General features: G+C 44.1%; 50 protein-coding genes (2 of these 50 running past the window's edge). 30 read left to right on the forward strand and 20 right to left on the reverse strand.

Annotated elements, in window-relative coordinates:
* From B0I21_RS16175 to B0I21_RS16210, 8 genes are all read left to right on the forward strand, one after another.
* Window positions 1-427, forward strand: partial view of an NADH-quinone oxidoreductase subunit J family protein gene (locus B0I21_RS16175; protein WP_133641520.1) — the 3' portion only. Its footprint begins 122 nt before the window's first position; the window shows 427 of its 549 coding nt (coding positions 123-549); its start codon lies beyond the left edge, outside the window; it ends in the stop codon at window positions 425-427.
* Entirely contained in the window at window positions 424-729 is a 306-nt protein-coding gene (gene nuoK / locus B0I21_RS16180; protein ID WP_133641521.1) for an NADH-quinone oxidoreductase subunit NuoK, read from the forward strand. Before B0I21_RS16175 ends, nuoK begins: the two co-directional genes overlap by 4 nt.
* Before the next feature lies 1 nt (window position 730).
* Window positions 731-2,773: an NADH-quinone oxidoreductase subunit 5 family protein gene (locus tag B0I21_RS16185; RefSeq protein ID WP_133641522.1), complete on the forward strand. Its 2,043-nt coding sequence runs from the start codon at window positions 731-733 to the stop codon at window positions 2,771-2,773.
* A gap of 2 nt (window positions 2,774-2,775) precedes the next feature.
* Entirely contained in the window at window positions 2,776-4,380 is a 1,605-nt protein-coding gene (locus B0I21_RS16190) for a complex I subunit 4 family protein (protein WP_133641523.1), read from the forward strand.
* A 5-nt stretch (window positions 4,381-4,385) separates the two neighbouring features.
* Window positions 4,386-5,867: an NADH-quinone oxidoreductase subunit N gene (locus B0I21_RS16195; RefSeq protein ID WP_133641524.1), complete on the forward strand. Its 1,482-nt coding sequence runs from the start codon at window positions 4,386-4,388 to the stop codon at window positions 5,865-5,867.
* Between the two features lie 95 nt (window positions 5,868-5,962).
* Window positions 5,963-6,568, forward strand: a complete 606-nt coding sequence (locus B0I21_RS16200) for a DUF4254 domain-containing protein (protein ID WP_133641525.1) — start codon at window positions 5,963-5,965, stop codon at window positions 6,566-6,568.
* An 11-nt stretch (window positions 6,569-6,579) separates the two neighbouring features.
* On the forward strand, window positions 6,580-7,599 hold the full coding sequence (locus B0I21_RS16205) for a glycosyltransferase family 9 protein (RefSeq protein ID WP_133641526.1): 1,020 nt from the start codon (window positions 6,580-6,582) through the stop codon (window positions 7,597-7,599).
* 23 nt (window positions 7,600-7,622) lie between these two features.
* Window positions 7,623-8,726 carry a glycosyltransferase family 4 protein gene (locus B0I21_RS16210; protein WP_133641527.1) on the forward strand — a complete coding sequence of 368 codons (1,104 nt, stop codon included), beginning with the start codon at window positions 7,623-7,625 and terminating at the stop codon, window positions 8,724-8,726.
* Here B0I21_RS16210 and B0I21_RS16215 read toward each other — a convergent pair.
* The 3 genes from B0I21_RS16215 to B0I21_RS16225 form a co-directional block, all read right to left on the reverse strand.
* Complete coding sequence (locus tag B0I21_RS16215) at window positions 8,723-9,313, reverse strand: glycosyltransferase family 32 protein (protein WP_243836176.1); 591 nt, start codon at window positions 9,311-9,313, stop codon at window positions 8,723-8,725. The genes B0I21_RS16210 and B0I21_RS16215 overlap by 4 nt on opposite strands.
* Before the next feature lie 105 nt (window positions 9,314-9,418).
* Window positions 9,419-10,489, reverse strand: a complete 1,071-nt coding sequence (locus tag B0I21_RS16220) for a glycosyltransferase family 4 protein (RefSeq protein WP_133641529.1) — start codon at window positions 10,487-10,489, stop codon at window positions 9,419-9,421.
* Window positions 10,490-10,538: 49 nt separating this feature from the next.
* A complete protein-coding gene (locus B0I21_RS16225; protein ID WP_133641530.1) occupies window positions 10,539-11,543 on the reverse strand; it encodes a hypothetical protein in 1,005 nt (334 codons plus the stop codon).
* A 434-nt stretch (window positions 11,544-11,977) separates the two neighbouring features.
* Here B0I21_RS16225 and B0I21_RS16230 point away from each other — a divergent pair, with 434 nt between their 5' ends.
* Window positions 11,978-12,967 carry a glycosyltransferase gene (locus B0I21_RS16230; RefSeq protein WP_133641531.1) on the forward strand — a complete coding sequence of 330 codons (990 nt, stop codon included), beginning with the start codon at window positions 11,978-11,980 and terminating at the stop codon, window positions 12,965-12,967.
* 217 nt (window positions 12,968-13,184) lie between these two features.
* On the opposite strand, the gene B0I21_RS16235 is transcribed toward B0I21_RS16230, so the two are convergent.
* On the reverse strand, window positions 13,185-14,054 hold the full coding sequence (locus B0I21_RS16235; RefSeq protein ID WP_166637884.1) for a glycosyltransferase family 2 protein: 870 nt from the start codon (window positions 14,052-14,054) through the stop codon (window positions 13,185-13,187).
* 236 nt (window positions 14,055-14,290) lie between these two features.
* On the opposite strand from B0I21_RS16235, the gene B0I21_RS16240 reads away from it, so the two are divergent.
* The 4 genes from B0I21_RS16240 to B0I21_RS16255 all read left to right on the forward strand — a co-directional run bounded on the left by B0I21_RS16240 (window position 14,291) and on the right by B0I21_RS16255 (window position 18,321).
* Complete coding sequence (locus tag B0I21_RS16240; RefSeq protein ID WP_166637885.1) at window positions 14,291-15,064, forward strand: glycosyltransferase family 2 protein; 774 nt, start codon at window positions 14,291-14,293, stop codon at window positions 15,062-15,064.
* Between the two features lie 124 nt (window positions 15,065-15,188).
* Window positions 15,189-15,686: a SixA phosphatase family protein gene (locus B0I21_RS16245; protein ID WP_133641534.1), complete on the forward strand. Its 498-nt coding sequence runs from the start codon at window positions 15,189-15,191 to the stop codon at window positions 15,684-15,686.
* 95 nt (window positions 15,687-15,781) lie between these two features.
* Entirely contained in the window at window positions 15,782-17,812 is a 2,031-nt protein-coding gene (locus B0I21_RS16250) for a thioredoxin domain-containing protein (protein WP_133641535.1), read from the forward strand.
* A 5-nt stretch (window positions 17,813-17,817) separates the two neighbouring features.
* On the forward strand, window positions 17,818-18,321 hold the full coding sequence (locus B0I21_RS16255) for an FKBP-type peptidyl-prolyl cis-trans isomerase (protein WP_037499280.1): 504 nt from the start codon (window positions 17,818-17,820) through the stop codon (window positions 18,319-18,321).
* A 637-nt stretch (window positions 18,322-18,958) separates the two neighbouring features.
* Here B0I21_RS16255 and mnmD read toward each other — a convergent pair.
* A complete protein-coding gene (gene mnmD, locus B0I21_RS16260) occupies window positions 18,959-19,627 on the reverse strand; it encodes a tRNA (5-methylaminomethyl-2-thiouridine)(34)-methyltransferase MnmD (RefSeq protein ID WP_133641536.1) in 669 nt (222 codons plus the stop codon).
* Window positions 19,628-19,682: 55 nt separating this feature from the next.
* On the opposite strand from mnmD, the gene B0I21_RS16265 reads away from it, so the two are divergent.
* From B0I21_RS16265 to B0I21_RS16285, 5 genes are all read left to right on the forward strand, one after another.
* The gene (locus B0I21_RS16265) at window positions 19,683-20,906 is read left to right on the forward strand and encodes a dicarboxylate/amino acid:cation symporter (RefSeq protein WP_133641537.1); all 1,224 of its coding nucleotides are present in this window, start codon (window positions 19,683-19,685) and stop codon (window positions 20,904-20,906) included.
* 208 nt (window positions 20,907-21,114) lie between these two features.
* Window positions 21,115-21,516 (forward strand): cytochrome c maturation protein CcmE domain-containing protein, encoded by a 402-nt coding sequence (locus tag B0I21_RS16270; RefSeq protein ID WP_133641538.1) that lies wholly within the window; start codon window positions 21,115-21,117, stop codon window positions 21,514-21,516.
* A gap of 278 nt (window positions 21,517-21,794) precedes the next feature.
* Entirely contained in the window at window positions 21,795-24,260 is a 2,466-nt protein-coding gene (gene ccsA, locus B0I21_RS16275; RefSeq protein WP_133641539.1) for a cytochrome c biogenesis protein CcsA, read from the forward strand.
* A gap of 136 nt (window positions 24,261-24,396) precedes the next feature.
* On the forward strand, window positions 24,397-25,164 hold the full coding sequence (locus tag B0I21_RS16280) for a Rossmann-like and DUF2520 domain-containing protein (RefSeq protein WP_133641540.1): 768 nt from the start codon (window positions 24,397-24,399) through the stop codon (window positions 25,162-25,164).
* A 215-nt stretch (window positions 25,165-25,379) separates the two neighbouring features.
* Window positions 25,380-26,930, forward strand: a complete 1,551-nt coding sequence (locus B0I21_RS16285; RefSeq protein WP_133641541.1) for an FMN-binding glutamate synthase family protein — start codon at window positions 25,380-25,382, stop codon at window positions 26,928-26,930.
* A gap of 39 nt (window positions 26,931-26,969) precedes the next feature.
* On the opposite strand, the gene B0I21_RS16290 is transcribed toward B0I21_RS16285, so the two are convergent.
* A complete protein-coding gene (locus B0I21_RS16290) occupies window positions 26,970-27,410 on the reverse strand; it encodes a MarR family winged helix-turn-helix transcriptional regulator (RefSeq protein ID WP_133641542.1) in 441 nt (146 codons plus the stop codon).
* Window positions 27,411-27,513: 103 nt separating this feature from the next.
* Between B0I21_RS16290 and B0I21_RS16295 the strand changes: the two genes are divergently transcribed.
* Complete coding sequence (locus tag B0I21_RS16295) at window positions 27,514-27,927, forward strand: hypothetical protein (protein ID WP_133641543.1); 414 nt, start codon at window positions 27,514-27,516, stop codon at window positions 27,925-27,927.
* Between the two features lie 151 nt (window positions 27,928-28,078).
* Here the strand turns inward: B0I21_RS16295 and B0I21_RS16300 are convergent, their stop codons facing one another.
* Both B0I21_RS16300 and B0I21_RS16305 read right to left on the reverse strand, forming a co-directional pair.
* On the reverse strand, window positions 28,079-28,852 hold the full coding sequence (locus B0I21_RS16300) for an amidohydrolase (RefSeq protein ID WP_133641582.1): 774 nt from the start codon (window positions 28,850-28,852) through the stop codon (window positions 28,079-28,081).
* A 90-nt stretch (window positions 28,853-28,942) separates the two neighbouring features.
* Window positions 28,943-29,920 (reverse strand): polyprenyl synthetase family protein, encoded by a 978-nt coding sequence (locus B0I21_RS16305; protein ID WP_133641544.1) that lies wholly within the window; start codon window positions 29,918-29,920, stop codon window positions 28,943-28,945.
* A 69-nt stretch (window positions 29,921-29,989) separates the two neighbouring features.
* On the opposite strand from B0I21_RS16305, the gene B0I21_RS16310 reads away from it, so the two are divergent.
* Window positions 29,990-31,153 (forward strand): glycosyltransferase family 4 protein, encoded by a 1,164-nt coding sequence (locus tag B0I21_RS16310; RefSeq protein ID WP_133641545.1) that lies wholly within the window; start codon window positions 29,990-29,992, stop codon window positions 31,151-31,153.
* 4 nt (window positions 31,154-31,157) lie between these two features.
* Window positions 31,158-31,487 carry a metal-sulfur cluster assembly factor gene (locus tag B0I21_RS16315; protein WP_133641546.1) on the forward strand — a complete coding sequence of 110 codons (330 nt, stop codon included), beginning with the start codon at window positions 31,158-31,160 and terminating at the stop codon, window positions 31,485-31,487.
* Between the two features lie 142 nt (window positions 31,488-31,629).
* On the opposite strand, the gene B0I21_RS16320 is transcribed toward B0I21_RS16315, so the two are convergent.
* Together B0I21_RS16320 and B0I21_RS16325 are read right to left on the reverse strand one after the other, a co-directional pair.
* Window positions 31,630-32,877 (reverse strand): cation:proton antiporter, encoded by a 1,248-nt coding sequence (locus tag B0I21_RS16320; RefSeq protein WP_133641547.1) that lies wholly within the window; start codon window positions 32,875-32,877, stop codon window positions 31,630-31,632.
* 4 nt (window positions 32,878-32,881) lie between these two features.
* Complete coding sequence (locus tag B0I21_RS16325) at window positions 32,882-33,361, reverse strand: cation:proton antiporter regulatory subunit (RefSeq protein WP_133641548.1); 480 nt, start codon at window positions 33,359-33,361, stop codon at window positions 32,882-32,884.
* A gap of 346 nt (window positions 33,362-33,707) precedes the next feature.
* Between B0I21_RS16325 and B0I21_RS16330 the strand changes: the two genes are divergently transcribed.
* Window positions 33,708-34,277: a YceI family protein gene (locus B0I21_RS16330; RefSeq protein WP_133641549.1), complete on the forward strand. Its 570-nt coding sequence runs from the start codon at window positions 33,708-33,710 to the stop codon at window positions 34,275-34,277.
* 25 nt (window positions 34,278-34,302) lie between these two features.
* Here B0I21_RS16330 and B0I21_RS16335 read toward each other — a convergent pair whose 3' ends face one another.
* Entirely contained in the window at window positions 34,303-35,088 is a 786-nt protein-coding gene (locus B0I21_RS16335; protein ID WP_133641550.1) for an MBL fold metallo-hydrolase, read from the reverse strand.
* Between the two features lie 115 nt (window positions 35,089-35,203).
* On the opposite strand from B0I21_RS16335, the gene recJ reads away from it, so the two are divergent.
* The 4 genes from recJ (at window position 35,204) to B0I21_RS16355 (ending at window position 40,345) form a co-directional block, all read left to right on the forward strand.
* Window positions 35,204-36,898, forward strand: coding sequence for a single-stranded-DNA-specific exonuclease RecJ (recJ, locus tag B0I21_RS16340; protein ID WP_133641551.1), 1,695 nt, complete (start codon window positions 35,204-35,206; stop codon window positions 36,896-36,898).
* 32 nt (window positions 36,899-36,930) lie between these two features.
* Window positions 36,931-37,665 carry an LPS export ABC transporter ATP-binding protein gene (gene lptB / locus B0I21_RS16345; RefSeq protein WP_133641552.1) on the forward strand — a complete coding sequence of 245 codons (735 nt, stop codon included), beginning with the start codon at window positions 36,931-36,933 and terminating at the stop codon, window positions 37,663-37,665.
* 26 nt (window positions 37,666-37,691) lie between these two features.
* Window positions 37,692-39,206: a GH3 auxin-responsive promoter family protein gene (locus B0I21_RS16350; protein WP_133641553.1), complete on the forward strand. Its 1,515-nt coding sequence runs from the start codon at window positions 37,692-37,694 to the stop codon at window positions 39,204-39,206.
* A 71-nt stretch (window positions 39,207-39,277) separates the two neighbouring features.
* Window positions 39,278-40,345: a branched-chain amino acid aminotransferase gene (locus B0I21_RS16355; protein ID WP_133641554.1), complete on the forward strand. Its 1,068-nt coding sequence runs from the start codon at window positions 39,278-39,280 to the stop codon at window positions 40,343-40,345.
* Between the two features lie 29 nt (window positions 40,346-40,374).
* Here B0I21_RS16355 and miaA read toward each other — a convergent pair whose 3' ends face one another.
* From miaA to pdxA, 4 genes are all read right to left on the reverse strand, one after another.
* Complete coding sequence (gene miaA / locus B0I21_RS16360; RefSeq protein ID WP_133641555.1) at window positions 40,375-41,280, reverse strand: tRNA (adenosine(37)-N6)-dimethylallyltransferase MiaA; 906 nt, start codon at window positions 41,278-41,280, stop codon at window positions 40,375-40,377.
* A gap of 67 nt (window positions 41,281-41,347) precedes the next feature.
* Entirely contained in the window at window positions 41,348-41,944 is a 597-nt protein-coding gene (locus B0I21_RS16365; RefSeq protein ID WP_133641556.1) for an IS1096 element passenger TnpR family protein, read from the reverse strand.
* A gap of 64 nt (window positions 41,945-42,008) precedes the next feature.
* Window positions 42,009-43,427, reverse strand: a complete 1,419-nt coding sequence (locus B0I21_RS16370) for a CCA tRNA nucleotidyltransferase (protein ID WP_133641557.1) — start codon at window positions 43,425-43,427, stop codon at window positions 42,009-42,011.
* Between the two features lie 300 nt (window positions 43,428-43,727).
* Window positions 43,728-44,783 carry a 4-hydroxythreonine-4-phosphate dehydrogenase PdxA gene (gene pdxA / locus B0I21_RS16375; protein WP_133641558.1) on the reverse strand — a complete coding sequence of 352 codons (1,056 nt, stop codon included), beginning with the start codon at window positions 44,781-44,783 and terminating at the stop codon, window positions 43,728-43,730.
* A gap of 199 nt (window positions 44,784-44,982) precedes the next feature.
* Here pdxA and rsmA point away from each other — a divergent pair, with 199 nt between their 5' ends.
* From rsmA to B0I21_RS16390, 3 genes are read left to right on the forward strand one after another with little or no spacing between them, the layout of a single operon-like run.
* Window positions 44,983-45,762, forward strand: coding sequence for a 16S rRNA (adenine(1518)-N(6)/adenine(1519)-N(6))-dimethyltransferase RsmA (gene rsmA / locus B0I21_RS16380; protein ID WP_133641559.1), 780 nt, complete (start codon window positions 44,983-44,985; stop codon window positions 45,760-45,762).
* 11 nt (window positions 45,763-45,773) lie between these two features.
* Window positions 45,774-46,934, forward strand: coding sequence for an FAD-dependent monooxygenase (locus B0I21_RS16385; RefSeq protein ID WP_133641560.1), 1,161 nt, complete (start codon window positions 45,774-45,776; stop codon window positions 46,932-46,934).
* Entirely contained in the window at window positions 46,934-47,869 is a 936-nt protein-coding gene (locus B0I21_RS16390; RefSeq protein ID WP_133641561.1) for an NAD(P)-dependent oxidoreductase, read from the forward strand. The genes B0I21_RS16385 and B0I21_RS16390 overlap by 1 nt, the downstream gene beginning before the upstream one ends.
* Here the strand turns inward: B0I21_RS16390 and B0I21_RS16395 are convergent.
* Window positions 47,856-48,725: a UbiA prenyltransferase family protein gene (locus B0I21_RS16395; RefSeq protein WP_133641562.1), complete on the reverse strand. Its 870-nt coding sequence runs from the start codon at window positions 48,723-48,725 to the stop codon at window positions 47,856-47,858. The two genes, B0I21_RS16390 and B0I21_RS16395, sit on opposite strands and share 14 nt — an antisense overlap.
* A gap of 168 nt (window positions 48,726-48,893) precedes the next feature.
* Between B0I21_RS16395 and acs the strand changes: the two genes are divergently transcribed.
* Window positions 48,894-50,810, forward strand: a complete 1,917-nt coding sequence (gene acs / locus B0I21_RS16400) for an acetate--CoA ligase (protein ID WP_133641563.1) — start codon at window positions 48,894-48,896, stop codon at window positions 50,808-50,810.
* Between the two features lie 54 nt (window positions 50,811-50,864).
* Here acs and B0I21_RS16405 read toward each other — a convergent pair whose 3' ends face one another.
* From B0I21_RS16405 to B0I21_RS16420, 4 genes are all read right to left on the reverse strand, one after another.
* The gene (locus B0I21_RS16405) at window positions 50,865-51,947 is read right to left on the reverse strand and encodes a formylglycine-generating enzyme family protein (protein ID WP_133641564.1); all 1,083 of its coding nucleotides are present in this window, start codon (window positions 51,945-51,947) and stop codon (window positions 50,865-50,867) included.
* A 129-nt stretch (window positions 51,948-52,076) separates the two neighbouring features.
* Complete coding sequence (locus tag B0I21_RS16410; protein ID WP_243836177.1) at window positions 52,077-53,507, reverse strand: Gfo/Idh/MocA family protein; 1,431 nt, start codon at window positions 53,505-53,507, stop codon at window positions 52,077-52,079.
* A 257-nt stretch (window positions 53,508-53,764) separates the two neighbouring features.
* On the reverse strand, window positions 53,765-55,072 hold the full coding sequence (locus B0I21_RS16415) for a TolC family protein (RefSeq protein ID WP_208292368.1): 1,308 nt from the start codon (window positions 55,070-55,072) through the stop codon (window positions 53,765-53,767).
* 4 nt (window positions 55,073-55,076) lie between these two features.
* On the reverse strand, window positions 55,077-57,671 hold the 3' portion of the coding sequence (locus B0I21_RS16420) for an efflux RND transporter permease subunit (RefSeq protein ID WP_133641566.1). 483 nt of this gene lie beyond the right edge of the window; the window shows 2,595 of its 3,078 coding nt (coding positions 484-3,078); its start codon lies beyond the right edge, outside the window — the gene reads right to left on this strand; it ends in the stop codon at window positions 55,077-55,079.

Raw genomic sequence — 57,671 nt, forward strand, 5'->3', positions numbered from 1 at the left:
TATGGCCGGCCTTTACCTGTTCGCATTAGCTGATTTTATTGCGATCACGCAAATTTTGGTGTATGTAGGAGGTGTACTCATCTTACTCATTTTTGCTTTTATGCTTTCCAATAAAGAATTATTACATGATCTGCAGCGCGTCTCGCATCGCTTTATTATGATACCACGCTGGCAAGCCTTACTTCTTTCCGCAGCGTTCTTATCGATCATGTTGTATAGCTTCTTATCATGGTCTAAGAGCATGCCCGAATGGATAGAAACCGCGCAGATGAACGGAACAGTCATTTCCCCTGCAGACAATAATATACAGGCGTTAGGCTTTCGATTTATGACCCAATATGTGTTACCATTTGAGATTATATCTATTTTCCTGATGATGGCCCTTATTGGCGCAGCCCATATATCCAGAAAGGAGCAAAACGCATGATCAGTATCACTCACTTTTTGGTCGTTAGCGCCATCATCTTTTGCATAGGCCTATACGCTGTGCTGGCAAAAAGGAATGCCATTATGATCCTTGTTGGGATCGAGCTAATGATCAATGCCGCCATACTTAACTTTGTAGCGTTCTCGCGCTACGATAAAATAAACTATGGCGGACAGGTATTTGCTCTTTTTGCTATTGTGCTGGCAGCGGCAGCCGTAGCGGTAGGCCTAGCCATCATACTCAACGTATATAAATATTACAAAACCATAGATCCGTCAAACATAAACGAACTGAGAGATTAAAGTGCCTGGACTATTGAACATATCGCCCATCGTCGCGAGCCTACTTGTCGTAGTGCTTCCTTTTTCGGCTTTTGTGATACAGGCCATCCTCGGTCGCCGATCTGTCTCCGGAAACGTTGCATTGATGGCGATTAGCCTAAGTTCGATACTCAGCGCTGGCTGTGTTTTTTTCGTCGTGTGGACTGGCGAGGCCACCCTCGAGCGGATCACTTGGTTTACCATAGGCACCAAATCGTTTAGCGTAGGCATATTGCTGAATAAGCTTACGGTGTTTATGCAGCTGCTGGTATGTATTATTGCGCTACCGGTACACCTGTACTCCCGCGCATACATGAAAGGTGATGACGGCCTGCACCGCTACTGGATGTACCTCAGCCTTTTTTGTTTTGCTATGTTGGGACTTACCATCTCCATAAACTTGTTACAGCTCTATATCTTCTGGGAGTTAGTGGGCTTCGCCTCCTACCTGCTCATTGGCTTTTGGTTTACCAGAGACGCTGCCGTTCAAGCGAATAAAAAAGCATTCTTGATCAATAGGATTGGTGATCTTGGCTTTTTGATCGGTATCGCGCTGCTGTACGCTCAGGTAGGCACATTGGATCTCGTGGAGCTTTTTGGCAAGTCCGGATTCTTTTCCACGGAAACTGCCGTACATGACTCCTTGCAGTTGCTTGATAAAAACAGTGCTTGGATCACATGCGCTGGTTTAGCATTTCTTCTCGGCGCCATGGCTAAATCGGCACAGTTCCCCTTGCATGTATGGCTACCCGATGCCATGGAAGGCCCGACATCGGTATCGTCATTGATTCACGCCGCAACAATGGTAGCGGCGGGCATATTTCTATTATGCACCGTCTTTCCTCTTTTCAACGAAACGGTGCTGCTCGTGATTACTGGCATAGGTACGATCACGGCTTTTTCGGCCGCCATATTCGCTTTGGGCCAATACGATATTAAAAAAATTCTAGCGTTTTCCACCATATCGCAATTGGGGTTTATGATGGTGGGTGTCGGTATCGGCGCTTGGGACACCGCTATGCTCCATCTCGCGACACATGCCTTTTTTAAGTGCCTGCTATTTCTGTGCGCCGGAGCGGTAATTCATGAGATGAGCCATGTCAAAGCCCACACAAACCTAACATTTGATCCGCAAGACCTACGCAACATGGGGGGACTTCGTCATTACATGCCCAAAACGTTTTTGTGCATGCTGATCGGCGCACTCGCGCTCTCAGGATTCCCCCTCACGGCTGGCTATCTCTCAAAAGACAGCATCGTGGTTACTGCATTTGAATGGGCCGCGTCACACGGTGGCTCGTACTTCATCATTCCGGCAGCCCTGATTCTCGTAAGCGTGCTAACAGCTTTTTATATCGGACGATTAGTCTTTAAAACATTTTTCGGATCGTTTTCTTTTCGGGAGCATATCGCCGCAGGAAAGCCTAGTTTGCATGAGCCGCCAAGCATGATGCTTTGGCCAATGTTGTTTTTAGCCGCATGCAGCTTGTTCCCCCTATTCGGAGTGCAGCCCCTGGCCTATCAGCAAACTTGGATAATCCGAGGATTTCACGTGGAAGTAGATTATCCTGCACAACATGCTGCACACCTTTTTATCCCTCTCGGTTTGACAATAGGCGCTATCGTGGCTTGGACAGTGGGCTGGCAGTGGTATGTTAAACAAAAATACCCCTTGCGGGTAGACAACAGCTGGGTTCAATGGGCAAACCGTCAAGGCTACCTGAATGAGTTGAACGATACGCTGTTTGTTAAAGGAACGCTCAAGCTCAGTGACCTGCTTTACGCCTTCGATCGGTATGTGGTTGATGGTTTGACAAAGTTGGTAACCTGGGTTACACAGCGAATAGCCGTTTTTGCCTATTGGGTAGATAAACATATTGTCGATGGTCTAGTCAATCTTTCAGCAAATACGACCTATTATATTGGGCATTTGGCTCGTCATGTACAAAATGGGCAGCTACAGGGCTACATGGGTTTTGCATTGACTGCTGTTATTTTAGGAATTCTTTATCTGATTATTAAATAGAAATGGGCGCACTTTCCATCCTCATATTTTTACCGCTGTTTGCTGCCTTATTGATTTTAGCGTTGCCGAGTTCGTTAAAAGGGAGCTATAGATACATTGCATTGGTATTTACACTGGCACAGCTTGCTTTGTCGCTCTATATGTACCAACAGTTTGATCCGACATTGGGCGGTATCAATTCGATCAGTGGTTATCAATTTGTGGAACAAATACCATGGATACGGCTGGATTTGGGCCAACTTGGAAAGCTGGAGATAGACTATTTCGTTGGTATCGATGGTGTCTCGCTGCCTTTGATTGTCCTGAGCTCATTTGTCATGCTGATGAGCATTGGCGCATCGTGGCATGTTGAAAAAAGTGTCAAAGGATATTTTGCCTTATTGATGGTGTTGAATATGGCCGTCATGGGAATATTTGCCGCCCTGGATTTCTTTCTATTTTATGTCTTTTACGAAGTTATGCTCCTGCCACTGTACTTCCTGATCGGGATATGGGGAGGAGCGCGACGGGAATACGCAGCGATGAAGTTTTTCATTTACACACTGCTAGGCTCTGTGCTGATGCTCCTTGTCATTGTGGGGCTTTATTTTTCGGTTGTCAATCCTGCTTCCGGCGCGCACACCTTCAATATATTGTTGATGATGAACCCTAGCAACTATGTTGATGGATCGTTCTTTGGTTTTCTTGGAAACTATCACGAAGTCTTTGGGGTGCCTGCCCGACTGGTTGGCTTTATTGTTTTGTTTTTTGCATTTGCCATCAAAGTGCCCATTGTGCCTTTGCATACCTGGCTTCCAGATGCGCACGTAGAGGCACCTACTCCGGTGTCCATCATCCTCGCCGGTATCTTGTTAAAGATTGGCGGGTATGGCATCATTCGCGTATGCTACAGCATTTTTCCAGATATAGCAGCTGATACAAACTGGTGGCTGGCGCTTATTGGCGTGCTGTCTATTGTATACGGCGCACTAAACGCGCTCGCTCAAAAAGATCTGAAACGGATGATCGCTTACTCATCGGTTTCCCACATGGGATTCGTCTTACTGGGAATAGCCAGTCTTACAGCCGAAGGCCTATCCGGCGCTATGTTCCAAATGGTCTCACACGGTTTTCTCAGTGCAGCTCTATTTTTCTTGGTGGGCGTTCTTTATGATCGTGTACACGACCGTTACATCTATAACTTCCGGGGCTTGGCTAACATTATGCCAACCTATACGGCCTATGTCGCTATTGCTTTTTTTGCATCGCTCGGTTTGCCGGGCTTCTCGGCTTTTATCGGCGAAGCCTTTGTCATCATAGGCGCGTTCAATGCAGAAGCTATGTTGACTGGTGTTCCGCGCTGGATGGCTGTGGGAGGTTCTGTAGGTATTCTCCTGAGTGCTGCTTATTTCCTTTGGACATTGCAGCGCATGTTTTTCGGACAAACGCGTTTGCAAGGCGGCGAAAAATGGCGGCTCGCATTGACGGATCTCGACACGCGAGAAAAGATAGTGCTACTGCCCGCATTGGCATTGGCGTTGGTCCTAGGAATCGTGCCTTCCTTAATCTTCGATAACCTTAACGCCTCCGTGATTCAACTGTTAGACACAATAAAACCTTACTTGTAGGCTTAATGACGTATACTGTGACCGCTCCTATTACCGACGTACTTGACCAAATCATGGCATCCATTCCGTTATTCAAGCCGGAATTGCTGCTTATTGGCGGGTTTATCGCAACGATAGTAAGTGCTTTATTTGTGGGGAAGCGTTTACGAAATTTTACGTTCGCTGTTTACCTGTTGACGATCTTGATTACGATATACTTCTTACAGGCACAATTACCGACGGTTGCTACCGGATTTTCAGGCATGTGGATGATTGACCCGCTGAGTACCTATGCCCGCATAATCATTGCGACGGGAGGAGGCATTATCGGCTTATTTATTCAGCAACGCCATAAACTCGGTAACAATGGCGACGTCTACAGCATTTTACTCGCAGCGATACTGGGCATGAATGTGCTTTGCAACAGCAGCAATTGGATACTCGCGTTTATAGGTATAGAGACCGTATCTATTGCTTCTTATGTTTTGGTAGGCTATTTTTCCCAAAACAAAGCGCAAGCAGAAGCGGCGATGAAATACGCGCTGTTTGGATCCGTGTGTGCGGCTGTCATGTTGTATGGATTATCATTGATTTACGGACTTACAGGTAGCCTGGATTTCCAATCGCCAGAGCAACTGCAAGGGCTGATGGTAGCTCCTGAACCCATCCTCACCATTGCTTTGCTTTTCGTTTTTGTAGGCATTGGTTTTAAGCTAAGTTTTGTACCGTTTCACGTGTGGAGCCCCGACGTGTACGAGGGTGCGCCGACAGCCATTACCGCATTTCTGTCAACCATTCCGAAAATTGGTGCTCTAATCTTATTCACACGGTTGTATACGGCCTGGTCGTCCACCGCTTTCTATTTTTCTGATCTGACAACCTCGTTTATCCTTTTTGTCTCGATAACGAGTATGCTAGTCGGAAACCTGGCTGCACTGCGACAAAAAAACATCAAACGGTTGATGGCTTATTCTTCTATTGGGCACACCGGATTTTTGCTGATGGCTGTATTCGCTTATCAAGCAAATTACCCATACCTGTTGTTTTATATCATGGCCTATGTGTTGATGAATCTGGCAACGTTCATTTTCATCGATGCGCTGGAAGAGCGCACAGGCTCGACCGCACTTTCAGCATATGCTGGGCTGGGAAGAAAAATGCCCATTCTCTTCACGTCGTTAACCGTGCTAGCCGTTTCCTTGGTAGGCCTTCCCCCTACTATCGGCTTTATCGGTAAACTATTGGTGTTTACCGCGGTTTTCGATACGTATCAGATGGCCGATGAGGGGGCTGTGCTCTTCCTGCTTATCGTCGGTGCGCTGACGGCGGTAATTTCCCTATTTTACTATTTCCGCATCCCATTTTATGCGTTTCTTAAAAACAATGAGTCGCCGGACATCGTATCCAGCGATTCAAAAATACTAGTGTGGCTGGGGTATGTATTGACTGCCTGTGTGATTCTGCTAGGACTTTTTCCCAGCATATTGCTTAACCTGATTACGTCATAAAGCGGTAACACCAAGGTAGACCAGCAACTTTTCTGAACAATGGCACCACTGTAAAATAGGTTTCTAACAATGAATTTATTCTTATCTTTGCGCTTATGATCAGCGAAATTGCCAACACCATCTTTCAGCAAGCTATTGATCGATACCATCAACATGATACGATCGATCATCCTATAGAAAATCCCTACGATAGTACATCTCTTGACCATTTACTGTATTTGAAATGCTGGATTGATACGGTGCAATGGCACATGGAAGATCTCGTGCGCGATCCGGCAATTGATCCGAAAGATGGTTTATATTGGAAGCGTCGTATAGACGAATCCAATCAATTTCGTACCGATACAGTAGAGTACATAGATAGTTACTACTTACGTCTTTTTGATGCTGTACAACCCAAGCCGCACGCACGCATCAATACAGAAAGCCCTGCTTGGGCTATCGACCGCTTATCGATCCTTGCTTTGAAGATTTACCACATGGAGCAGGAAACGTTGCGCACAGATGCTGCTCCCAGCCATATCGAAGCCTGTCAGGCTAAACTATCCATATTGTTGGAACAACGTAGCGACCTTTCTTTAAGTATCGATGAGTTGCTCGCTGATATCCAGTCTGGAAATCGGTTTATGAAGGTGTACAAACAAATGAAGATGTATAACGACCCTTCATTAAATCCGGTATTGTACGGCTTGCAAAAATAGTTTTAAACGGCATGAAAAAAGTCAGAGTGTTGGTCACCCGTTTTTCTGCCATGGGCGATGTTGCCATGGTGGCTTCGGTATTGCGCGAGCTACAGGCACAAAACCGACAGGTGGAATTGGTGATGGTCAGCAGACTTCATTTCAAAGCTTTTTTCGAGGACATTCCTAATCTCATCTTTCATCCCATATATCCGGAGGAACAACATAAAGGTCCGAAAGGACTGTGGCGTCTCTTTCAGGAACTAAAACGATACAAGATCGATTACGTTGCTGATCTACATAACAACATTCGGTCGAAGATACTGACCTTATTTTTTAAGACTGCAGGCTACCGGCTTGGGATCCTGGATAAAGGACGACACCAGAAGAAAGATCTTACCAAGCGAAAGAATAAGATACTGGTGCCGCTAAGACCTACCGTAGAGCGCTATGCAGATGTGTTCAGGCATTTAGGGTTTCATCTGAAATTGGGAAACACCTTAAAGAAAAAAGATAGACCCGTTCCAGAAACTTACAAGAGCTTGCTCAACCATTCCGGGAAAAATATTGCTGTGGCCCCCTTCGCCCAACATCCCTACAAGGTGTGGAAACCTTCGAACTGGGATCAAGTATTTCGTGCCTTTCCGACCCATCATTTCTATATTTTCGGTGGCGGAAGACAGGAGCAGGAAACCGCAGCGCAGTGGAGCGAGCGTTATCCCCATGTACACAGTACGATCGGAAAGCTGAGCGTAAGCGCGGAGCTTGATCTCATCAGCAACGTTGATTTTATGCTAAGTATGGACTCATCTGGCATGCACATGGCTTCGCTGGTCGGCACACGATGTCTTTCCATTTGGGGCGCCACCCATCCTTATGCCGGCTTTTTGGGTTATGGACAATCAATACATGATTGCATCCATGTGGAACATCCCAATCGTCCCAGCTCGATCTACGGCAATAAATCGTGCCTATGTGATGGTGTCGAAGCTATTGATTTGGTTTCAACAGACATGGTTATTGATCGTTTAAAAGAGATCGGCTTAAGTTAGGCTTTCAGTTAAGTACACGGAATATGCGTATAGGGTATGATGCAAAACGATATTTTCAAAATCAATCCGGCTTAGGAAATTACAGCCGCGACCTCCTTCGCATATTAAAAGAGCATTACCCCACAAACGATTATGTCCTCTATACGACAAAAAGACCTTCGCGCTATCTAGACAAGGGGTTTACTATTCGTTTTCCGGAAAATGGGATCAACAAAATGCTACCCTCCCTATGGCGTAGCCGGGGCATCGCAACGGATTTGAAAAACGATGCTATCGACATTTTTCATGGCTTATCCGGCGAGATTCCGATGAACTTGACGAAACAAGGCATCCAGTCCGTTGTCACTATTCACGACCTGATATTTCTGCGTCACCCTGAACTTTACAAGCCTCTTGACCGCATTATCTATGCAAAGAAATTCAAATACGCTGCTAAGCATGCAAATAAGGTCATAGCCATCAGCATGCAGACTAAGATGGACATCATGCATTTCTTTGGCATACCCGATGGGCAGATCGACGTGATCTACCAAGGCTGTCATCCGGCCTTTCAGCAAGTCAAGCTACAAGCTCATTTGGACAACATACGGCAGAAATACGAACTCCCTACGGATTTTATTTTAAATGTCGGATCTATTGAGCCGAGGAAAAATGCTTTCCAAATTGTAAAGGCGTTGGAACATCTCGATGTTCCGCTCGTTATGATAGGCAAAGAGACCGCCTATGCGGAGGAGATTAAAAAATACGTTGCTGAAAAGAAAATGCAACATAAAATACTCTTTAAGAAGGTAGAGCGCATGGATGATCTTGCGGCAATCTATAAACTGGCCAAACTGTTTGTCTATCCTTCAACCTACGAGGGCTTTGGAATCCCCATCATCGAAGCGCTTTATTCGGAAACACCAGTAATCACGACTAATTCAGGCGTATTTCCTGAGGCAGCAGGGCCTTTTTCCTATTATGTGAACCCGAAGAATTGTGAGGAAATACGCCATGCGATACAAGCTGTGCTTTCATCCACTTCAATGCAAGAAGAAATGAAAACGAAAGGACTGGAGTACGCGCAGCAATTTAATGATGATGTGTTGGCGGAACAATGGATAAAAGTTTATCAAGAGCTTAGTTAATCTTTGCTTAACGGTTTCACGACCGGAATCACCTTCTGCAATTTCTTCCAATGCTTGGATCGATCACCGTAGATCAAAATCTTGCCTAGCTTATATTTAAATTTCATGAAGCCGTTATAATCATGTTCCACCACTCTATAAGGAACAGCTGGGTTAAGATGCAGCTCATCCTGAATAGCCTTTGTATAGATAGATGGGCCCGTCATGGCATGCACATCGTGTGGAAAAGCATTTTTTTGAATATTAGAAACGATATACGCTATGGTGCGCTTAAGAAAAGGATGATCTTTTTCGTAAATAAGCGCCCATTGCGCGTAATACTCCGGATGGTTTTTTTCTTTAGTAATGACCGCCTGATCTGCTTCCGTGATATGCCGATCCAGCCCCCCGGAAATATCACTATCTAAATCGAGGTAAATGCCCCCCTTCTTATACAAGATCGCATAGCGGAAAAAGTCAGCTTTCGCCGCTCCAATCTGCAAACGTGCATAGGCCTCGTAAACTTCAATGTCGAAAGCATTCCGAATAAACGCGTCAATACGGGCATCATCATAAAACTCATGTACGTATCCCGGATTCTTTCGCATAAAACGCCAGATATAAAAGCGTGTTATGAAAGGAATCTTAGAAGTTTTAAACGTCTGATAAATTACTTTTGGTATCGCCATAGGAGAAAGATAAAATTATAAGGTCTATCGATTCGACAAGGTTGCATACAATCGCCAATATTTGGCGGCAGCTTTTTCCCAAGAAAATTGCGAAGCCCATGCTTTAATTTCATCCACACGCGTCGGTGTCTGAATAAGTTTAATCAAGTTGTTCCGACCATAGTCTGACAGGTATTCTTCATCCATGCTTTCTAAGTAAAAAGCCTCCTCGCCCCCAACCTCTGGTAGAGACGTAAACTTGGATAGCAATACCTTTTTGCCGAAGCTCATCGCTTCAATAACAGGCAGACCAAAGCCTTCAGTGATCGAAGGAAATGCAAAAACAGAACAATTGGCCAAATAATTATATTTATCTGCCTCCGAAACAGGACCTGTTATGATAACGCGGTCATTTACACCCAAACTCGCAGCTAGTGTCTGTATTTTTTGTAAATATTCAGGCTCATGCACAATACCTGAAATTACCAGTTTGAGGTTATTACCCACCAAAAGGTACAAGAGCACGTGAAAATTTTTTTTCTTATTTATCGTTCCTATGCTATAGATATAATCTTCAGGAACTAAGGGCGCATTTTTTTCCGTATCCAGGAGCAGCTGTTCATTTATATTATTTCCGTTGTAAATGACATGAACTGTTTTGCCGTCAAGGGAACAATAGTGTTCGATATCGCTTTTCACGTAATTAGAAATGGCTACCACGACATCGGATCGATCAATTAAAGCCTGAATTTTCTTGAGGTACCGCGCCACCTTCTGTTCAGATTTTCCTTCTTTCAGAAAATTTAAATCGTGTATGGTTGATAATACCTTTACCCGTCTGTCTGCAGGCAAATAGGCCGTTAACTGAAACGTACTATGCCAAACATCAAACTGGCTGAACCGAGGTTTCAAGAATTTTTGGTGGGAATGCTGCGGGATATATCTGGCTCCAACCTGAAAAGGCTTCTCGACTTGTTTGTTTAGAAAAAAAGTAAGGGAGGCGTTATCGGGAGCAAGGTCTTGTAAAGCTAGACCCAAATTAAGGCAGAAATGATACAGTCCAGTATGCGGATACTTCATCCGCTCTGCATCAAACAAGATTTGTAGTTGTTCCATAGACCACTATACCGACAAAAGTAGCGTTTTCTTTATCGAATAAAAATGGCTACGCTAAAATTTTTTTGATCCAGTTGTTAAAGGAATATTTTTCTATGATTTTCAAATCGATATTGACCATAGGCTCATTTAAGAAAAGCCCCAATCGATGAAGGTTTTCACTTTCCCAAATAAATACATTATTAGGGTGGTAAAAATCATATTTCTTAACGAGCGCATTGTTGGTAATGATTTTTTTATTGTAGAAAAGCGCTTCAAAAATTCGAAATGACAAGCCCTGATGGATAACTGAATTATCAAAATCTAGGATCACTTCATAGCGTTGTACATGTCGAAGCATTTCGGAATAGGTCAACGGATTGGAGATAAATTCAATTCCGGAATCTTCATACATTTCAGCAACTTTATCCTGACTACATAAGAGCTTAATATCTATTTCGAAATTCTCCTGCTTAAGGAAATCTGTGAGCTCTTGAATGTAGGGCATTCGGTTTTCGAGATAGCTTCCAACAAAACAGATACTTTTAGGCCGAACGACAACATTTTCTGTTTTTGGCACTTCCAAATAAAAGTTGGTCGTAAGCAACAGGTTGTCATAGGCAGGCGAATAGTTTTGATAGTCGTTATGATCAAACACGTAAAATTTATCGAAAATGCTGATCCTATCAAAAACGGATGGAAAACGATTTAAACCGTCCCATTGATATGCAATCATTTTGTCCACTTTAGATTTAATGTGCATTAAAGTATCCACACTGAGTAGATCCGACCGAATAATAAGCGCATAATCGACCCTTTGCTCAATTTTATCAAGCTGCGAGATCAGATTTTCATTTTCATGGTGAAATATAAGCTGCTTTTTAAAGTTTTTCTGCCCCAAAAAGTTTTTATAAACAAAACTTTTAAAATGCTCGGCAAAATCTCTGTATTTAAACGGCTTATCGGTAATAAAAAGGAATATAACATCCAACCCAGCCTTCTGCAAGGATAATATTAAATCTTTGTAAAGTTCAAAATGCAACGGAATAACTAATACAATACTCTTATTTTTCACGGCAGAATTGTTAAGTTTCAATTTCTAAACGAATTATGTCACAGAAAACGTACCAAATCTGGATATCGCTACACATAATGTCAATTTCTAACCATCAAAGTATAGAAGTTAGATCGTTACGGCTCCCTTAAACTATGCAACTGATGAAAAGTTTATTCTCTTGAAAACACCGTCACCGCATATTATTTGAAAGATATGAGTATGGAGACCTTATTTGCATACCTTTTACAAGAACAGTTCAATTATTGATTCCCTAAAAACTTATTCCATCCCTCAACATTCTGTACATTCTCAAACTTTAAGTTGTGTTAAGACAATATTATCTATATTGTAGCCATTAATCATTCTAAAGCGTTTTAAGCAGTAAAGAGCAATACCAAAGATTTTTTATGGTATTACCATTTTGAAAGAATCATCTTATTTTAAATATAAAAATGAAAATTTCGGTAGCATTGTGTACTTATAACGGAGCGAAATATATTGATAAACAATTAGCCTCAATATTATCGCAAACATACAGTGTACATGAAGTAATAATTTGTGATGACGGTTCTACAGATTTAACCCCGGAAATTTTGGAACAATACAGAATTAAATTTCCCGGCATCGTCCAAGTTATCCAAAACCCCATCAATCTAGGCAGTAAAAAAAACTTCGATAAAGCTATCAGCATGTGTTCCAACGATTTAATTTTCCTGAGCGATCAAGATGATATTTGGGTAAAAACTAAAGTTGAAGAATATGTGGATTTTTTAAACAAGAATCCGGCGGTTATGGTTGTCGCTTCTAATGGTTTCATAATTAATGACGAAGGAATTATTCAGCCCTCCTTGACGCTTTGGGACGTTCCCAAAATACTCTCCGAACAAAACGAAGATATAGACTTCTTTTCCCATGTTTGCCAATGTGGAAATATTGTGACGGGCGCTTCAATAGCCATACGTCAAAGTTACGTCAGTAACGTATTACCCATTCCCAACGCACTCAATATGGAACATGACGAATGGATCACGCTAGTATCAAGTCGTGAAAACTCCTTTGCGATGATCGACAAGAAATTGTTCTTCTACAGAGAGCACAACGATCAACAATTGGGCGGCGTATCATTCCCTCTAAACGAAGATTCTAAATCACAGTTATATAACCAATTTTCTCTTGCCAAGTATAATTTCTCGAGGTATAAGTGGAGAATTAAGCAGTTAGCAATCCGACATAATAGACTACTGACAGAACCAACCACTTCGCAGCAAGATTTGATCATTAAACAGGTCACTGGTATTTTCAACGATCTTCTGCATGAATTTTTGAAATCCTACCCTATTCGCGGTCACTTTACCCGATTAATTGACAAGCTTACGAACAAACGCCAAATAGCTAAACTAGCAAATAGCCCCACTCTGAGAACTTCGTGCGAAAAAAAATAAAATAACAATCCACCTTCGCGTCAGAAATTGCCGGTCGGCGAGACAAAACTATTAATAAGCATTCTGAAATGCGGCTAACATAACGAGCATTTGAAAGAGATTAAAATCTATTTCTAGCGTTCACTATTAAATAGATGAATATAAGAAACGATACTTACCTTGATTTATTACGTCAGATCATGGAGTCTCTAAAGGCTGATACATTTCTATTCTGACCTTATTCAAAAAAGAGTGTGTTCTTATTGGAAAGCGCGCGATATTTCGATCTCTTAAATACCATATAAAATATCCGACGATACCATACATTATAGTATCGTCTTTTCCAAGCCGCACGATCAAAAGCGAAAGCCACTAAATCCGAAATACTCAAGTTATTTTGCTGATAAAAGCTATAGTTCTTACTGTAAATATAGAAAAAGACTTGATCGACCTCATTCCTAAAATTGCTTAAGTCAGTGACCGAATCTGCTGAAAGGCGTTTTCTGTAGAAATAAAGTGCTTTCGGAATTTTCACGACACTGCCGCGAAAACGAGCAATGATTCTTATCCAACACTCCCAATCTTCATTATTTCGCATCGTTTCGTCAAATCCGCCGGCCTCTTTAATTTGTTCCGTTCGCAGCATACAAAATGATGGAATGCAATTCCGCAATAAAAACTGTCTTAAAATAAACGTATCCAAATGAAGTTTACCCGTCTCTCGTTCAAAGAGCTGCACATCACTGTATACCAACAGCGTTTCGGGAAATGATTGAAATACATCCACACATTCGGAAACATATGCAGGGGCTAACATATCATCAGCGTCTAAAAACATAACATACTCTCCATCACACGCATACATCCCGTTGTTTCTTGCTTTAGACTGACCGCAATTATGTTGAGTTATTATACGGACTTTAAGTTGACCAGCTAAAAAGGAATCAATGGCTTTCAAGCTACCATCAGTAGAACCATCGTCAACAACGATAATCTCTATATTGTTATAAGTTTGTAAAAGCACCGAATTCAGTGTTTCGTGAATTGTCTTTTCAGCGTTGTAGCAAGGTATGACAATACTGACCAATGGTAATTTGTTTACGACCATACACAAAAGTGTTAAAAAACTGATGAAAGCCATAATTCGATGATTCAAAATCCGAAAGAAAAATTTCTAATTGCTCACTCCCATAATTTGTATTGAAGCCACTATATTTTTCGAAACCCTGAGCTAGAAAATGAAATCTGAGGTAATACCACGCAGGAATTTTAAGAGGTCCGACATAAAAAGGTTGAAAAAAGATGCTACTTTTAGTCTTTCTTTTATTGAATTTATATAAACACGTGAAGCTATCTATAGTAACTATTAACTTAAACAACCGCAAAGGACTTCAAAAGACCTTCAATTCAATCTTGATGCAAAGCTTCCAACAGTTCGAGTATATCGTTGTGGATGGTTTGTCTAGCGATGGAAGTCGGGAAGATATCAAGTCCAACAACCGAATAAATAAATGCATTTGCGAGATTGACACTGGTGTTTATGATGCAATGAATAAGGGAATAGCGATCGCTAGTGGTGAGTATGTTCTGTTCCTGAATAGTGGAGATATACTACACGATGATGATACATTATCCGGTATTTTAAAACATCTTGAGCACTTCGACATAATTTATGGCGACCTACTTTTCGTGTCAGCTGATAAACCGTACGTATACAATTATCCTGCTAAACTCACATTTAGTTTTTTACTCAATGCCTCTTTAGGACACCCTGCCACGTTTATTAAGAAAAGTTTGTTTGATAAATACGGATATTATGATACAAGTTTTAGAATAGCGGCGGATTGGGTGTTTTTTATGAAAACTATAGTAAAAGAAAATGTAACTACGAAGCATATTCCAATGGTTATCGCGGACTTCGATACGGATGGATTAAGCTCTCAGGTTGAAAACATAGCTGCAATATTAACCGAAAGAAAGCTTTTTTTGGAGAGGGAGTTCCCATTGTTCTTAGAAGATTACGAAAAGATAGCGGAAGCTACAGAACGCTTAAAAAAAATTCAGTCAAATAAAGCTTTCAAACTATTACGAGCCCTAGGTGTCAAAAAGTTTCAATAGATGCCATAAAAGACCTATGTTACTAACAAAGAGATTAAGTATTTAAACGCATAGTAGCAATGTAGCGTATGATTCCCTGAATTGAAATATGTCGTTTTATCCCTATACATTGTTACCTTTAAGCATGAAATCGAAGAAACTATATATAATCAGACACGGAAAGGCAGAGGAGCATTCATTTTCTAAAGAAGATTTCGATCGTGATCTTATAGAGAAAGGGATAGCGCGCTCGCTGCTCGTAGCCGAAAAAATTAAATCCAAAATTCCACAGATCGATGAACGGACATTGTTTATATCATCTACAGCGAATCGCGCTGCGCAAACAGCAAAAATTTTTGCGCAAAGCCTAGGCTATCCAGCGGAAAAAATAGTTTGGGAGCCTACTATTTACGAGGCGCATTATCTGCAGATACTCAAACGTCTAAATCAAGTATCAGCCAACTACGATCACGTGCTGCTGTTTGGTCACAACCCTGGACTATCTGATTTAGTTGATTACGTAGCGGATGAATATATCAATCTGAAAACATCGCACGTTGCCTGCCTGACGTTGGATGAAGGACTTGATTATTCAACGTTATCCGCGAATACAGCACACTTGGAGCTCATTATTGAAGAATAGACTTTTTAGTTGTGTTTTGATCAACAGCATTTCCGGCAAAGCAGCGCCTCACAGCCCATATCTACAGTGTTTAAAATTTATGTAACTTCGTTTCTATGGCAAATAAACTCGCACAGGAAAACTCTCCTTACCTACAGCAACACGCGCACAACCCAGTAGACTGGATGCCATGGGGCGATGAAGCCCTGCAGAAGGCCAATGAAGAAAACAAGCTTATTATTATCAGCATCGGTTATTCTGCATGCCATTGGTGCCATGTCATGGAACGGGAAAGCTTCGAAAATGAGGCGATAGCCGAAACGATGAATCGCTTTTTTGTACCCATTAAGATAGACCGCGAAGAGCGCCCAGATATCGATCAAATTTATATGATTGCTGTGCAACTGATGACAAACGCAGGAGGCTGGCCGCTAAACTGTATCTGCCTGCCAGACGGTCGCCCTATCTATGGCGGCACCTATTTTAGGCCGCAAGACTGGCAACAGGTGCTGCTCCAGATTGCACAGATGTGGGAAGAGACGCCCGATGTTGCTATTGATTATGCGAATCGCTTGACGGCGGGCATACATAAAGCAGAGCGCTTGCCTATAGCGCCAATCCCTGCAGCCTATTCCATCGCTGATTTAGAGGAAATCGTGCAGCCTTGGGTCGCGCAGTTTGATCATAACGACGGCGGCTACACGCGTGCTCCTAAATTTCCGCTACCTAATAATTGGCTGTTTTTCTTGCGTTATGCGGTACTTGCCAACGATCAACCTGTTCTCCGGCATGTGCATTTCACGCTAGAGAAAATTGCGAATGGTGGCATTTACGACCATATCGGTGGCGGCTTCGCCCGGTATTCCGTCGATGGAAAATGGCATATCCCGCATTTTGAAAAAATGCTATACGACAATGGCCAGCTTATTTCCCTTTATGCGGAGGCCTACCAACAAAAGCCAAATAGCAAATACGAACGCGTCGTTTCGGAAACAATCGCCTGGGCTCAACGGGAAATGCAAGCCGAAAACGGTGGATTCTTTGCTGCACTCGATGCAGATAGTGAAGGCGTGGAAGGAAAATTTTACAGCTTCAGCAAGACAGAGATAGAAGACATTCTTGGAGACGATGCGTCCCTGTTTCTGGCGTACTACAATATCACCGAATCCGGAAACTGGCAGGAAGAACATACCAATGTGTTACATTGCGATATGGAAGCCGACCAACTCGCTTCAGAAAGCGGCTTTGCCCCGGAAGAATGGCACAGCTACCTACAGGAAATCAAACAGAAACTGTATGCCTACCGCGAAAAGCGTGTTAGGCCGGGATTGGATCACAAACAACTCACAACTTGGAACGCCCTTCTGATAAAAGGATTTGTTGACGCTTACCGCGTATTCCAAAAACAAGAGTACCTGGCACTCGCCACACAAACAGCCAACTTTATCGCAAAAAACTGCTTTTCGGAAGAAGCACTTCTCCATCAACCCGCTGATCGAAATAGAGCAATAGCTGGCTTTTTGGACGACTATGCCTTTACCATAGAAAGTTTGATTGCCTTATATGAAGCCACCTTTGAAGAAAACTGGTTGTCCAAGGCGAAATCCATGACGGATCAGGCGATTACCCTGTTTTATGATCCTGCAGAAGCAACGTTCTACTATACCTCCGAAGCTGCTGGCGATAAATTGATCACCCGCAAGAGTGAAATCATGGATAACGTTATTCCAGCATCATCTTCCTGCATGGTGCGCAACCTGTATCGACTGGCAACACTGTTCGACCAAGAAGATTACCTCGCTATAGCCGATCAGGTGTTTGCTAACGTCTTTCCACAAATTAAACAATATGGTTCGGCCTATTCGAATTGGGCGATACAACTGCTCGAACATGTTTACGGAACGAATGAAATTGCGCTCACTGGAGCGCATGCTAACGCGTGGCGCGAAGAGCTGGATAGGCAGTACATCCCAAATAAAATTACGATAGGAGGAACAAAAAGTAGCCTACCATTGTTAATGGATAAAGAAGGTTTGGAATCAAAAGCATACCTTTGTCGAAATAAGACCTGTAGCTTACCACAAAAGTCTGTGGTAGACCTGCTACAGTTGTTAAATGATAACAGGGATTCATCCCAAATAAATTAAACAAGATGGCAATAGAAAACAACAACGTAGTCACGTTGAATTACAAACTTCACACAATCGAAGAAAACGGAGAGAAAACTTTTGTGGAAGAGACGACAAATGAAAACCCTTTGACTTTTCTATATGGCGTAGGTATGATGTTGCCTAAGTTTGAAGAAAACATTGCAGGCCTTGGCGAGGGCGATAAAACATCGTTCACGTTAAGTGCAGTTGATGCATACGGCGAGAAGGATGATCGCGCAGTAGCGCAGCTTCCTGCCGATATGTTTAACGAAACAGGCCTTCCACCAGTTGGCGAAGTATTGCCGTTGCAAGACAACCAAGGAAACCAGTTTCGCGCGGTAGTAATTGAAGTTACACCAGAGGCCGTGATTGCAGACCTTAACCATCCAATGGCTGGAAAAACCTTGAACTTTGACATTGAAGTTTTAGGCGTTCGTCCAGCAACGGAAGAAGAATTGTCGCACGGACATGCGCACGGCGCTGACGGTCATTCAGGACACGAATAGTAGAGACATTTCTATATAATTTTAAAAGGCCACATCCGCGCATTTATGCTGCTGATGTGGCCTTTTGATTTATTAATGGTATGTTCAAACTTCTTCTGCCGTTTATGATTTGGATTTTACACATTACTCGCCATCGTACCTCAGGCTCGCAATGACGAAAGCGTTTAATCACCCATCTTATCTCATTACGCACTACGCATTACCCACTACTCAACAAGCCTACAATGTATCATTCCAGTGCTCGGAGGTAAGGGAAATGTTTGGGGATTTGAAGTAGGACAAAGCCTAGAAATCATATCGAAATCAGTATACAATGATTTCGATATGATTTCAGCTTTGACAAACATTTGCTTTGCGCGGGATGGGCTGCGCGACAAAGCACCTGAAGGAGACGAAGGATTTTGGTTACTTTTGTCCCCAAAAGTAATGCCTTGCCGCGGCGAGCGGCGGAAGGGATTGGGGAGGGAAAGGCAGTGACGTCGAAGTTAGCAAACTCCAGAACTCATTACGCAATACCCCAATCTCCCTACTAAGTACTATCTACTACTATCTCCAATCGCATTAGATTGCCGCGCCATCGTTCCTCAGGCTCGCAATGACGTTCTTTTTTGCATTACGCACTACGCAATACGCAATACTAACCAACCTTTGTCGCGCGTAACATCTCACGTTTGCCAGGCGCCCCGGGTGCTTTCTCCACAGTAAAGCCCAGAGCTTTCATGGATCTTTTCAGGTTGCCAGTAATGGCGTAAGTAACGAAAATGCCGCCGGGTTTTAAGTAGGAACAAATATGTGCCAACGACTGATCGCTCCACATCTCCGGTTGGTGGATAGCTGCAAACGCATCAAAGTACAGCACATCGAACTGATCATCCGTCTGGAAGTCCATCAGCTTCTCATGCGCAATTTTAAGACGTATATGTTCCGCGAAATCAACCTCCGTCGTTAAGGCCTGTGCATAGTTTTGCATAAAAGCGGCCCAAGTTGCAGGTTGTACAAAGCGGTGATAACCCGTCGCAAAAATAACATCGGTTGGTAGGGGATAAGCTTCAATGCCGCAGTAGTGCAGCTGCAACGAACGTCGCGTCGCATCGTCCGCTGTTAATAAGAAATTTAACCCCGTACCAAAACCCACCTCCAACACCGAAACTTCATTCGTTTCTTCCTTCGCTAAAAAATGATGCAAGCCCATGTCTAGAAACACATGTCGACTTTCTTGAAGTGCACCATGTTTAGAATGATAATGCTCTCCGATCTCTGGGTGATAAAGTGTATTAGACCCATCTCCCGTGATTACAAATTCCATGCTTGTGGCTTTTTTATCGCAAAACTAAAGAAAAAACAAGTACTTTAGCTTTCGCATGCAGAAGATTATTCAAAATTATGGAAGTATATTGTTGCTCCTGCTGGGCATTGCTCTGGGAAGTATTGTAGGCCTTGTTATACCGCATGTTGTAGACTATATCAAACCACTAGGTGACATTTTCCTAAACCTGCTTTTCGTATCCATTATTCCGCTACTATTTTTTGCTATTTCATCTGCCGTTGCCAATATACAGAGCGAAAACAAACTCGGCAAGATCATCGGCTTAATGAGCGTGGTGTTTTTGACGACTATTGTGCTAGCCTCCATAGCGACCATCGTTGTGCTCTATTTTTTTCCCGTCAGCTCGTTATCGACGAACGCCGGTGCACTAGAGAGCCCCGCATCCGACGACAGCAGCTGGGGTGAACGCATTGTAAAGTTCCTCACGGTTGAAGAATTTGGCAATCTTCTCTCCAGGCAAAGTATGCTTGCATTTGTAATCTTTTCCTTCCTGATCGGCATTGCGGCCCGACGGGCAGGTGCCACAGCCACAGCCTTCACATCCTTTCTTAATGCTGGCAACGAAGTGATGAAACAACTGTTGATACTGTTGATGAAGGCTGCACCTATCGGATTAGGGGCCTATTTTGCTTATCAGGTGAAAACGATAGGACCACAGCTCTTTGGTTTCTACGCAAAACCAATGGCCTTATATTATAGTTTTGGAATCGCTTTCTTTTTCGTGTTTTTTAGCCTCTACGCCTTCTTAGCTTATGGTAAGAAGGGGCCAGCTTTATTTTGGAAAAATAATATTGTCCCTTCCTTAACCGCGTTGAGCACCTGCAGTAGTTTGGCGACTATGCCCGCCAACCTAGCAGCAGCAAAAAAGATAGGCATCCCCCCAGCAATTGCGAATGTCGTGATTCCGCTGGGTAACACCCTTTATAAAAATGGTTCCGCCATTTCCTCCATCCTCAAAATTTACGTCGCGTTCTCGATGCTTGGCTGGAACTTTTTTGAATGGAACACCATGATCACCGCAATAGGTATTACGGTACTGGTGACGATCGTAGCCGGAGGGATACCCAACGGCGGCTACATGGGCGAAATGCTGATGATTTCTGTATATGGGTTGCCTAATGAGGCTATCCCTGCTGTTATGATTATTGGAACGCTGGTGGATCCGCTAGCTACTATTTTGAATGCTACCGCAGATACCGTAGCCGCCATGCTTGTTACGCGACTGTCGAATGAAAAATTTGCCCCCCCTATTGCTTAATTGTTAGCTTCATGTAATATTGCTTCGCTCTCAAGCTCAAATAGCTATCTACAAAACAACTCCATATCCCATAACACATTAGTTACCAAACAAATCAATAAACCAGATTAATTGCGTAGAACAATTCTAAATAATAGTCATTATTTGACAAATTCCTTTCATGCGAAAGCATTTTGTAATTTTGTATTTTATTTAGAGATAGTGCACTATGAAGAAAAGCTCAATTATCTTAATTGTTATTATCGCTGTGGCGATTTCCATGATTTTGGTTATCTACACAGACTCCAGTACGTATTCTACTTTTACAGAAGCAAAAGAGAAAAACACGGAGCTTTATGTGGTTGGGGTTTTGAATAAAGGGAAAACGCTACATTACGATCCGGTCACCGATGCAAATCATTTTTCATTTTACATGTATGATAATGATAGCGTGGAATGTCAAGTAGTGTTCAACGGATCAAAACCGCAGGACATTGAACGTTCGGAACAAATTGTTTTGACTGGAAAAATGGATGGAAATGTATTCCTTGCCAGTAAGATTTTGATGAAATGTCCTTCAAAATACAATAAGGATCAAGTAGAGGTGATTGAGACAACAGCATCTTTGTAGGTATTGCAGGGTGGCAGAGCAATAGCTAAATCTTCTTCTACCCGTAGATGTAATACAGGGGTCTCTTAGTCAATTTTTGAATTTTAAACTGAGCGTGGCGAGCTTATCGAAGATAATTTTGACTTCTGACTTATCACTTTTGACTTTTCAATTGTCAGGTTTGACTTATCACTTTTAAACCGAGCGTAGCAAGCTCATCAAAGATAATTTTGACTTATCACTTCTGACTTTTGACTTATCACTTTTAAATTTTTAATTTTTAATTTTCACTTCGAATAATGGACGTTAATTACGTTGGCGAGCATCTCTTACCCGGAAAAATAGGACAGTTTTTTGTTATCCTATCTTTCGGTTCTGCCATCCTCTCTTGTATAAGTTACTTCTTTGCAACGCGAGAGCCGGACAACAAATCTTGGAATACCTTAGGCCGCATAGGCTTCTGGACAAACCTGCTATCTGTTGTGAGCATAGGGGCTATTCTATTTTATATTATTTACAATCACCTTTTTGAATACCACTATGCATGGGCACACTCCTCGCGGTCCCTACCAACACACTTTATAATTTCATCGTTTTGGGAAGGCCAGGAAGGAAGTTTTTGGCTATGGATGTTTTGGCAGGTGCTTTTGGGTGCCGTTTTACTGTTTAGAGCAAAAAGTTGGGAAGCCCCTGTCATGACATTTGTCATGCTTAGCCAAACATTTCTAGCGTCCATGTTGATTGGTGTAGAGATACTAGGTTCGAGATTTGGCAGCTCACCGTTTATTCTTCTTCGAGATGCACTGCAAGCGCCGATATTTAGCGATCCCAATTATCTTTCTATGATCGCGGATGGAAGCGGACTGAATGCGACCCTCCAAAATTACTGGATGGTTATCCACCCGCCTACACTGTTCTTGGGTTTTGCGTCGATGATCGTTCCATTTGCCTACGCTGCGGCAGGCTTATGGACCAAACGTTTTAAAGAGTGGATAACGCCAGGACTCCCCTGGGCGCTCTTCGCTGTTATGGTATTGGGTGCCGGTATCATCATGGGGTCGTTTTGGGCCTACGAAGCGTTGAACTTTGGCGGCTTTTGGGCTTGGGATCCTGTCGAGAATGTTTCTATTATTCCCTGGCTAACGTTAATCGCAGCCGTACACGTGATGGTTGCCTTTAAAAATTCTGGACACGGTTTTTTCACAGCGACATTTCTAGCGCTCATCAGCTTTGTATTGGTTATCTATGCATCGTACCTCACCCGAAGTGGCGTACTTGGAGAAACATCTGTACACTCCTTCACTAGCTTAGGCATGTCGGGGCAATTAATAGCTTTCAACCTTTGCTTTTTGCTGTTGATGATTGTGTTTTTAGTATGGCGCAACAAAGAAATGCCTTCTACACAAAAAGAAGAAGATATTTATTCAAGAGAATTTTGGATGTTTATCGGCGGGCTAGTATTAACGGTGGCTTGTGTACAGATGATTGCGACCACATCCATCCCGGTGTTTAACGCGCTTTTCGGTACAAAAGTGGCTCCACCAATTGACCCTGTTCCACACTACAACAAATATCAGGGAGCATTCGCTGTTGTTGTCATGCTATTAACCGCGTTCACACAATTTCTGAAATACAAACGAACGGATACACGCAAATTCTGGGCCGCGACATTTGCAAGCTTTGTGCTGGCATTAATTATCGCGGGTCTGATTGTATATTTTGCCAAAGTATACACGAACCTGATGTATATCTTGCTGACACTAACCTGCGTGTTCTGTTTATTGGCAAACCTACGTGTGTTAGGTGATGCTATGAAAGGCAAGTGGCGCTTGGCCGGTTCCGCAGTTGCACACATTGGCTTTGCCTTACTCCTTTTAGGCGCGCTGATTGCAGCGGCGACAAATGAGGTCATGTCTATCAATGAAAGTAAATACATTGCGGTTCAAAATTTTGGTAAAGAGGGCGACAAATTTTCGGATCCGGGCGAAAACCTGTTTTTAACAGAGGGTGAACCCGTGCAGATGGGTGAGTATCGTGTGACCTATGTTGGAGATAGCGTAGCCCCGCCGAATGTATATTATAAAATTAAGTACGACCGGATTGATGAGGAAAGTGGCAACGTGACCAAGTCTTTCACGTTAAGTCCATACGCCCAAAACAACCCGGATATGGGTGGATTGATCGGTACGCCCGGTACACACCATGAGTTTACACACGATGTCTACACGTTGATTACCGCCGCGGCTTCAGACTCGCAGGCGAAAGCGGCCAATGTTCCGGAAGAAGAAAAAACAGGTTACGAGGACTACGAAGAACCCGCGACCTATCAGGTAAGCATTGGCGATACATTGCGCTACCGAAACGGTTATTATGTTATTGAAGGAATAAACAACGATGCTAAGCTAAACAACATCCCCAAAGGTCCAGACGATATTGTTGTAGGGCTTAAAATCAAAGTTGTCTCCGGGGATAACAAAGAGTTTCCGGTGGAGCCTGTGTTTGTGATCAAAGATGGCAATAGTTATGATTTTAACAAGGATGTAAACGAGCAAGGCTTACGGTTCCGTTTTACCAACATTTTACCTAAAGAAGATAAGTTGGAGATTATGCTTTATCAAAAGCCTCTCCCAGAAAAGAAATGGGTGGTGTTTAAAGCGATCAAATTCCCGTTTATCAACTTTTTCTGGGCCGGAACAATCATCATGACTATCGGCTTTGGAATGTCGATCTATCGACGCGTGAAAGATGCCAGAGTTAGTAGATAGATGGTAGTATATAGATAATAGTAGGTAGATATAGTATATAGATAGTATTAGGTAGATGGTAGTATATAGATAATAGTAGGTAGATATAGTATATAGATAGTATTAGGTAGATGGTAGTAAGTAGTTTTTGGCACTAATGAAGATAACGATACTTGGAAGCGGCAATGTAGCCACCCATTTGGGTAAAGCTTTGTTAGAGGCGGGGCATCGTATCGTCGAGATCTACAGTAGAAATTTGGCCAATGCGCAAGCATTGGCTTCACAAGTAGGTGCCACAGCTACCGACCTCGTGACCAGGCTGCGTGACGACGCCGACATCTATTTGCTTGCTGTGAGCGATCAAGCGATTGAAACGTTAGCATCTCAACTTCCAGTATCCATACGCGGTATGGTGGTTCATTGCTCGGGCGCTACCACTATGGATGTACTGGCGTCCTTCCAGCGCTATGGTGTCATTTACCCTCCACAAAGCTTAAGAAAAGAACACGATACCCAAATGGCTTCTATTGCTTTCGGTATAGAAGGAAATACAACAGAGACGGAAGATGCGCTGCTTGAGCTTGTTCAGGAATTTGCACCAAAATCTTTCCGCTGCAATAGCCAACAGCGCCTAGCCTTACACATCGGAGCGGTGTTTGCCAACAATTTCACCAACAGCTTATTTCAAATTAGCTTTGAGCTGTTACAGGCGCATAGACTACCTTTCCATCTCCTCCACCCCATCATGCAGGAAACGGTAGAAAAGGCTATACAGCACGAGCCACGCAGCGTACAAACAGGGCCAGCGCAACGCGATGATCAAACCACCATCGATAAGCATTTAAACTTTATTAGTGAAAAGCCGAATTGGGTCAAAATATATCAACGACTTACTGAAGAAATAGCGATAAAAAAGAAGAATTGACCTATAATTTATCAAACAAACAAATCTTCACCGAATAAGCTTCTTTTTTCTAAATGATGTAATTAGTTTCTAATTTTGCATTGACCGTAGATTATGGTACGCAGGTTGACGTGCAGACTAGGTAGAATGGCTCGCATTTTGCTGAGTACTAGATGCATCCTTACTCCATACCCACGGCAAAAGAAGAGATATACTCGATAATACTTTAAACACATATGACAGTTAGAAAACTAATTCTCGCGACGATAGTTCTCATCAACTTGATCATCATTTCTTTTGGTTTTATATTTACCACAAGTTGGTTTTGGCTACTGCTGATACCATTCCCATTGATGATATTGGCATTTGTTAACAGCTTTCAAACGAAGCACGCCATCCTTCGCAACTACCCTGTGGTGGGTTATTTTCGCTTTTTCTTTGAGAGCATACGCCCAGAAATGAGGCAATACTTTTGGGAATCTGACACGGACGGGCGCCCCTTCAATCGTCGCCAACGTTCAATCGTATACCAGCGTGCGAAGAACGAACGTGAAACCGTAGCTTTTGGTATGCAGAGCGATCCGCAGGCCATTGGCAATGAATGGGTGGCGCATTCTGTGTTTCCATGCCACATTGAAAATCACGACTTACGCACAACGGTGGGCAACCATCTTTGTAGACAACCCTATAGCCTTAGCGTGTTTAACATCTCAGCAATGAGTTATGGCGCCTTGAGCCAAACAGCTATACGCGCCCTTAACAAAGGTGCTGCCTTACAGAACTTTGCGCACAACACCGGCGAAGGTGGCATCAGCCCCTATCATATCAGCGGTGGCGATTTGATTTGGCAAATTGGTACCGGCTATTTTGGCTGTCGAAATGATTTAGGCATGTTTGACGCAGAGCTATTTGCAGAGAAAGCAACCCGCCCTTATGTTAAGATGATTGAAGTGAAGCTATCTCAAGGAGCCAAACCTGGTCACGGCGGTATATTGCCGGCAGCTAAAAACACGCCAGAGGTTGCTGCGATCCGTCATGTGGTTCCCGGAACGGATGTAATGTCGCCGCCAGCGCATAGCGCTTTCCGATCTGCACACGAGATGATGGAGTTTATTCAACAGCTTCGCGAACTATCGGGCTATAAGCCGGTAGGTTTTAAAATGTGTGTGGGCGACAAACAGGAATTTATCGACATCTGTAACGCGATGCTGAGTACCCAGATATTTCCGGATTTCATCGCCATTGACGGCTCTGAAGGAGGTACCGGTGCCGCTCCGCTCGAGTTTACAGACAATATCGGGATGCCGCTATATGACGCGCTAACTTTTGTAACAACCACCTTGATCAAGTTCGGTCTAAAAAAACACATCAAGCTCATCGTATCTAGCCGTATCATCACCGGCTTTGATTTGCTTAAAGTTATCGCTTTAGGTGCAGATGCTTGCTACAGCGCCAGGGGAATGATGTTTGCGCTGGGTTGTATACAGGCCTTGAAATGTAACGAAGATGTTTGTCCAGTAGGCGTTGCCACCCAAAAACCGCAGCTCTACAAGGCGCTGGACGTACAAGATAAATACATACGCGTTGCTCAATTTCACCGTAACACTCTGCGCGCTACCGTCGAAATCATGGAAGCCTGTGGATTTAAAACCTTGGACGACGTTTCCGCAGATAAATTCTTCCGCAAAGTAGATAGCATGAATACGCTAAGCTTTCAAGAGATCTACTTCAAGGATACAGGAAAGTTAGTCAATAGCCATAGCGCTTTCGAGGTTCAAGAGTTTTAAAAGCAGTAATGACGAGCGCTGTACACCATCTTGCGCAGCTCACTTCAAATTGCTATATAGCACTTCTAACGTATTTTTTGCACGAAGCATCTCCTCATAGGCCAGCCCTTCCAAGGCTTGGCCTATGGTGCGTTTCGCTTGGCGCATACAGGCTTCTCGCAGATGCCTTCCCTGCTTTGTCAGAAATATTAAGTTTGATCGCTTATCATCTTTATCGTTGACGCGCATCACTAGCTTTATTTTCTCCAGGTTATTGATGAGTCGAGATACGCTAGGCTTATCCCGAAAGGTTAGGCAAGCCAGTTCTTGTTGGGTGCGTCCCTCCTCAATCCAAAGGTAATACAATAATGACCATTGCTCGGAGGTAATATGTATTCCTTCTTCTTTCAGATTTCGTTGCAATCTTCTTGCTAAAGCCGCTGTTGCTTTTCCCGTTAAAAAAGAAAAAAATTCATCAGCGTATTCAAAATTTCCAGTCATATAGGATGGGTTGTTTGGTTAGTTGTCTACGCAAACAAAACAAAAAAGCCTTTACAATGCAAATAAATTTTGATTTTTACCTGCTTTTTTCTATTTTCCTCCTATGGAGAACTTTTTACCTGTATTGTTGATTGTTGCCGGGGTCGTCTACAAGATTTACACGGAGTACCAGAAGGAGCAGGAAAAAGCAAGTAAACGGCGACCAAATGTACCGCCCACCAACACGGTTCCTCCATTCCCCAATCCTGAGCAATACAAAAAAACGCAATTGCCCCCCTTTCCTAAACCGACGCGCTCTGTCCCCCCACCCAAGCCAGCGCCTGTGAAGGTGGACATGCAACCCCGCCCTATAGAAGTGACCAACGTCCAAGAACAAAAGAAAGTAAGGAAAGAAGCTCGTCGAATAGAAGCATTAAAAGCTCCGAAGCTGGAAGTTATTACCCAAGAACATATCGATTTCGATTTGCGCAGAGCCATTATCCAGTCGGCTATTCTGGAGCGACCCTATCGAGATTAAATCGATCGCGTATTTACGATCCATGCGCCAAACTTCAAATTTTATTTTATTCTCAGCATGCGCGTTACAATGGCCGCTAAGCCAATTGCTACATTTGTCATGCATCAACCGCTATCGGCACGAGCTGTGGTAGAACAGACTATTTTAAAGATTACATTGAAAATTGATCGGCATCTTTAAGAAAAGGAAGCTGTTCACGCGATTTGATAAGGTCTGCAGGGTTCAACGTGAACGTATACAAATCTTCATCTTCAGGCTTGTAGTAAACAACATCGCCCATCGGTGAAATGCACATCGAACCACCCGAATAGTAAATTTCATTACCGTCATACCCTACGCGGTTTACACCAATTACATACGCTTGGTTTTCTATGGCGCGCGCTGGAATCAAGGCCCTCCAATGGCTAGAGCGCTTATCTGGCCAGCTTGCGGTATACACCAATAAATCATAGGCGGTACCGAAATTACGAGACCACACCGGAAAACGCAGGTCATAGCAAATCATCGGGCAAACCCGCCAGCCTTTTAGATCTAACACAATGCGGGAATTGCCTGCCGTAAATACCTGATCTTCATTGGCCATACCGAAGAGGTGTCTTTTGTCATAGTGAACAAAACTACCATCTGGAGACATCCAAACAAAGCGATTGTAATAATTACCATTTTCGGCAATGATCAAGGTGCCTGCAACCGTACAGTCATACGATTTCGCGTGCTCATACATCCAATGCATCGTTCGACCATTCATGGTTTCTGCGCACTTCTCTACATTCATAGTGAAGCCCGTGTTAAACATTTCAGGTAGGATAATTAAATCTGTCTTTTCCTTCAACCCTGACAACCGTAAAGATAAATTCTGCAAATTTTTCTCCACGTTTTCCCAAAATAAATATGCTTGAAATGTCGTAATCTTTATCGGTTCCATACCTGCCATGCGAAATCGCTCTAAATTTAAAATTGATGTTTTGACAAATTACTAAAAAACTATTTGTTAAGCAATGATTAGACCAAATTACTATTGCTCCCTAATCATAAGTGCGTCTGCCAAGGCGAAAAGCGCTACCTTTCTGGACTCCTCTACGTCGATAGCGCGCAATTTCTCGTAAGCTATTGCCGTGAACTTCTCTTTTTGATCTATTGCTAACGCCTGTATGTCGTATTTAGCGTAAAGCGCCTTCATTTTTTCAACCTTTTTTGGCTCTTGTTCTACATCGCTCGCTAGCAAGTGAACAAACTCGGCTTCGTCTGCTTTTTGCAGCAATGCGCGAAGCTTGATAAACAACAGCGTTTTCTTGTTCGCGATGATATCGCCCCCCACCTGTTTGCCAAATGTTTTGGGGTCGCCGTACACATCCAGCAAATCATCTTGAAGTTGAAAAGCTATACCGAGGTTCACACCAAATTCATAGAGCAGTGCCTGCGCGGTATCGTCGGCATGACCGATTATGGCGCCCATCTGTAATGCGCATCCCAATAAAACGGATGTCTTCAACCGGATCATATTGATATACTCATCCTGCGTTACGGTATCCCGCTGTTCAAAATCCATGTCGTATTGCTGCCCTTCGCAGACTTCCAGCGCGGTCCTATTGAACAGGCGTATGAGCGGCCCCAATTTATCGGCCGGACACTTCGCAAGCTCTTCATAAGCCTTAACAAGCAGCGCATCGCCTGAAAGAATAGCTACGCTATCGTTCCATTTTTGATGCACGGTTTCCATCCCCCGGCGTAAAGGCGCCTTATCCATGATATCATCATGGATAAGCGAGAAATTATGGAAATATTCAATCGCTGCGCTTGCCGGCAGCGATGCCTGTACACAGGAAGGATCAAACAATTCAACACCCATACTCACCAAAAGCGGACGTATCCTTTTTCCGGATAAGGAAAGGATATAACGTATCGGGTCGTATAGATTTGCGGGCGAAGATGGAAATTCAACCGTATGGATGTAGTCTTGAAAAATCTGTGCGTGTACTGATTTATGGAACATAGCTAAAAAATGATAGGCGAAGATACGGATTCTCACTTAAATAGTATCTTTGCGTAAACCCATGCACCCATGCGTATTTTCGTTATTCACAACTTTTATCAACATGCCGGCGGCGAAGATCAGGTTTTCGAACAAGAAGTGCGAGAGCTATCGAAAAAGCATGATGTTAAGGCATACACCGTAAAAAATATGAAGGGCTTAACGGGAGCAGTCCAGTTCCTCCGTTATGTTTGGAATGTTGAGGAAGGCAGGAAGATCATGGGGCAAGTAAACGAATTTCAACCTGATGTCGTGCACATTCACAATCTTCATTACAGTATAGGCCCCTTAATTATACGGCGATTAAGGAATCGAGGATTGCCAGTAGTTATGACCTTACACAACTTCCGTTTACTATGCCCCTCGGCGAGCCTATTTGTTGAAGGTGAAATTTTTACGGATAGCGTGCAGCAAAATTTCCCTTGGACTGCCGTAAAAAAACGCGCGCTGGACCATTCATTGGGAAAGACGTTGGTCACCGCTTTTGTATACTGGCTACACCGCAAGCTAGGCACTTGGGCGCAGGTAAATCGCTATATTGTGCTATCCGATTTCGCAAAAAAAATGTTTGCGGAAAGCACCTTTCCTGTTGATCCGGCCCGATTTGTCGTCCGACCAAACAGTATGGAGCTGCGTCCTATCCAAGCCGATAAAAACAGACGTTTACTCTATATCGGCAGGTTGTCTGCTGAAAAAGGGATTATGCAACTTCTGAATGCGATCAGTGAAATGGATATTCCATTAGACATCTATGGAACAGGGCCACAGTTGGAAATTGTTAAGCAATTGATCGCCCCCTATCCACATATTCAATACAAAGGCTATCAAAGCCAAGAAGTGCTCACGAAAGCCATTGCCGAGGCCGATGCACTTGTTGTACCTTCCGTGTGCTACGAAGGAATGCCTATGACGATTATCGAAGCCTTTGCACAAGGCACTGCCGTGCTCGCGAGCGAGATTGGTATTTTAAAAGAAATGGTGGTACCTTTGTATACCGGCATGCATTTTAACCCGTTTCAGAAAAAGGACATCCAAGCGTGTATTGTCGCTTGGAATGAACTTGCTACTGGTAAAAAGCTTGAAGTGGCAGTAAATTGCCGGAATGAATATGCGAAGCATTACACGTTGGCAAAAAATATGGAGCGGTTATTAGCTATGTATAAGGCTGTCATAACCGAACAAAAAAACAAATAAAGGTATGAGTATCATCATTATGGATAAACTGAATCTTGCGAAAGAGATTCAGGCACAACTCGAAACAGTATACGATCCGGAGCTTCGCCCCGCGAACATCGTGGATCTTGGATTGGTATACGAAATTATCACTAAAGAGGGCGGGATCGCGAAGATCGTGATGACATTAACAGCACCTGGATGCCCCGTGGCTGGAGAAATCATGAACGAGGTTCAGGAAAAGGTGGCCGCTGTGCCCGGCATAAGTGAAGCCTTGGTGGAATTAACGTTCGACCCGCCTTGGACAAAGGACATGATGACCGAAGAAGCAAAACTGGAACTGGGTTTCCTTTAAGAGGCGAATTCCAATAAGAAGTTCCGGTTGAAAAGCAACCACCTATCTGCATTGCTTTAAGATTGTCAAGCCATCGCGCCAAATGGCCTGATGTGCTTGGTCTACCGTTACCGGATGTCCGAAGTTGCCTTTAGCCTACAGTTTAGGACGATTTACTAATAGACTCTTCCAACTGTTCAAGTGTCTTCTTCGCCTTTACAGGTACTTGATCTTTACCGAAAAGCACTTGCCATAAATTTCGGGATTCTTTGGTCAACAATGGTGAAATAATCGAAAGAATGAGCACGTACACCACAACGAAGGACTGAATGATCGGCAACAAAGCGCCCGCCTTACCAATATTAGCCATGATAATGGAAAACTCGCCGCGCGCAGACAGCGTAAAGCCAATATCAAAAGACGCTTTCGGCTTTCTACCCGAAAACTTGGCGGCGAAATACCCAGACGCCAAATTCCCTAAAATAGTAATAAAGGCCGCCAAAGCCGCCCAGCCCACAGCACCACCCAATGTATACATATCAATAGATAGACCGAAGCTGAAAAAGAACATGGCACCAAAAAAATCCCGGTAAGGAGCAATCATGCCCTCAATCTTCTTAATATATTTCGAATCAGCAAAAACAAGTCCTGCCATTAAAGCGCCAATCGCTTCGGCTACATGAATGGTTTCTGAAAACCCAGCAATAATAAACAGTAGACTGAACACGATAAGGATAAAAAGCTCGGAAGATTTCTCTTGCAAAAGCTTATCAATCGCGGGAACCAACTTCCTTCCCAGCACAAGAAAGGTCAGAATAAAGCCTAAGGCTAATAGGGACGTTCCAGCCACGGACCAAAACGAAGTACCCCCAGTCAAGATCAATCCTGATAAAAAGGAGATATGCATGGCTATAAAGAGATCATCAAACATAATCATGCCCATAATAATCTCTGTCTCCGCATTAGCCGTTCGTTTTAGATCGGTTAACACTTTCGCAACAATTGCTGTCGATGAGCTCGTCATGACGCCGCACAGCACCATCATTTCCTTAAACGGTAAATCCATCAGCCAACCGATGAGTAGGCCGGATACGAAGTTAAGGAGAACATAAATCGAGCCTCCGGTAACGATGGCTTTTCCCGACTTCATCAGTCGGCCCACCGAAAACTCTAAGCCTAAATAAAACAGCAGAAATAGCACGCCGAGCCTGCCCATGAAATCAATAAAAGGCTTGCTCTCGGTAAACGTTAAATCTATATGCCAGAACTGCGGGGCATGCTGCCCCACCACCATACCAATAATGATAAAAAAAGGAATTACCGAAAAACGCAGCCTATTCGCTAAAAGCCCAACGACCGCAACTAAAAAAACAGCAATACCAACTTCTAATATTAAGGTAGGTGACAACATAGAATCAAATTAGAATTTCTTTCAAAAGTTTAATGTTCGCTTTTTTTCCTGCAACAACCAATGTCGTTCCTGGCGTGATAACAAACTCAGGACCGGGATTGATAATAGTTTCATCCTCCTGGATCGCTGCAATAATGGACGCTCCTGTACGCTGACGTACGCCCAGATCTCCGATACTCTTATGCACACCATCGCTAGATGCGCCAACTTTGTACCATTCAATGCGCAAATCGTCTAAGGCGACTTCCATGGTTTCCAAGGCTTTTGGCTTGTAGGACAATCCTCCAATAATACCGGCAACTTGGCGAGACTCTTCATCCGATAGCGTCATGACACAGTGCGTTTCGCTGTCGTCGTCCTCTGAGCGGTAAAGTTCTCGTCTTCCGTCATCGTGTATAACAACAACCATGTTATCGCCTGCTTCTGTATCGATTTGGTATTTTTTCCCAATACCAATCAAGTCACTTTCTCTAACTATAGACATAGTAAAAAAATTTAGTTGTTTTTGTATCTGTAAATACTACAAACATTTGGCTACAAAATTACTAAAAATATTACACATTAAGCCCGTTGCAGATGGGGTAATACCATGCCGACGCTCCAAGAGGTGAATTTTAAGACATACCGGAATGTAACAGCGTAAAAATACATCCCCTCACCCACTTTTTTATCATCTAACCGTTATAATTGAAACTGATTTTTGCCTATGTTTGAATGGGTAAATTAAGCAGGTTAACACAACAACATGAAGCCGTTCTGTCTGAATACAGCAGTGTACGGTGAATCGGACACTAATCGCTTGATAAACTTAAGACAAACAACAAATCAAGATGAAAAAAACAATTTTACTGGTAGCTTTTTTAAGCGTCATCACCGCAACTATGGCGCAGCGTACAAATTTAATTATCGATACCAAAGCATCCACCGTGCATTGGACGGCAAAGAAGGTGGTGGGTGGCCACGAAGGCACGATCAACCTGAAAAGCGGATCGCTACAAACTGATAAAGGTAAGATCGTCGGAGGCGAGTTTATCATCGATATGAATTCGCTGGCTTGTACCGATGCACCGAAATTAACCGGCCATTTAAAGAATGAAGACTTTTTTAACGTGCCGGAGTATAGTACTGCGAAGCTTGTTATTACCAAAGTAGATAACAGCAAAGCTAACCCCGTGCTTCATGGAAATCTGACGATAAAAGACAAAACCAAGGCGATATCGTTTCCGGCAAAAGTAACGAAGTCTGATGGCAGCGGATTGGAAGCGGAGGCAATGGGCATCAAAATCAACAGGCTTGATTTTGATATCAAATATCGTTCGGCAAGCTTTTTCGCTGATTTAGGCAACCGCGCTATAGAAGATGAATTTACTTTGGATGTTAAAATAAAAGCTAAAAAATAATAAAAGAGAGCCCTGCTCTCTTTTATTATTTTTTAGCAACATCGATAATATGGTATGAGCCGTCTTCGCGTTGTTCACCTTTGCCGATGGCCATCGTTTTGGAGTGGTAAAACAGGTAGGTCCAATTGGCCGCACGCCCCTCTTCCCAGTACTGGTTCCTCAAGTCACGAGCCTTACGCCCATCATAATCATACTTGGCGATAAAATTCTTAAAGATCTCTGCCGGATCCGGTAAAACATCGCCGCCAAAAAAGTAATGTTCACCATCAATATGGATATGGAAAGCTTGATGAAATGGCGTGTGCGCCCCATTTACTTCATAGCTGATCTGTTCGTTAATCTGTCCATCTCCATCCAGCAACACTAAGTTCCCGCTACGCTGAATGACGTCAAAAATTTCCGTGCGGTACGAAGAGTTTTCACCACTAAAGGCATACTCCCACTCGCCACGCTGCACAAAGTATTCGGCATTTGGGAAAGCTACACGCGCTGCACCATCTGTAAAAGCGACCATCCCCCCGGTATGATCTTTATGCAGGTGAGACATCAATACGTACTTCACATCGGCTGGATCGTAGCCCAGTTTGCGTATGTTTTCGTGCAACAGCAGTCCGCCCTCGTCGTCAGCAAAGCCTAAACCCGTATCGCAGAGGATAAGGCCATCTTCCGAAACGATCAAGAAAGGATGAACATGTACGAAAATAGAGCCTTTGCGTGTATGTGGATCATCTTTCTCCGGATCGAAAGGAACGAATGCTTTGGAAGCATCGACAGAAAACGATCCCTCATAAAGTGAATAAGCTTTAATCATTTTTTATTTTTTTATAATCCCGTAAGCCCCAAGGCGTTCACCCGGCCGAACGGGCATCTATTAGGTAAACCAATTTACAAAACGTATATTTACACGTTAATACAGCTGCAAAGATATGCAAAAAAGGTGGGTCGTAAAGCCAAAAAATGATGTCCAGAAAACCAACAAACTGCGTGATGAGCTGGGTATAAGCCCTATCATCGCAGCCTTGCTTCTCCATCGGGACATCGACACCTTCGAATCTGCTAAAACATTTTTCCGCCCATCTTTAGACATGCTCCACGATCCATTTCTTATGTGCGACATGGATAAGGCCATTGCACGCATAGAACGTGCGATTGGGAATAAAGAAAAAATCCTTATTTACGGCGACTATGATGTGGATGGTACGACAGCTGTTTCCGTAGTGTATAGCTTTTTCCGGGATTTTCACTCCGGATTAGAGTTCTACATACCAGACCGGTATCTCGAAGGCTACGGAATCTCAACGAAAGGGATCGACTACGCGCACGAAAACGGATTCTCCCTGATTATCGCTTTAGACTGCGGTATTAAGGCGGTTGACAAAGTAAGCTATGCTAAATCGAAGGGCATCGACTTTATTATCGGCGATCACCATCTCCCTGGCGCCAGCATTCCAGATGCGGTAGCGGTTCTTGACCCTAAACGTATAGACTGTCCCTATCCTTACAAAGAGCTCTCAGGCTGTGGCATTGGTTTCAAGATTATCCAGGCATTCATACAAAAGAACGAAATGGATATACAGCTCGCATATCAGTATTTAGATCTGGTAGCAGTCAGTATTGCATCCGACATTGTTCCTATCACGGGTGAAAACCGTATACTTACCCATTTTGGGCTGCGTAAACTGAATAGCAATCCAAATTGCGGACTTCAAGCATTAATTAACCTCTCTTCGAAAAAAACTGGGCAATTTTCTGTAAATGACATCGTCTTCCAGATTGGGCCGAGGATAAATGCTGCAGGAAGAATAGAGCATGCGAAGGATGCGGTGAAACTGCTCATATCCAAATCGCTGCAGGAAGCGAAAGATTTTTCAACAACCGTAGATGACCAAAACAACCTCCGCAAGGATTTCGATTTGAAAATTACGGAAGAAGCTTTGGCTATCATCGGCGAAGATGAAATCCTGCAAGCACGCAAGTCCACCGTGCTTTTTAAGGAAGACTGGCACAAAGGGGTGATTGGTATTGTGGCATCCCGGTTGACGGAGAAGTACTATCGCCCAACGATTATTTTGACCCAGACGAATGGACATATAGCCGGATCTGCACGATCTGTCCTTGGATTTGATCTGTATGAAGCGCTGAGCGAGTGTAGTGAATTATTAGAACAATACGGTGGGCACAAGTATGCCGCAGGCTTAACCATGCGCTTGGAAAACGTGCCGGCATTTCAGGAAAAGTTTGAATTAGTTGTGAGCAACAGCATCAAACCAGAAATGTTGCAGCAGGAAGTGCTGGTCGAAGCCGAATTGGAGCTGAAAGAAATTGATGCTAAATTTCATCGGCTACTCAAGCAGTTCGAGCCATTTGGCCCTCAAAATGAAGCACCTATTCTTTTGACAAAGAAGGTGTATGGAACGGGCTATATCGTTGGCACCAACCATATTAAAATTACGGTCCGCCAAGAAGGAAGTTCTCCTTTCGACTGTATAGGTTTTGGATTGGCTGAACACATACAGCATGTGAATGCGGGCCACGCATTTGACATTTGTTATACGATAGAGGAAAACACCTGGCGCGGCAAAAAGAATTTGCAATTAAATATCAAAGCAATTCGATATTAAAATATATTTGTAATCAAACGATTAAGGAGCTGATGATTTTAAAGGCGGAACATTTGATTAAAAAATACAAGCAGCGTACTGTTGTGAATGATGTGTCCTTTCATGTGGAACAGGGTGAAATTGTGGGTCTACTGGGCCCCAATGGCGCAGGGAAAACCACCTCTTTTTACATGATTGTAGGGCTAATCAAACCAAATGACGGCCATGTATTCCTGGATGAGCAAGAAATTACGCAGGATGCGATGTTCCAACGGGCACAGAAAGGTATCGGCTACCTTGCACAGGAAGCTTCCGTTTTTAGAAAGCTGTCCGTTGAAAATAATATTCTCGCCGTTCTAGAAATCCATTATCCTAATAAAGAAGAACGCCTAGCTAAACTGGAAGAATTGCTGACAGAATTCAGCTTGCACCGCGTGCGCAAAAATCGTGGCGATCTATTATCCGGCGGTGAAAGACGCCGTACAGAAATCGCTCGCGCCTTGGCGGCCAACCCGCACTTCATCCTGTTGGATGAACCGTTTGCCGGGGTAGACCCGATCGCCGTAGAAGAAATCCAAACCATCGTTTCCAAGTTGAAGCGTAAAAACATTGGTGTGCTTATCACAGATCATAATGTGCAGGAAACGCTTTCCATAACCGATCGAGCGTATTTGCTGACGGAAGGTAAGATCATGCTTACAGGCACACCAGAAGAGATTGCTGATAACGAGCTGGCACGTAAATTTTATTTGGGCCGCCATTTCGAGCTACGGCGGAAAAAACTATAATTGCAAGCCAACTAGAACTATAGACCATGGAATTACTTAATTCTCTATTTACGTGGATTATGAAAAAGCGCATTCATCAGATTGAGCTTTTTATGAAATATCCACATGATGTGCAGGAGGAATGGTTCCAAAGTTTAATTGCTACTGCGGAAGCTACCGAATGGGGAAAAAAATACGACTATAATAGTATCCTCACCCCAGAAGAATACAAAGAACGGGTGCCGATACAGGACTACGATGATGTAAAAGGCTATGTAGACCGCATGATTAAAGGCGAGCAAAATGTGCTCTGGCCTACAGATGTAAAATGGTTTGCCAAATCATCAGGTACAACTTCTGACCGTTCAAAATTTATTCCCGTTAGCATGGAAGCATTGGAAGACTGCCATTATCAAGGCGGTAAAGATATGCTTTCCATCTTTTGCCACAACAAACCCGAGAATAAGGTGTTTACCGGAAAATCTGTCGTCATTGGCGGGTCTTCCCAGATCAATAATTTTAGTCCTGACTCCTATTACGGCGACCTTTCATCTATCCTTATTCGGAACCTCCCCTTCTGGGCTGAATTTAAACGTACGCCTAATTTGGAAGTGACCCTAAATCCCAACTTTGAAGAAAAGATTGATCAAATTGCGGAAATTACAATTAAAGAAAACGTCACCAGTCTTGCCGGCGTGCCTACCTGGAATATTGTCATGGCAAAACGTGTTTTAGAAATAACAGGTAAAGACAACCTTTTAGAAGTGTGGCCAAACCTAGAATTCTATGGACATGGTGGGGTCAGTTTTAAACCATATCGGGAGCAGTTTAAGGCCTTAATACCGTCGGAAAACATGTACTACCTGGAAAATTACAACGCCTCAGAAGGATACTTCGGTCTGCAAGATCAATCGGACTCAGATGATCTCCTGTTGATGTTGGACTATGGTATCTACTACGAATTTTTGCCGATGGAAAATATCCACGATGAACATCCTCGAACATTAGGTCTCCATGAGGTTGAGCTTCACAAAAACTATGCGCTAATCATCTCCACCAATGCCGGATTATGGCGCTATAAGATTGGCGATACCATACGTTTCACATCGCTTTCCCCCTACCGCTTCCAGATTTCAGGCAGGACAAAACATTACATCAATACCTTTGGGGAAGAACTGATTGTCGACAATGCTGAACAAGCTCTACAACAAGCCTGTAAGAAAACGGATGCCGTTATAAAAGACTACACCGCGGGGCCAGTGTATTTTAGAAATAAAGAAGCCGGTGCACATGAGTGGATTATCGAGTTTGAAAAACAACCCAGCGACTTTCAGCAGTTTTGCGAAATTCTTGACGACACACTTCGCGAAATCAACTCAGATTATGATGCAAAGCGGTACAAAAACATGGCCTTAGGCTTTCCTATCGTCCATAATGCGAAGACCAATGTGTTTTATAAGTGGATGAAACACCGGGGGAAACTCGGCGGGCAAAATAAAGTTCCGCGTTTAGCAAATGACCGCATCTATCTGGAAGAATTGCTTAAAATGATCAACGCCTAAACAATTTCGACTATTCCGGTTATCATCTATTAATTCTTTTTTCTAAATTGCACATTCTTAATTTTAAAGGGATGAGCGAGACGAATACTTATTTAATTCGCGTAGAGCCGACAAAACAATCAAGACTCTCGCAAGTAGATTTCAATGACTTGAAATTTGGGCAAATGATGTCTGACCATATGCTTGTGGCCAACTATGAAAATGGCGCATGGACAGATGTCAGCATTGTGCCGTATGGTGATCTGAGTATTAGTCCTTCCATGTCTGCCTTACACTACGGACAGTCTATTTTCGAAGGCATAAAAGGATATAAATTCCCCGATGGTACCGTAAGTATCTTTCGCCCAGACAAAAACTGGGAGCGATTCAACAAATCTGCTGCTCGACTGCAGATGCCAGAAGTTCCGGAAGAAATTTTCATGGGAGGCTTAAAAGAGTTATTGCAGGTGGACCAAGCTTGGGTTCCTTCGGCGGAAGGTACCTCGCTGTATATCCGTCCTTTTATGTTTGCTACAGAAGCCGCCTTGGGTGTGCATCCGTCGGCATCATACAAATTTGTCATCATTACCTGCCCCGTAGGTGCATACTACAGCAAGCCGATCAGCTTGAAAGTAGAAACATATTATACGCGTGCAGCTGATGGCGGTGTGGGCTTTTCCAAAAATGCAGGGAACTATGCATTGTCCTTATTCCCTACGCAATTGGCAAATCAAGAAGGCTACGATCAAATCATGTGGACCGATGCTGCCGAACATAAATATATCGAAGAGGCGGGTACAGCAAACTTGATCTTTCGTATTGGCGACACGATTATCACGCCACATGGGGATACAATTTTGCACGGCGTCACGCGACGTACAATTATGGAGCTTGCCGAAAAGTGGGGCTTCAAAGCTGAACAGCGTAAGGTATCTGTGCAAGAATTAATCGATGGTATCAAAGATGGAAGCGTTTCGGAGGCTTTTGCCGCCGGTACCGCTGCAACCGTCACCCATATATCAAAGATAGGCTTTGAAAGCAAAGACTATGATTTGCCGCCGGTAGAAGGCCGTGAGTTTTCCAACAAAGTATTGGACTACCTAAACCAACTTCGGTATGGTAAAATTGAAGATCCTTTCGGATGGAACTTTATTGTATAATGAAGAAAGGGGCTTAATCGGCCCCTTTCTTATTTCTCTTCTATGTATCGTAATAGAGACCCCCATTCGGAGGACGTAAACCATTGCGTGTTGCCATATTTTTTAAACCAAGTGATCTGCCGTTTCGCGTAGCGCCTCGTATTTTGTTTAATGCGAGCCACCGCTTCTTCGAGCGTTATATCCCCATCCAGGTAGGCAAAAAGTTCGGCGTAGCCTACAGTCAACAGCGCTGGTTTATCACGATATGCAAGCAACGTTCGTACCTCCTCGAGTAATCCATCAGCCATCATCTGGTCAACACGCTGATTAATGCGTTCATACAGTTGCTCGCGCTCCATATGGAGACCTACGGTGATAATGTCGAATGGTCGGGCGCTTTGCATCTTTCCATGAAACGAGCTAAAAGGAAGACCTGTTGCATCAATAACTTCCAGTGCACGAATCACGCGTTGGGGGTTTTGCACGTCCGCGCTTTGAAAATAGCTCGGATCTAGTAGGCGTAGCTTCTCCTGTAACGCGGCGATACCTTGCTCTTCATATAGCTTGTTCAGCGTCTCCCGAACCTCTGCTGGTGCACGTGGAAGATCATCCAGACCTTCGCACAAGGCACGAACAAACAGCCCTGAGCCACCTACCATCACGACGATGTCACGCGTCTCGAAGAGACCCTTCAGTAGCGCTAAAGCATCGCGCTCATAGTCGCCAGCAGAATATGCAGTGGCTATGGAATGGGAGTCAATGAAATGATGCTTGGCCTGTTCTAGCTCCTCTTCAGAAGGCTTCGCGGTGCCAATCGACATCTCCCTGTAAAACTGACGTGAATCTGCAGAAAGGATTTCCGTATTAAAGTGCTGGGCAAGTCGAATGGCCATAGCCGTTTTGCCGACCGCGGTAGGCCCCACAACTGCAATCAACTTTTTTCTGTTACCTGTCATACGCTAATAAAAATACCTTAAGCTATTAACTTAAGGTATCCTTAACTCTATAAATTATTCAAAGTTTCTAAAATTCGTCTTCGAAGCCGTTTGATTTTTGCGACTGCTCTTCGCTATCGCCTTCGCTACTTTCGTCATCAAACATATCAAACTCTTCCTCATCATCCACACCGTATTCCGTCTCATCACCCGCAACTTCATCGTCGTCATCATCGTCGTCGTCAACGCCGGTAGAAAGTGGAAATGCTGCTGCAGCAGCATTTTTCGGCGCCTCACCAACAGATTTGGAAATCAATGGGTAGATTTTGCCATCTTCTTCCTTTAGGATCTTCACCAATTCAACGTGGAAATCATAGGGCCGATCAAAGTTATATACGTAATAAAACTTTTGGTGCGGGTCGTCAATAAACTTGCTCAAACGGATAGCTTCCATAGTAAGTACGCCAGCCTCTGCTTTACGATCCGATGGAAGCAGTGATATTTCTGTGCCTTTTTTCCATTGATCGTTACTCACATAAAAAGAAGAAGAAACATCAGATCTGTAACCGGTCGAATTGTGTATAGCCTCGTGCAGCTCTAGAAAAGTCGCTCTGGACGGCATGTCAATTTCCCTATATATATCCTCGTAGTCCTCAAAAGTTACTCGAAATCTGTAAATAGCCATTCTCTAATCGTATCGTTTAGTATTTTATCAATCAAAAGATAAAAATACAATAATTTTTAAAAATTTATAATACACCCGCGTTCTTAAGTCGCAATCCAAGGCTTTCGCCCTTTTTGGCGACATACCTCAACGCCTCTTCCCGACTGTTCGCAATTTCGCCCTCCAGAATGGCCTCGCGCATCGCATTTTTTATGACGCCTATCGTTCGTCCGGGGCCAAGATCAAAAAGCTGCATAATATCTTCTCCGGAAACCGGTGGCTGCCAGTTACGTATCTGATCGCGCTCTTCAACATCTTTCAGTTTTTGTTTGACCAACTCGAAGTTATCCCGATACTTGTGCTTTTTAAACTCGTTTTTAGTCGTTACGTCGGCATGGCATAACATCATTAACGCATCGACGTCATCTCCCGCATCAAAGAGTAATCGCCGGACGGCAGAATCCGTTACGATATCCTGCGCAAGTACAATTGGCCGAAGATGCAGCTGCACCAGCTTCTGCACGAACTTCATCTTGTCATTTAAGGGCAGTTTAAGTTCGGCAAATAGTTTGGGAACCATTTTAGCACCTCTGTCTTCGTGCCCGTGAAATGTCCATCCCACCTTTTTATCAAACCGCTTTGTGGCGGGCTTGGCAATATCATGCATAATAGCAGCCCAGCGTAACCATAAATCATCGGATAACGAAGCCACATTATCCAGCACCTCTAAAGTATGGTAGAAATTATCCTTGTGTCCACGCCCGTCGATAATGTCTACCCCGTGCAAATTTTGCATGGCCGGGAAAATCAGCGCCAATAAACCGGTATCAAAAAGATACCGAAAGCCCATGGACGGTTTACGGGAAAGAATGATTTTGTTGAGCTCGTCTGCAATACGCTCTTTCGATATTATTTTGATACGCTCCGCATATTCCGAAATCGCCATAATTGCCTTCACGTCGATTTTAAACTCCAGCTGTGTAGCAAAACGTATAGCGCGCATCATACGCAGCGGATCATCTGAAAAGGTAATGGCCGGGTCTAAAGGCGTACGAATTATGCGTTGCTCGATTGCTTGTACCCCATCAAAAGGATCTACTAGCTCGCCGAAGGTTGCGGTATTCAGGCTTAATGCCATGGCGTTAATGGTAAAATCTCGCCGATTCTGATCATCCTCCAACGTTCCATCTTCCACGATCGGGTTTCTGGAGTTTGATCGGTAGGACTCCTTTCGGGCGCCCACAAATTCGATGTTGATGTTGTCATAGACAAGCATAGCGGTGCCGAAACTTTTGTAAACGGCCACTTTAGTCTTCAATCGATCGCCTAATTTGGTAGCGAAGTCTATACCACTTCCAAGCACCACGATATCCACGTCATTATTAAATGGCCTTCCCATAATCCGATCACGAACAAAGCCGCCAATAACAAAGCATTCAATCTTCTCTGTATCTGCTAAGTCTCTGATTAGTTGAAAAATAGGATGTTGTAAGTATTCTCGCATAGCAATCTTCTCGTAGGCCGGAACCCATCAGCGAGCAAAAATAAGGATTATTTAGTAGAAAGTCGGGGATAAAGTGAAGAAGGAACAGCGTGATGCGTAGTGGGTAATGTGTAGTGCGAGAAGAATCCAGAATGAGTCCAGCGGCGTCAACGATCTATAGTCAACGATCTGTGACCAGTTGCGCGCCCTTCGGGGTCATAAAACAGAAGCAATCATCAACACATAGGCGACACGCTACGCGGTCGGTTCAACCCCTGAATAGACAAGCTATAGGGAAAAAGGGATTCGAAAGAATGAACCCTAATCCCGATCCTTTGATAATCTTCGGAAAGCTAACGGATTTGCGGTTAGCTCTGCTTGCTCTCGTCTTTTTTCCACGATATGTACGGCCGCAAAAATCGCTTCTAGAAAAGATTCGTGCGATGCTATATTTTTCCCGGCGATGTCATAGCCCGTTCCATGATCTGGAGATGTACGAACAATCGGAAGCCCTGCGGTAAAATTAACACCTTTTCGAGAGGCTATATGTTTAAATGGGATAAGTCCCTGATCGTGATACATGGCTAGCACAGCATCAAACTTGGTGTAGGCTTCGCTAGCAAAAAAGCCGTCGGCCGGATAAGGTCCAAAACAGAAAATGCCTTCCGCTTTGGCTTGTTCGATAGCTGGCTTGATTATCTCGTCATCTTCCGTACCGATCAAACCGTTATCACCGGCGTGTGGATTGAGTCCCAAAACGGCTATTTTCGGCTTCTGAATCCAGAAATCCTTCTTCAGGCTGTCATGCATCATCTTTAATTTTGCGATGATGGGTTCTTTACGTATGGACGCGGCTATGTCTTTCACCGGAATATGGCCTGTTACCACACCGATACGAAGCTCGTCGGCAATCATAAACATCAGCACATCACCCGCTTCTGATTTTGCTTGTAAAAACTCCGTATGTCCGGGAAAATTGAATCCTTCCTGCTGTATATTGTGCTTATTGATTGGTGCCGTGACCAAGGCATCAATACGTCCTGCGTTCAGATCTTCCACCGCTTTGTCCAACGACAAAAACGCATATTTACCTCCGATTTCGTTTTGCTCACCTAGTGTTATTTTCACGTCTTCTTGCCAGCAGTTGATCATGTTGGCGCGCTTTGGGTTTGCCTGATCAGCGCTATTGATGACGTGGAAGCTGAAATCCTGAATACCGATGGCTTTGCGGTGGAAAGAAGCCACTTTCGTATTACCATAAACAATGGGTGTAAAGAATTCGAGGACCCGGTTATCCATTAACGATTTGATGATGACTTCTAACCCTATCCCATTAACATCCCCTGTAGTAATACCTATTTTCAGTTTTTCACTCATTTGTTCAAGCTTTAAATCAAAATTACAAATTTTAGGCTAATAAAAAAGCGTTGAAGATAGACATCAATGCGGGAAAGTAACAAGGCACGCTGTAGGTATTCTTAAGTTAACCTGCTTATGTTGTCCAAAAGCCGAAATACGCACTCGCCTTGCGGGAGAGCTCTGCGCAAAAAATAGTATCTTTGCACAAACAAAGGATATGAGCACAGTACGCGCAAAAAAACATCTAGGACAGCACTTTCTAAACGATAAAGGTGCAGCCCAAAAAATTGTCGAGGCACTGAACCCATCGCTTGGCTTTAAACAGGTGTTGGAAGTTGGTCCAGGCATGGGTGTTTTGTCTGACTTTTTATTGGAGAAGGAGGCTTATGAAACGTGGCTCATCGATATCGACGATGAATCGATAGGTTACCTAGCAGAAAAATACCCCCAATTGGAGCATCGGCTTATACACGGGGATTTTTTAAATCTGGACTTTGGACAATTTTTTACGTCATCAATGGCAGTTATTGGAAATTTTCCCTATAATATCTCTTCGCAAATACTTTTTAAGATCCTGGAAGAGCGGCATCGTGTCGTACAAATGGTTGGAATGTTTCAAAAGGAAGTAGCCGAACGCTGTGTAGCGAAGCCAGGGAGTAAAGAGTACGGCATTCTCAGTGTTTTCTTACAGGCTTATTACGATGTGCAGTACCTATTCACGGTCAAGGCTGGCGCATTTAACCCACCGCCCAAAGTACTGTCTGGTGTGATGCAGATGACGCGAAACAAACGGGAAACATTGGACTGTGATGAAAAATTGTTTTGGCGTGTAGTGAAGGCATCCTTCAATCAACGGCGTAAGACGCTTCGCAATTCGCTATCAGCCATTGTTCCAAAGGATAAGATGAGTGACAACCCCTTGTATGAATTACGCGCCGAGAGGCTATCGGTAGCGGATTTTGAAAGCCTCACACGTGAAATTGGCGCGGCGCTCTAACACAAGCTTGTATGAACGTAAAGGTCGCAATTGTCGGCGGAGGCGTGGCCGGATTAACCACAGCTATAGGCTTGCACAAACTCGGTATACGTGCGCAGGTCTTTGAACGCGTGCAACTCTTGCGCGGTATCGGAGCCGGCTTTGGCCTTGCCGCCAACGCTATGCAGGCCTTCGACTACCTCGGTCTCCGCGCCGGTGTGGAGCAAATTGGGCACTTTTTACCGTCCTACAATATTCTTGATCAAAACGGAAAAGTATTGGTGTCGCCATCAACCGGAGATATAACCAAAAATTACCATCAGAAGAACTTTTCCATACACCGCGGCGACCTCCATCAATTTTTATTGGCGCAATTGCCGACAGATGCCGTAACGCTGGGCAAAGAAGCGATACGCGTTTCCAAAAAGGAGCAAACGGTAGTCGTCCATTTTGCCGATGGAAGTAGCATCGAAGTCGAGGCCTTGATCGTCGCCGACGGCGTGAAATCGCCTATTCGGCAGCAATTGATTCCTTCTTCGAAACCGCGCTATTCCGGCTATACCTGCTGGCGCGCCATTATCGACAATAGCTCGACGAATATCCAACTAGGCACCGAAACCTGGGGCGCAAGAGGTCGCTTCGGCATGACACCACTCGTTAACAACAAGCTTTACTGGTATGCCTGTATCAATGCAGCACCCAATAGCCATGTCTATCGGCATTTTAAGGTAGCAGACTTAAGACAGCATTTCAACAAGTACCATTCGGCAGTAAGCGATGTATTGGCCCACACTGCAGATGAGGATCTTTTGTGGAACGATATAATTGATATAAAGCCGTTGCGCAGCCTTGCTGATGGCCGCATAATATACCTGGGAGATGCTGGGCACGCTACAACACCGAATCTGGGACAGGGCGCTTGTCAGGCTATTGAAGATGTAGCGGTGCTTGTCGATGAGCTACGCCGCAAGCAGGACTTCGTCGAGGCTTTTCAGCACGTTAACCGCCGCCGCCTGTCGCGGACGCGCTATATTACGGATACCTCTTGGCAAATCGGCAAAATTGCCCAATGGGAAAATCCCGTATTGATCGCTGTTCGGAATATAGCTATGCGTATCTTGCCGGAAAAGATCAAACAAATCCCATTGCAAAAATTAATGAAAGAAGATTTTATGTCTATTAACAAAGGATGATGGAACACGCTATTTTAATCGTTGATGATGTACATGAAGTACTGTTGGAAAAGCTGGAAAGTGCGGCTATTCTTTTTAACTACCGGCCCGAGTTTGACAAATCCAAGGCCGAGCAGGTTATTGGTAGGTACACAGGACTCATCATACGTTCAAAATTTCAGGTCGATCAGGACTTTATCGAGAAAGCGAATAACCTCCAATTCATTGCTCGCGCCGGCGCAGGAATGGACAACATCGATGAAGACTATGCGCGCTCGCGGGGGATAGCACTGATTCCCGCGAATGAAGGCAACCGCGATGCTGTAGGTGAGCATATGATAGGCATGTTGCTAAGCTTGATGAACAATCTCAATCGGGGTCACCGCGAAATCATAAACGGGCAGTGGCGGAGAGAAGGAAATCGAGGTTACGAACTTAAAGGCCGTACGGTGGCCCTTATCGGCTATGGCCATAACGGTCAAGCTATGGCGAAGAAGCTCTCCGGTTTTGAGGTAGACGTTATCGCGTATGATAAATATAAAACCGGCTTTTCCGATCAGTATGCCCGGGAAGTTTCTATGGAAGAAGTCGTAAAACAAGCTGACGTGCTAAGCTTCCACATTCCGCTTACGCGGGAAACAAAAGGTATGGTTGACAGAGAATACCTGTTCCATTTTCGCAAACCAATATTTTTTCTGATGGGTGCACGGGGTGGCATTGCCGATATACCCGCCGTTTTGCATTACCTGGACCAGGGAAGAATATTGGGAGCAGCTTTTGACGTGCTTCCTGTTGAAAAATTCCCAGCCTTGAGCGAGCAACCTTGGTTTGAGGATTTTATGAAACGCGATAATGTTTTAGTTAGTCCGCACGTCGCTGGGTGGACCTTCGAAAGCTACTATAAGTTATCGGCGATCCTTGCCGATAAGATTATCACGCTTCTTAGAACAAGCTAAAAGAGAGGAGTACGGAAAGGAATTGGATCACCAAGGCAAAATCTAATAAGTAGGCATGGTGATAACGATCGGCCTGCCGAAACACTACTGTGCGCAATACCAGGGCGATCAACAAGTTGGTGGAAAGGATACCGATCTTGAGCGGTAATGGAAAATGCGTGAGCACAACACAAAAACTATGTAGCCCTATTAGCATATAGCACAAACGGATAGCGCGCGGGGCGCCAATCATATTCGGAATGGTTTTTAAGTGGTAATACGAATCCTGTTTAATATCACGAATATCGAAAGGCAACGTACAGATAAGCAAAAAGATAAATTTCAGTGCAAATAGCATAACGAGCCGTTGTGTATCGATATTCACCCCGTTCAAGAACAACTCAAAAGCGGGAAGGCAAACCGAGCTCAATGTCCACACCAGTGCAATATGAAAAATTTTTACCGCCGGAAGTTGTCGTAACCCCACCACTTTTCCTTTGTAGGGAAATATCGGGAAAGAATAAGCAACGCTAAACAGACCGATGGCTCCTAAAAAGAGTAAGCTATAGAAATGAATGTTAAAAATGGCATAAGCCAGAACCGACACCGCAACCCCACTATTTAGCCAAAGCACCCATTCATGTTTAAACACCCAGCGCGTTCTTTTGTAGATGGATTTACTGGGCTCCTTGGGACGCGAAAGAAGCAAACTAAAGTTGTATAACAGCAAAGTGGCAGCACCCTCGATAGCAATGATGGCATAGTCATAAGGCGCATCAAAAAAGAGATAGGTTAGTGCGCACTGCGCCATCGCCGCGGCCGCGATAAGCAGATTTGTATGAATAAGGAAGTAATAGCTTTGCCGCAACGCATTCATAGTTAAAGATACCAATAGTTAGCTAACGTGCCTTCAAGTCCATCAATTATCCGACAAAAAGATTGACATTCATGGCAAAAAAAACTAAATTAGCTTATACGTATTCATTGCAGACAGTTATTAATAAATAGTTGTCTTTATTGAATAAATAATTTTGCACCACATACTATGAACCTACAGATTAAAAGTTTTGAGGAATATCAAGACGCATACAAACATAGCGTCGAAAACCCGGAAGAATTTTGGGGACAAATTGCAGAAAATTTCTTTTGGAAAAGAAAATGGACCAATGTCTTAAATTGGAATTTTACCGATCCGGATATTAAATGGTTTGAAGGTGGGAAAGTTAATATTACGGAAAACTGCTTAGACCGTCACATCTACAATATGGGGGATAAGCCGGCCATCATTTGGGAACCCAACGATCCAAACGAAGCACACCGCATATTGACCTACAAGCAGTTACTGGATAAAGTAGAAACCTTTGCGAATGTACTAAAAAACAACAATATCGGTAAAGGCGACAGGGTGTGTATCTATCTACCGATGGTTCCCGAGCTTGTTATTGCTGTTCTAGCCTGCGCGCGCATTGGCGCTATCCATTCCGTCGTGTTTGGCGGCTTCTCTGCGCAATCCATCGCAGATCGCATTAGCGACGCCGAGTGTAAGCTTGTAGTGACCTCGGACGGAGGATTTCGTGCTGGTAAGGTGCTAGAACTTAAATCCATCGTAGATGACGCCCTGATGCAATGCAAATCTGTGGAACGCGTCATTGTGTTAACGCGGACCCGCACCCCGGTATCGATGATAAAAGGGCGCGATGTATGGTGGGAAGATGAGATCAAAAAGGTAGAAACGCAAGGGAATCCGCCCTGCCCCGCCGAGGAGATGGACGCCGAAGATCCGTTGTTCATCTTGTATACCTCCGGTTCTACCGGAAAACCCAAAGGCGTGGTACACAGCACCGGGGGCTATATGGTCTATACCGGCTATACGTTCTCGAATGTATTTCAATACCAGCCCGGTGAGGTATATTTCTGCACGGCAGATATAGGCTGGATTACCGGACACAGCTATATTGTTTATGGTCCGCTATCGCAGGGCGCCGTTTCATTGCTTTTTGAAGGTACACCGACATACCCTGACGCCGGTCGGCTGTGGGATATCGTAGAAAAACATAAAGTAAACATCCTATATACGGCACCAACTGCTATCCGTTCGTTAATGGCCTTTGGCGATGAGTTTATCGAAAACAAAGACTTAAGTAGCATCAAAAAATTGGGATCGGTAGGCGAACCCATAAACGAAGAGGCCTGGCATTGGTATCACGATAAAGTGGGCAAAGGAGAGGCACCGATAGCAGACACCTGGTGGCAAACCGAAAATGGTGGAATTCTCATATCTGCCTTGGCAGGGGTCTCTCCTACTATTCCTGGCTATGCGATGCTACCATTGCCCGGCGTACAGCCTTGCTTGATGGATGAGCAGGGACAGGAAATTGAAGGCAACGATGTCTCCGGAAATCTGTGTATCCAGTTCCCGTGGCCAGGCATGTTACGTACCACTTGGGGCGACCATGAGCGTTGCAAGCAAACCTACTTTTCCACTTACGAAAACAAATATTTCACCGGTGATGGGTGCTACAGAAACCCCGATGGCTATTATAAAATTACAGGTCGTGTAGATGACGTCCTGAATGTTTCAGGGCACCGTATTGGTACAGCCGAAGTCGAGAATGCTATCAATATGCATGCTGACGTTGTAGAATCTGCCATTGTAGGATATCCGCATCCGGTAAAAGGCCAAGGAATCTATGCCTATGTTATCGCCAACCACCATATTGACGAAGAGAGCACACGTAAAGATATTTTACAGACGATTTCCCGAATTATCGGCGCAATAGCGAAACCTGACATTATTCAATTTGTTTCTGACTTACCGAAAACGCGGTCTGGAAAGATCATGCGCAGAATTTTACGGAAAATAGCAGAGGGCGAAACGCAAAACTTAGGGGATACCTCTACCCTTCAAGACCCGACAGTGGTGGAATCTATCATCAAGGGTGCTCAAGAATTTAATAAATAAATAGGATTGGCTATGGTGTGTCAGCTTCTTCGGCACACTGTAGCATATCCCTTATTAGTCGATATCCTTTACGCATCGAAAGCCTACGTTGTTTGTCGGACTATTAACCTCGCCTTTGCCTCGGCTTCCCGCTTTATAACGTTCGCAATATGCATCATTACATAAGAAGGAACCACCACGCTGCACACGCTTTACTAAACCCGGCTCCTGCGGATCATACGAATCTTTAGGCCCTGTTGGGTTGGCTTTGCTATCGTTTAGGCTGTAAGCATCGGCACGGTAAAAATCCGAACACCACTCCCAGACATTTCCTTCCATATCATACAGACCCCAGGCATTTGGCGGAAACGAGCCCACAGGTGCCGTCGTCTCAAAACCATCTTCCAGGGTATTGCTTGCCGGAAATTTTCCTTGGAAAATATTGGCTAACCATTTGCCATCCTCTTTCTTGTCATTTCCCCAGTAATAGGGTTCTGTTGTATGCTTTCCCGCTTTCGCTGCATATTCCCACTCGGCTTCGGTGGGCAATCTTTTACCTGCCCACTTTGCATAAGCAGCCGCATCTTGATAGGCCAAATGCGTCACCGGATGACTCTCCTTTCCCTTTATCGAGCTATCGGGTCCTTCGGGATGCATCCAGTTTGCGCCAGGTACATAGGTCCACCATTGCAAAGGCTGGTCCAGACCTGAAATATCATTGTTAGGTGTGAACACCGCGGATCCAGGAACCAATACCGCAGGATCTACGCCCGGAAATTCTTTCGGATCTAGCGGTTGCTCAGCAACCGTGACATAGCCCGTCTCCTTGACAAATTGGGCATATTGGGCATTCGTAACCTCGTGCTCATCCATGTAAAAAGAGCGAAGAGACACCTCGTGAATAGGTTGCGCATCTGGAAAGGAGACCGACCCCATTTGAAAAGTGCCGGCTTCAATCAATACCATATTCGCATCATCGGCACCTCTCTTTCGGACAAGTGAATCCTGTTGAACCCGCGCGAAGCGAGAAGGGATAACGCCAACGTGACAAACGGCGACTGCATCCGAAGGATCGCTCGTATGCCGCTGTTGCGAACTGGATGTACAGCCTAAACACACCAGTAGCAGAAAGAGTGAGACGAAGGTCATGCTATTCATAACTTCCAATATACCACTATTTATACAGAAATAAAAAAGCTTATGAAGAGAAATGCCCTCCGAGAATACAGCGTATTCGGGAGGGCACTCAACCTGGGAAAACCAGTAAGCTATATGTTTAAAGAATTCTTACTTTACGTTCAATTGATTTTCTTGGGATTTCGTAACTTTTGGTCGTATGCCCGTATTTCCGCCGCCGTTAAGCGTCAAATCGTGAGGCTGATTTGTTTTCCAAGCCCCTTTGGTAAAGTCGGGAATAGCCACCGTTTTGCTATTACGGGCTACAGATTCACAGCTCAAGGGCACAATCACACTCCAAGAAGCTCCGTCATAGACATCCTGGTCTAGCGGCAGACCATTGCGCAGACAATCAATCAAGCGCCAATCCATCATAAAATCCATCCCACCATGTCCACCAACTTGTTTAGCTTGTTCACCGATATAAGAGATAAGCTGAGGCGTATACTTATCGTACAATCCTTTCAATTCCTCATCTTTTACAAAACTGTGCCCGAAGGCAATGCGTTCTTCCGGATATTTTTGCGCAAAGGCTTTGGTTCCGCTTAATGCATGAAGGCGGGAATAGGGTCTTGGTGATGTCACATCGTGCTGAAGCATCATGGTCTTACCCTTTTCCGTTTTAATCAATGTGGTATCCATATTCCCGCGGTATTTCTTGCCTACAAATTCCTGAAAAAAGGAGTCTGAAGTGGCCAATTCCCGGGCCTTTTCAGCCATCATAAAGTCATTGGATTGCATAGCTACTAAATGTGTCATGCGATCGCCCCTGTTAATATTCATACATTGTGCAATCGGCCCTAGGCCATGTGTAGGATACAGATTGCCGTTCATCTTGATGTTTTCCCGCAGACGCCACATGTTGTCGTACCCATTTTTATTAAAATTCAGCTCCAAAAGATCGTGGATATAGGCGCCTTCAGCGTGGATCAATTCACCAAAAAGCCCTTGTCGAACCATGTTCAGCGTAAGCATTTCAAAGAAGTCATAGCAGCAATTTTCCAGCATCATGCAATGCTTCTTCGTTTCTTCCGATGTCTTAACCACGTCCCAACACTCTTTGACCGTAAGTCCGATAGGCACTTCACAGGCAGCATGTGCCCCTGCTTTCATGGCGGCAATGCTCATCGGTGCGTGGTAAGGCCAAGGGGTACAAATATATACAAGATCCAGCTCGGTCTCCTTCAACATCTGCTGCCAGCCATCCTCGCCCGAGTAGGATTTGGCTTCTTTGAGGCCTTTGCTAGTCAATAATTTTTGAGCTTTCGCGACGCGATCTGCGTGCTTATCGCACAGGGCTACAATCTCTGCCCCCTCGATATACGATAGGCGATCAACAGCGCCTGGACCACGCATCCCAAGTCCGATAACGGCAACCTTTACCTTGTCTATTTTTGGTGCCGCATAGCCGCTCATATTAAAACTGGCCGACGCCCCGAACGCATCTTGGTGAAGCGCAGGCAGTGAAACGGCAACACCGGATAATAAGGAAGCCTTCTTTAAAAAATCTCTTCTATTGGAGTTCATATTTGATAATTTCATGTACATTAAAGGGGGCAATAAGCGCCCCCCTTAAATCACCTATTTTAAAACAAACTAAACAGTTCAATATTACCTATTCACGTGTAGATGAAAAGGGATATAAATGGTATTTTAAAAGCCATTTGTTAGCCTTTGCTATGCAAGTATAGTTTTATTAAAAGTGAAATAAAAATGAAATTGTAAAGCAAACGTTTGCTTAATTTTTTAGGGTTAGCCGAACGTTCATTTTTCAATAAACGAGCTTGGATCCATAGCGCTTAGATATCGATTTGACCAATCAATTCCTTCAACTGTATTTCGGATAGCTTTGCCTGCAACTGCGCTGTGTTGAAACGCGAGAGCGCAGCGATAAAATTTTCCTGGGCGTCACGAAATTCCACCGCACTTATTGAACCGATGGTATACTTGGCCAACGTGATGTTAAGATTTTGCCGAGCGATATCTTCGTTTTTTTTCTCCAGCTTTACCAACTCCAAATTGGTAAGGTAGGTTTCGTAGGCGGTTCGAAGGTTAGTCTGCACCAAAAGGCGCTGTTGCTCTATACGTAGCCCAGCGTTCTCAATCTCTATTTTGGCGATGCGTTCATTACGCCGTTGATTAAATCCGTCGAATATATTTACAGCAGCCGTTACGCCATAATTGAATCCCCGAGAATTGGATTGCGCAACGAATCCCAAGCTGGATTCCGACTGCGAGAAATTGTAGCCGGTATTCAGCCGAATCACAGGATATCGGGCCGCTTTAATATTTTTTAAATCGAGCTCCGCCAATCGTTTGTTCAGGATGATAAGCTGTAAATCTGGGTTGAACCGGTCAGCCTGATCCAATAAGTCAGCATATACCAGTGCGCCATCAATGGATACCAGGGTGTCTACGGCAAAATCGATATCCAACTCGCGCGCAAGTAGTCCATTCAGTGATGTTTTTAAGTTTTTAACCGTTTCGGCTTGGCGTAAGCGCATGGATACATCTTCATTTAAATTCACCTGTACGTTCAGTACTTCAAGTTTAGCGGCCTTGCCTATGGAGAATCTATTTTGTGCTGTTCGAAGACGTTCGTTTGAAATATGGATGTTGGAATCGAGTGCCGACAACATATTCTGTTGCTCCACAATGGTGTAATACAAGGTGATCACGTCGCCAACAGTCGTTAGCACCGCCCGCTTCATTTCCAATTCACCTTGCTTCTCTAGCTCTTGCAACCTGTCCAGCCTAGCAAACATGCCTAGCCCGTCAAAAATTGTCCAACCAATATTGACCCCATAGGTCAGGTTGTTATTTCGCGCATTGTCCAACGAGCGCTCTATACCATTATTTTGAACTTGATTGGAATTTTGGATGCTGTTGCTCTGGGTTAAGTTACCCGTTACCGTTGGCAGTAAGCCGGCAGTACCGTATGTGTTGTTTTCCTTGGCAATACGTTGGGTGTTTTTCGATAAACGGATATCATAATTGTTCTCAAGAGCAATATCCACGGCTTCCCGTACGCGCAGTATATCCTGACCCCAAGCCGTTGTTCCCCACACGCCAAAAGACAAAAAAAATAAAAATAATACTCTACTCATGACATTATGCTTCAATCTCATCAAATTCTGGTCGCTTTTTTCTCGCTTTTGACATCATCAAATAGAAGGCTGGAATAACATACAATGTTAAGATAAGCGAAAACATGGTTCCGCCGACGATAACAACCCCCATACCTATACGACTAGTGGATGCCGCGCCAAGCGACAGCGCAATGGGCAGTGCCCCCAAGGCAATGGCCAATGAGGTCATCAGGATAGGGCGCAAGCGCGCTTCCGAAGCCGTAACGACTGCTTGGTATTTATCCAATCCTTGATCCCGAAGTTGGTTGGCAAATTCCACAATGAGAATCCCATTTTTTGTTACCAACCCGATAAGCATAATCGTGCCTATCTGACTAAAAATATTCCAAGTTTGGCCGAAGAGCCATAACGAAAACAGGGCGCCGCCAACGGCCATTGGTACCGTCAACAGGATGATGATCGGATCGATAAAGCTCTCAAACTGTGCTGCAAGAATTAAAAAGATGAGAAGTACCGCTAAGCCAAAAGCAAACATCGTATTTGAACCACTCTCCACAAAGTCGCGCGCTTCACCGCCTAAATCTGTTGTAAAACTTGCATCCAACACTTTTTCTTTGGTCGCGTCCATGGCTTCAATGCCATCACCCATGCTCTTTCCCGGTGCTAAGCCCGCAGATACCGTGGCAGACATATACCGATTATTATGGTAAAGTTGTGGTGGGCTACTCCGTTCCTCCATCGTCACGATATTATCGAGCTGAATGAGCTGCCCGCTCTGGCTTTTCACAAAAATAGAGGCCAGATCCATCGGCGTAGCCCGATCTTTCCTATCAAACTGCCCCATCACCTGATACTGCTTACCATTCATCATGAAATACCCAAAACGTTGCCCCGATAGCGACATCTGTAAGGTTTGCGCCACATCCAGAACCGAAACGCCTAGGGATTGTGCTTTGACTCGATCGATCGTGACAAAAATCTCCGGCTTATTGAACTTGAGATTCACGTCAACCATAGAAAACGTATTGTTCTTACTCAGCTCATCCATAAAAACAGGAATCTTTTCTTCAAGTTCCTGAAAATTGGGAGCCTGAATAATATACTGTATCGGCAGGCCACCACGCCTATTCACGGAAATTGTGGGCTGCTGAGACACCGCCACCCGAGCTTCAGAGTATGGTTTGGTAAGGCTTGATAAATGGTTACTGATATCTTCCTGCGAGCGCTCCCGCTCATTGGGCTGAACAAGCCCCAATCGTACAATACCGCTATTTACCGATGATGACCCAAAGCCGGGGGATGTGATGACCAAGCTAACTGTCTTTTCGGGAATCGAGTCGTTGATCAACAACGTAAGATCCGTCATGAATCGATCCATGTACTCATACGAAGCACCTTCAGGTGCGGTGACGCGCAAGCTTATATAACTACGATCGTCATAAGGAGCAGTTTCCTTGGGAAGAACGGAATAGAAGAAATATATTAATACAAAACAGCCTGCAATCACCGCAAAACTCAACCACTTAAAGCGAAGGAATCCACGTAGAGACTGTTCATACTCTTTATTCATCATGACGAAGTAACGCTCCGTCTTGTCGTAAAATTTAGATCGTTGCTGTTCGCCACCCTTCATGAGATAGGCATTGAGCATAGGCGTAAGGGATAAGGACACGAAAGCAGAAATAAGCACCGCAGCGCCAATAACGACGCCAAACTCGCGAAATAACCGCCCTACAAAACCTTCCAAGAAAATAACCGGTAGAAAAACGGCGGCCAACGTAATGGAGATGGATATGACGGCAAAGAAAATTTCGTTAGAGCCTTTTATTGCGGCTTCAATGGGCGACATGCCTTCTTCCACTTTCTTAAAAATGTTCTCCGTAACGACTATACCGTCATCCACCACTAAACCTGTAGCCAGCACAATCGCTAACAGCGTCAGCACATTAACCGAAAAGCCACAGAGATACATAATGAAAAATGTGGCAATCAACGACACGGGAATATCGATCAATGGGCGGAAGGCAATAGCCCAGTTTCTAAAAAACAAGTAGATGATCAGGACCACCAGGACGATAGCAATTGCTAACGTCTCCAACACCTCAAGGACAGCCTTTTTCACAAATTGCGTATTGTCCAGGGCAATGTTCAAATCGAAACCCGGTGGCAAATCGTCTTGTAGCTTATCATACTCCAGATAGAATTGATCAGCAATATCCAGATAGTTCGTGCCCGGCTGTGGAATAATAGCTAAGCTGACCATTGGATAGCCGGAATCGGACATCTTAGTCTCGAAATTCTCCGCCTCTAAGGCCGCGGTGCCGACGTCGCCTAAACGAATATTTCGGTTTTCATCCGATTTAATGATGATATTGTTGAACTCGGCTTCACTGGCAAGATTGCCCATCGTTTTAACCGCCAATTCGGTATTGGCGCCGGTCAGTTTTCCTGATGGTAGCTCTACGTTTTGACTATTTAACGCTGCGCGCACATCCAGCACCGTCAACCCATAAGCCGCTAAGCGGTTAGGATCAATCCATAACCGCATGGCATACTTCCGCTGCCCCCAAATTTGTACAGAACTTACACCGGGGATGGTTTGCAAGCGCTGCGCGAT

The sequence above is a fragment of the Sphingobacterium paludis genome (genome assembly GCF_004364125.1).
Lineage (GTDB): Bacteria > Bacteroidota > Bacteroidia > Sphingobacteriales > Sphingobacteriaceae > Sphingobacterium > Sphingobacterium paludis.

Excerpts from the sequence above, each read along its gene's own strand:
- B0I21_RS16230 (WP_133641531.1), top strand. The coding sequence starts at position 11,978 with ATGAAAATTTCGGTAGCATTGTGTACTTATAACGGAGCGAAATATATT.
- B0I21_RS16215 (WP_243836176.1), bottom strand. The coding sequence starts at position 9,313 with ATGCGAAAGAATCCGGGATACGTACATGAGTTTTATGATGATGCCCGT.
- B0I21_RS16270 (WP_133641538.1), top strand. The coding sequence starts at position 21,115 with ATGAAGAAAAGCTCAATTATCTTAATTGTTATTATCGCTGTGGCGATT.
- B0I21_RS16355 (WP_133641554.1), top strand. The coding sequence starts at position 39,278 with ATGAGCGAGACGAATACTTATTTAATTCGCGTAGAGCCGACAAAACAA.
- B0I21_RS16410 (WP_243836177.1), bottom strand. The coding sequence starts at position 53,507 with ATGAAATTATCAAATATGAACTCCAATAGAAGAGATTTTTTAAAGAAG.
- rsmA (WP_133641559.1), top strand. The coding sequence starts at position 44,983 with ATGAGCACAGTACGCGCAAAAAAACATCTAGGACAGCACTTTCTAAAC.
- B0I21_RS16290 (WP_133641542.1), bottom strand. The coding sequence starts at position 27,410 with ATGACTGGAAATTTTGAATACGCTGATGAATTTTTTTCTTTTTTAACG.
- pdxA (WP_133641558.1), bottom strand. The coding sequence starts at position 44,783 with ATGAGTGAAAAACTGAAAATAGGTATTACTACAGGGGATGTTAATGGG.
- B0I21_RS16330 (WP_133641549.1), top strand. The coding sequence starts at position 33,708 with ATGAAAAAAACAATTTTACTGGTAGCTTTTTTAAGCGTCATCACCGCA.
- B0I21_RS16205 (WP_133641526.1), top strand. The coding sequence starts at position 6,580 with ATGAAAAAAGTCAGAGTGTTGGTCACCCGTTTTTCTGCCATGGGCGAT.
- B0I21_RS16265 (WP_133641537.1), top strand. The coding sequence starts at position 19,683 with ATGCAGAAGATTATTCAAAATTATGGAAGTATATTGTTGCTCCTGCTG.
- miaA (WP_133641555.1), bottom strand. The coding sequence starts at position 41,280 with ATGACAGGTAACAGAAAAAAGTTGATTGCAGTTGTGGGGCCTACCGCG.
- B0I21_RS16235 (WP_166637884.1), bottom strand. The coding sequence starts at position 14,054 with ATGGTCGTAAACAAATTACCATTGGTCAGTATTGTCATACCTTGCTAC.
- B0I21_RS16365 (WP_133641556.1), bottom strand. The coding sequence starts at position 41,944 with ATGGCTATTTACAGATTTCGAGTAACTTTTGAGGACTACGAGGATATA.
- B0I21_RS16200 (WP_133641525.1), top strand. The coding sequence starts at position 5,963 with ATGATCAGCGAAATTGCCAACACCATCTTTCAGCAAGCTATTGATCGA.
- B0I21_RS16415 (WP_208292368.1), bottom strand. The coding sequence starts at position 55,072 with ATGAGTAGAGTATTATTTTTATTTTTTTTGTCTTTTGGCGTGTGGGGA.
- B0I21_RS16285 (WP_133641541.1), top strand. The coding sequence starts at position 25,380 with ATGACAGTTAGAAAACTAATTCTCGCGACGATAGTTCTCATCAACTTG.
- B0I21_RS16250 (WP_133641535.1), top strand. The coding sequence starts at position 15,782 with ATGGCAAATAAACTCGCACAGGAAAACTCTCCTTACCTACAGCAACAC.
- B0I21_RS16195 (WP_133641524.1), top strand. The coding sequence starts at position 4,386 with ATGACGTATACTGTGACCGCTCCTATTACCGACGTACTTGACCAAATC.
- B0I21_RS16350 (WP_133641553.1), top strand. The coding sequence starts at position 37,692 with ATGGAATTACTTAATTCTCTATTTACGTGGATTATGAAAAAGCGCATT.
- B0I21_RS16300 (WP_133641582.1), bottom strand. The coding sequence starts at position 28,852 with ATGGAACCGATAAAGATTACGACATTTCAAGCATATTTATTTTGGGAA.
- B0I21_RS16305 (WP_133641544.1), bottom strand. The coding sequence starts at position 29,920 with ATGTTCCATAAATCAGTACACGCACAGATTTTTCAAGACTACATCCAT.
- B0I21_RS16320 (WP_133641547.1), bottom strand. The coding sequence starts at position 32,877 with ATGTTGTCACCTACCTTAATATTAGAAGTTGGTATTGCTGTTTTTTTA.
- B0I21_RS16405 (WP_133641564.1), bottom strand. The coding sequence starts at position 51,947 with ATGAATAGCATGACCTTCGTCTCACTCTTTCTGCTACTGGTGTGTTTA.
- B0I21_RS16325 (WP_133641548.1), bottom strand. The coding sequence starts at position 33,361 with ATGTCTATAGTTAGAGAAAGTGACTTGATTGGTATTGGGAAAAAATAC.
- recJ (WP_133641551.1), top strand. The coding sequence starts at position 35,204 with ATGCAAAAAAGGTGGGTCGTAAAGCCAAAAAATGATGTCCAGAAAACC.
- B0I21_RS16390 (WP_133641561.1), top strand. The coding sequence starts at position 46,934 with ATGGAACACGCTATTTTAATCGTTGATGATGTACATGAAGTACTGTTG.
- B0I21_RS16295 (WP_133641543.1), top strand. The coding sequence starts at position 27,514 with ATGGAGAACTTTTTACCTGTATTGTTGATTGTTGCCGGGGTCGTCTAC.
- nuoK (WP_133641521.1), top strand. The coding sequence starts at position 424 with ATGATCAGTATCACTCACTTTTTGGTCGTTAGCGCCATCATCTTTTGC.
- B0I21_RS16315 (WP_133641546.1), top strand. The coding sequence starts at position 31,158 with ATGAGTATCATCATTATGGATAAACTGAATCTTGCGAAAGAGATTCAG.
- B0I21_RS16335 (WP_133641550.1), bottom strand. The coding sequence starts at position 35,088 with ATGATTAAAGCTTATTCACTTTATGAGGGATCGTTTTCTGTCGATGCT.
- B0I21_RS16220 (WP_133641529.1), bottom strand. The coding sequence starts at position 10,489 with ATGGAACAACTACAAATCTTGTTTGATGCAGAGCGGATGAAGTATCCG.
- B0I21_RS16385 (WP_133641560.1), top strand. The coding sequence starts at position 45,774 with ATGAACGTAAAGGTCGCAATTGTCGGCGGAGGCGTGGCCGGATTAACC.
- B0I21_RS16210 (WP_133641527.1), top strand. The coding sequence starts at position 7,623 with ATGCGTATAGGGTATGATGCAAAACGATATTTTCAAAATCAATCCGGC.
- mnmD (WP_133641536.1), bottom strand. The coding sequence starts at position 19,627 with ATGGAATTTGTAATCACGGGAGATGGGTCTAATACACTTTATCACCCA.
- B0I21_RS16310 (WP_133641545.1), top strand. The coding sequence starts at position 29,990 with ATGCGTATTTTCGTTATTCACAACTTTTATCAACATGCCGGCGGCGAA.
- ccsA (WP_133641539.1), top strand. The coding sequence starts at position 21,795 with ATGGACGTTAATTACGTTGGCGAGCATCTCTTACCCGGAAAAATAGGA.
- B0I21_RS16370 (WP_133641557.1), bottom strand. The coding sequence starts at position 43,427 with ATGCGAGAATACTTACAACATCCTATTTTTCAACTAATCAGAGACTTA.
- B0I21_RS16190 (WP_133641523.1), top strand. The coding sequence starts at position 2,776 with ATGGGCGCACTTTCCATCCTCATATTTTTACCGCTGTTTGCTGCCTTA.
- lptB (WP_133641552.1), top strand. The coding sequence starts at position 36,931 with ATGATTTTAAAGGCGGAACATTTGATTAAAAAATACAAGCAGCGTACT.
- B0I21_RS16280 (WP_133641540.1), top strand. The coding sequence starts at position 24,397 with ATGAAGATAACGATACTTGGAAGCGGCAATGTAGCCACCCATTTGGGT.
- B0I21_RS16255 (WP_037499280.1), top strand. The coding sequence starts at position 17,818 with ATGGCAATAGAAAACAACAACGTAGTCACGTTGAATTACAAACTTCAC.
- acs (WP_133641563.1), top strand. The coding sequence starts at position 48,894 with ATGAACCTACAGATTAAAAGTTTTGAGGAATATCAAGACGCATACAAA.
- B0I21_RS16245 (WP_133641534.1), top strand. The coding sequence starts at position 15,189 with ATGAAATCGAAGAAACTATATATAATCAGACACGGAAAGGCAGAGGAG.
- B0I21_RS16395 (WP_133641562.1), bottom strand. The coding sequence starts at position 48,725 with ATGAATGCGTTGCGGCAAAGCTATTACTTCCTTATTCATACAAATCTG.